Below are 40,818 nucleotides of genomic sequence, written 5' to 3' on the forward strand. Positions count from 1 at the left end.
GCTATAGTAATAATCTTACTGGCGGTTTGCGGGCCGCTGGTCCAAGCGAGTCCACAGGCGCCCTTTCGCATGCGCCGAGTCTTGTTGCCGGTGACGGGAATCGGACACGGCGGCGGGTTCGAATGGCGTGGGGTGCGATGTTGCCTTATTGTGATCTTCGGCGTGGTGCGTGATCTTGGGATGTGGTCGCACCGTGCACGTCATATCAGTCGGTGAATCGCGTTCACCCGACGTGCACTGGACCGACATCTGCCGAGGTCAGCACGTTGGCGAACAATTGTCGGGGCTTGCTCCATGCGGGGCAATGCTTTTGAACTGGAGCAATATGCAGTTGAAGAAAGTTGCCGCGGCACTCGGTGCGTGCGCGGCCGTTGCATCCGGCCTGGTCCTTGGTAGCGGTTCGGTAACAGCCGACCCGGGCTGCCCGAGCCTCTATGTGGTGGCGGTTCCCGGCACCTGGGAGACCGGAAAGGATAAGACGCCGCAGCCCGGCATGTTGGCTGGCGTCACCAACGGTATGCCCGGGTCGGTGGATGTCGACTACGTGACCTACGCCGCGACCGCATTCCCCTGGGAGGGCGATGTTTACGGTGCGTCGAAGAAGGAAGCGACCGACCGGGCCCGCGATCTGGCGACCGGGATGGCGCAGCGCTGCGGCGGTACCAAGATCGCGCTGGTCGGCTACAGCCAGGGTGCCGATGCCGCAGGTGATCTCGCGGCAGAGATCGGCACCGGCCTGAGTCCCATTCCGGCGGACCGGATCGCGGGCGTCGGCCTGATCTCCGATCCGCGCCGTTCGCCCACCGACATTCAGGTCGGTCCGATTGCGCAGGGCGCGGGCGCCGGTGGCCCTCGGGTCGGCGGCTTCGGCTGGCTCAGCGATCGCACCCGCACCATCTGCGCGGTCGACGATCTCTACTGCGCCACCGCCACCGACGATTTCGTGACCCGGTTCGCCGGATTTCTCGCGCAGTCCTCGGAGGCGAACCCGTCGAACATCTGGCGCTACCAGCTCGAGGCGGGCGCCATTATGAACGACCTGATGTCGAGCGGTGGCATCCCGGCGCTGCAAGGGCAGCTGACCGAGTCCGCGAACCAGCAGCGGGCCAAGGATCTGGAGCGGTTCTACAAGTCGCAGGCGCATACGCTCTACGGCAGCTACCCGGTGGGCGGCGGGCAGACCGCGATCTCCTGGATGCACAACTGGATTGCGGGCATGGCCTGATTTAGGCGGTAGTTCCCGGACAAAAACGTGGGCCACCCCTTCCGAATGGAGGGGGTGGCCTGCGCCTTTGTCGGACGACCTGCGGCTGGTCAGCCAGCCGAGCCGGTCGGTGGCAGGGCGGGCGACTGCCAGGGCTGCCACGGGCCATCGTGCTGATCGTCGGGGCCACGGTGATGGTGGTGGTGAGCGCGGCCGTCCCAATCGCCTGGTCCGTCCCAGTCACCTCGATGCGGACCGTCGATATCGGTGCCCTGCAACGGAATCTGGTCCGATACGTCCTGAACCGCTGGCACGGACGAATCGGCCGTGGCCGCGGATGCGGTGACCCCGAGCGCACTGAGTGGAATCGCGGCCAGGGCGCCTGCGATCGCAACGCGAGCGAAGCCACGCCTGAAGGAGGTCGATGTCTTGGGAAGCAAAACGGATTCCTTTCCTCGGACTGTGAGTCGCTGGTTGTTCCGAGCGACCCGGCAGTGGTCGCTACGTCGGCTCACCGGTCCCATACAAGGCCGCATGACTGGGATTCGGATGCGACGTGCCTGGCAGTCGGCTGTGAACACCCGAGTCTGTGAACAACCGTCAGGATTGCTGTGAGAGGTTGCGCGGCAACAGATCCCAGACGTGACCGTTTTCATTGATGGTGGCCGCGGTGCGGCGGCCACTGCGGGAGAACAGGATTCGGGTGATCGAGCAGTAGTCGATCGGGAAGGTCAGCGGCCGTGCCAGGCCGAGCACATCCTGCAGGATCACATTGATCACCCCGCCGTGTGCAAAGACGGCCACCGTATCGGCGGGATCGGTATGCGCGGCGATCGAGGTGACCGCGTCGCGCACCCGGGTGATGAACGCCGGTCCGTCGATCTGCTCGGGCAGATGCCCGGATTTGATCCGTTCGTAGACTGCCTGGAATTCGACCTTGGCGTCCTCGATCGGAATGTAGGCGGGCAGGTCCCGATCGTATTCCGCCAAGTCGTCGAGCACGTCTACCGCGAGCCCGAGCTTGGCCGCCGTCGGCTCCGCCGTCTCGCGCGCCCGCCGCTGCGGACTGCTCACGATCCGACTGATCCGGTGCTGACCCAGCGCCGCGGGCACCCGCTCTGCCTGCTCGACGCCCACTGGCGCCAACCCGGGATCAGCGGGCCCGACCGTATTCGACAACCGCACCGGCTGAGCATGACGAACCAGAATCAACTGCACCCCGCCCACTCTGCCGTATTGAAGCCCCGCACCCGCATCTCGGGGGAATCAGCGCCGAACACACTGTGGCTCACCGAGGCGCCCGCCGGCCGACCCTGCCAGGGCTGAAGTGCCGCATTGTGGCGGCACTGGTGACAAACTCACAGCCGTGACCGTCGAACCGTTTCCACAGTGGCTGCGCCCGCCGCAGGGTGGTTTTGTCGCCGAGGATCTGGACCGTCTGATCGACCTGCCGCCGCATAGCGAGTTGATCGACGGGAGCCTTGTCTTCCGGAGCCCGCAGGCTGAGATTCACATGCTGGTCATCACATTGCTGGAAAACGCCCTGCGTCAGCTAGCGCCCACACATTTGCGGGTTCGGCGGGGAATGACAGTCACTCTGGGACGTGATCAGCGTCCGGAGCCGGACATCGTTGCCGTTCATGCCGATCGCGATGGTGGCCTTGAACTGACGACCTATCAGGCCGATGATGTCGTTCTGGCAGTGGAAGTTGTGTCCGCCGACTCGCGTACTCGCGATCGAGAACGCAACCCCAACTGTATGCACGGGCTGGCATCACGCACTTCTGGCGCGTCGAGAACGTCGACGGGCGACCGGTCGTCTACGTCTATGAACTCGACCCCGCCACAAAGGCATACACGCTCACCGGAATTCATCACGAGCGACTGCGGCTGAGCGTGCCGTTCGACATCGATGTCGATCTCACCGACATCGATCGACCTTAACCACCTTTCTCGATCGGTTCCCAGCGGTCAGGCCGTCGGGGTCCCCTTGCACTCCGGGGGGAGTTCGAAGAAGCTCACGAATTGGGCCAAGGCGTCCGGTGCCCCGCTGATCTTGGTTTCGCCGGTCGTCAAAGTATCGGCGAGTGGGCGGCCGTGGAAGGTGATGGCGATGAAGGCCGGGACGGTGGTGTGGATGGCGGTGGTGCCGGTGCCGGTGGCGCCGCGGCTGATGGTGAAAGCACCGTCGGAGACCGCCGCGTGGAATTCATCAGTGCCGGAATCGGATCCGGTGAAGTACAGGTTGTAGTCGGCGTGTACACCCGCGGCCTGCTCGGGTTGGAAGAAGGTGCGCAGGGTGACCACCAGTGAATCGGTCGACATATCGGAGCAGTTGTAGATGTTGGGGGTGCGGGCGCCCCAGCGATTGAGCGCGACGATCACCTCATCGAGTTCGCGACCCCAATCGGTGAGGTCGTAGACGGCGGCGCTGACCGGTGGTGGCAGCTTGCGCTTGTGCACGACGCCGATCTGGACGAGTTCTTCGAGCCGCTGCGAGAGCACATTTGGGCTGATGCCGGGCAGTCCGGCGCGCAGATCGGTGAAGCGCTTGGGGCCCAGGAGTAGTTCGCGCACCACCAGTAGCGTCCATCGCTCGCCGACCAGGTCGAGTGCGCGGGCGGCACCGCAGGCGTCGTGGTAGCTGCGCTTCGCGCGATGCTCCGGGGCAACAGTCATGAACTACATCATATCAGCTGGTACTTCAACTGAATTGATTAGTTGTCTTTTAGGACTAGCCGCTGATAGCGTGCCACGGTAACGATCTTCGGCTGGAAGGCGTATGTGGTGACGGAAGCAAAAGAACGACATAGACAGGCGGGGGACGCCGACTCCGGTCCGGACAGCAAGCGCTGGCTCGCCCTCTACGTGCTGTGTGGCGGCATGTTGATGATCGTGCTCGACGCGACGATCGTGAATGTCGCGCTCGCGGATATCCAGACCGATCTCGGCTTCACCGCCTCGGGTCTGGCCTGGGTGGTGAACGGATATCTGATCTCCTTCGGCGGCCTGCTCATGCTGGCCGGTCGTCTCGGTGACCTCATCGGCCGCCGCACCATGTTCCTGTCCGGCCTGGTGGTGTTCACCCTGGCCTCGGCGCTGTGCGGTGCGGCCGTGAACGAGGTGACCCTCATCGCGGCCCGATTCCTGCAGGGCATCGGCGGCGCCATGACCTCGGCGGTCATCCTCGGCATGATCTTCGCGATGTTCCCGGATCCGCGGGAGCAGGCCAAGGCGATCGGCCGCTACGCATTCGTCGCCTCGGCCGGTGGTGCCATCGGTCTGCTGCTCGGCGGTTTTCTGACCGCGCTGGACTGGCGGCTGATCTTCCTGGTCAATGTGCCGATCGGCATTGCGGTCGGCCTCGGTGCGCTGAAGATCCTGGACAAGGACAAGGGCGCCGGACTGAAGAACGGCGCGGATGTGCCCGGCGCGGTGCTGATCACGGCGGCGCTGATGCTCGGCGTCTACACGATCGTCAAGCCAGCGGCCGAATTCGGCTGGACCGATCCGGTCACGCTGGGACTCGGTGCGGCCGCGCTGGTACTGCTGGCCGGATTCATCGCCAGGGAGGCGACGGCGACCACCCCGCTGATGCCGCTGAAGATCTTCCGCTCGCGGAATCTGTCCGGCGCCAACGCGATCCAGGTGCTGACCGTTGCGGGCATGTTCGGCATGTTCTTCATGGGCTCGCTGTACTTGAAGCAGGTCCTCGGCTACTCGCCGATCCAGCTCGGCACGGCCTTCTTCCCGGTCGCGGCGATCATGGGTCTGCTCTCGGTGCGCTACTCCGAACATCTGGTCATGCGCTTCGGTGCCCGCAAGGTGCTGATTCCGGGTCTGACGCTGATCCTCATCGCGCTGCTCTGGCTGACCCAGGCGCCGGTGGACGGCAACTACTGGCTCAACATCTTCGGACCGATGGTGCTGTTCGGCACCGGGGCCGGTCTGGCGTTCCCGTCGCTGATGAACCTGGCGATGTCGGGTGTCGAGCCGCAGGAGGCCGGTCTGGCCTCGGGTCTGGCCAATACCACCATGCAGGTCGGTGGTGCGCTCGGCCTGGCGGTGCTCGCCACGCTGTCGGCGAGCAGGACCGAGCATCTGCTGACGGACGGTGTGGTGCCGAATGAGGCGCTCACCAGCGGATTCCACTTGGCGTTCTGGATCGGCGCGGCACTGGTGGTGGCCGCGTTGGTGGCGGCGGTGGTCGTGCTGAAGTCGGTACCGGCGCAGTCGCACGGGCCGCAGGATGACCTCGACGACGAACTGCTGCTCGAGGCCGAAGTCGCGTCCGAACGCACCGCCATCTAGCGTCGGCCGCAGATACCGAAACGGCCCAGCTCGCGAATGCGAGCCGGGCCGTTTCGTATGGTTTCGCCTACTGCTGCTTCTTGCGCTGGGTCAGCAGGTAGATGCCGCCGACGATCAGGCCGATGACGACCAGGCAGCAGATGCCGCCGATGATCAGCGCGCTACTGCTCTTCTTCTTTTTCTTGGCGGCGAACTCGACCGCCGAAGCCATGGTGTCCGAGTTGGTCCAGGTGTCCGCGCTCGCCCACACCTGCGGGTCCAGTAGAGCGGTATTGGTCAGCAGGTCAACGTACATATCCATCCCCATGGTTGAAGGTATCGGCCTCCTCCCGGGGCCGAATCACCAAGGTTAGCTGGCGATTACGGCAAAGGAAACTTTTCCATGCTGCAATCTTTCATAATGAGATCCTCGGCGCTGGCGATCCGCACCGATGAAATCCTCAGCGCGGCTTAACCAATGGGAACGGCAGCGTCTCGCGAATGCTGCGGCCGGTGATCAGCATGACGATGCGGTCCACGCCCATGCCCAGTCCGCCGGTCGGTGGCATCGCATGTTCGAGCGCCTGCAGGAAGTCCTCGTCGAGCTCCATCGCCTCCGGATCGCCATTGGCCGCCAGCATCGATTGTTCGGTGAGCCTACGCCGCTGTTCGATCGGATCGGTGAGTTCGCTGTAGGCCGTACCCAATTCGACGCCCCAGGCAACCAGATCCCAGCGCTCGGTCACCCCCGCGATGCTGCGGTGCGCCCGGGTCAGCGGGGAAACCGAGGTGGGGAAGTCGATGTAGAAAGTCGGCTCCTGCGTTTGGGATTCGACCAGATGCTCGTACATTTCCAGCACGACCTGTCCGGCGTCCCAGCCGTGCTGATAGGACACATGTGCCTTATCGCAGAGTTCGCGCAACTCCTCGAGCGTGGTCTGCGCCGTGATATCGGTGCCGAGCACCTCGGATACCGCGCCGTGTACGGTCTTCACCGGCCACTCGCCGGAGATGTCCACCTGTTCGAAGGATCCGTCCGAATTGGGGCGCAGTGCCACCATCGCACCATTGGCCGCCAGCGCGGCGTTCTGAATGAGCTGGCGGGCCAGGTGCATCATGCGCTCGTAATCGGCATGCGCCTCATAGGCTTCGAGGCTGGTGAACTCCGGATTGTGGCTGAAGTCCACACCCTCGTTGCGGAAGTTGCGGCCGATCTCGAAGACCTTCTCCATGCCGCCGACACACAGTCGCTTGAGGTACAGCTCGGGTGCGATGCGCAGATACAGATCCAGATCGTAGGCGTTGATATGGGTCTGGAACGGGGTCGCGTTGGCGCCGCCGTGCACCTTCTGCAGGATCGGGGTCTCCACCTCGAGATATCCCCAGGTATTCAACGAATCTCGCAGCGAGCGCACCACGGCGGTGCGTTTGGTCAGCACTTCGCGAACCTCGGGATTGATCGCCATATCGACGTAGCGCTGGCGCACCCTGGCCTCGGGATCGGACAGGCCCTTCCACTTGTCCGGCAATGGGTGCAGGCATTTGCCGATCATCCGCCAGTCCGCGGCGAGCAGCGAGAGTTCGCCGCGGCGACTGTGGCCGATCTGGCCGCTGACCTCGATGAGGTCACCGAGATCGAAGAATTCGCCGAATTCGGCGCTGCGCTCGGCACCGACCCGATCGCGATCGATGACCAGCTGGATATCGTCGGTCCAGTCCCGCAGTACCGCGAAGATCACGCCGCCGTAGTCGCGGATGCGCAGGAGCCGACCGCAGACCCGGACCGTGGTGCCGCGCGGTGAACGGCGTGCCGCCGCAACGGCATGCGTCGGGGGATAGGCGACCGGATAGGCGTCGACACCCGCGGCCGCGAGCCGGTCCAGCTTGTCCATGCGCACCCGCACCTGCTCCGGGCGGCGTGGCAGCTGTTCCACACCAACGGTATCCGGCAGATCCGGCGGACTGCCATCGGCGTGTAGTCCGGCAATGCTCACGGGCACCGCGCTGTGCAGACCGGTATGGGTGATGGTTTCGGGTTCCTTGCCGAAACGCGGCAGGAAACCCTCGGCGAGCGCACTGGCCATGGCGACCCGGGGTAGTTGCCTGCGCTCCTCGAACAGGAAGAACCGGGGCACCCAGTGCGGCTGATACTTCACATTCGACCGATACAGCGCCTCCAGCTGCCACCAGCGCGAAAAGAACAGCAGCACACCGCGCCACAGGCGCAGCACCGGACCCGCGCCGATGCGCCCGCCCTCCTCGAAGACCGAGCGGAACACGGCGAAGTTCAGCGAAACCTTGGTGATGCCATGCTGCTCGGAGGTCAGCGCGAGCTGGGAGATCATCAGCTCCATCACGCCATTGGGGCCGTGCGGATCGCGGCGCATCAGCTCGAGCGAGGCACCCGTGCGACCCCACGGGACCAGCGACAACATGCCGAGGACGCGCCCCTGAGGGTTGACCGCCTCCGCCAATAGGCAGTCGCCGTCGAGTGGATCGCCCAGCCGCCCCAACGCCATGGAGAAGCCGCGCTCGGTTTCGGTATCGCGCCACGCGTCCGCGCGCGCGATCACCTGCCGGAATTCCTCGGCCGGGATATCGCGATGGCGGCGGATCCGAACGGTGATCCCGTGCTTGCGCAATCGGTTCCCGGCCTGACGGACCTGCTTCATCTCCGGACCGGCCAGCGAGAAGGTTCTGGTGTCGAGAATGGCCTCATCACCGAGGCGCAGCGCCGAGAGTCCGGCGCGCCGGTACGCCGTCGCACCGAGTTCGCTCGCGCCCATTACCGCGGGCGCCCAGCCGAACTGGTCGGCCAGCTGCAGCCAGGCGTCGATCGCCTGCGGCCAAGCCTCGCGGATGCCGATCGGATCACCGCTGGCAAGGCAGACTCCGAGTTCGACACGGTAGGTGAGCGCCGCCTTACCGCTGGGTGCGAACACCACCGCCTTATCGCGCCGAGTCGCGAAGTAGCCCAGCGAATCCTCGACATCGGAGCGCTCCAGCAGCCCGCGGATCGCCGATTCGTCGGTGCCGGTCATCGCATTGCCCGCCCGTTGCGAGCGCAGCAGGATGACCACCGCGGCCAACAGGGCGATGGCGCCGAAGAGGCCGAGCAGGAAGTTGACGAACGGACGCGGGTGCCCGTCGAAGTGTTCGTTGTCCACCAGCACCGCGGCGGTCACCCGATAGACCGACCACAGCGGCCGCTGCACGCCCTGCGGCAGCGAGCCGGGGAACAGCTCGACCAGACCCCAGCCGAGCAGACAGCCGACCGCGAGGCCACCGGCCAGCACGCCGAGCGCCTTCCAGCCCGCACCGCGACGCACCTTGGTATAGAACTCGCGCCAGGACGCGAGCAGCACGCCGATCGCGGCGATCTGCACCACCGCGGCCACCAGCGAGTTCGTATTGCGCTCGTCGGCGAACTCCAACACGTTCGCCAGGGCGTAGAGAGCGATATAGCCGAGCAGCAACCACCAGGCGATCCGCTTGCGGCTGGCCGTCGCCCCCGCGAGCAGGCCGACCACCAGCGCCCACACGAGGCTGGTGTCCGGTGCGTCGAAGTAGTACAGGTCGATATAGCGACGCGGCACATGCGTCAGGTAGCGCAGTCCGGGCGAGAGGCTCCACAGGAAGCAGAGCACGGCGAACACACCGAGCATCAGACCCGCGATATGCGGGACCTCGCGCAGCCGTCCATGTCCGCGATGCGGAACCGGTGGTGCCGGTCTGCCCGAGGGGGGTTCGGTGTCGATGCGCTGCCCGGCGTGCGTGGTTGTCACAGGACCAGTGTGTACGGTGCCGCAGTAGTGGTGCTCGAAGACCTGGGCATGTCGGTTATCGGCGTTTCATTCATGCGTGTCCTTCGTCGGGGCGGGGGTTGGCGTTTCGCCGGACACCCGCACGGAGTAAGGATGTATTCCATGTCCGAAGCAGTCGATGTGCCGATCGATGACGACGTCATTCGACTCGGCCAGTTCCTCAAGCTGGCCAATCTGATCGATTCCGGATCGGAGGCCAAGACCGTGATAGCCGCGGGGCTGGTCCGGGTGAACGAGGAGGTGGAACTACGTCGCGGACGGCAGCTGCATGTCGGCGACATTGTGGCCATCGCCGGTCACAAGGCCAGGGTCGCGGCGATCTAGGTCAGCCCTCGGCGCGGACCACGATGCCGTCGTGGTCGCTATAGAGCATATCTCCGGGTATGAAAGTGACGCTGCCGAATTCGATCGGGATATCGCGGTCGCCGGAGCCGACCTGGGTGCTCTTGCGCGGGTTGGTGCCCAGTGCCTTGATGCCGATATCGAGCGTGCGCAGAATCGCCGAATCGCGCACCGCGCCGTTGACGATGACACCGGACCAGCCGTTGGCGACCCCGCGTCCGGCGATGATGTCGCCGACCAGCGCGGTGTGCACGCTCGCGCCGCCGTCCACCACGAGCACGCCGCCATTGCCTGGTTCACTCAACGTTTGCTTGACCAGCAGGTTGTCCTGGAAGCAGCTGATGGTGGTGATGCGCCCGGAGAACGCCGCGCGCCCGCCGAACTGGATGAACTGCGTGTCGCAGCTGCGGATTTCCGGACCGATCTCGTCGGCGAGATCCGCGGTGGAAACGATGTTCTGCGATTCGGTCACGGGTGTCAGCTTAGAGTTCGGGCCGCAGTCGACTCCGAACGGACCATTCGGTCTGCCCGGGCGGCTGCTGGCTGACCCTTTCGAGCGTCCCGCAAGCAGTCGCTAGCGGTGCCCGTAGTGCATCTGGTACTTGATCCGCTCGGTTTCGCGCATCTTGTTGTGGTTGATCCACTCTTGGTCGATGCCGTGCTGGCTCAGCCGGAACCGACGCCAGACGTAACTGAGCGACACCGTGAACACGATGAGCGGCACGATCATCATGACGATCATGCCGATCTTCAACCCCATCGGGCCGGGGAACAGCATCCACAGCGCGAAGAACGGGATGAACGGTACGAGGAAGCGAACGAGATAGCGTTCCATGGCCCCGTGCCCGACGAGGTCGTGGATAACCCACTCGTGCAGCTCCTCGGGGAGCTCGCGGCCGAGATCGTAGGCGATCCGCTGGCCTAGTGTGGGGCGTTTCATATGCCCGGATGTGGGGCGGTTCATATGCCAAGGCTATGCCTGTGATAAGCGCCACCGCTACAGATTGATGGCAGGTCAGCGAAAGTGACCACGGTTCGGCGAATATCCGGCAAAGGTGAAATCAGGCGCGACCATGACGGCGTTCGTAGGCCAGACGCTCGGATTCCGCGCGCTTGCGGGAAGCGAAATCGGCCAGCGCCGGATCGAGGCCATGCTTGACCAGACGCGACCTGCGATAGACGTACATCAATGCCGCGGTGAAATAGATCAGCGGCAGGTACAGCAGCGCCATCATCGCGAAGCCCATCCACAGCGGCCCCGGTACCAGCAGGAACAGGCTCAGTACCGGGATCATCGGAATGAGGAACCGCATGAGATAGCGTCGCGCCGCGCCTGGTCCGGTCAGATCCTCGAGCACCCATGCCGACATCGACTCCGGCAGCGTGCGCCCGCAGATATAGCCGATGCGCTGTGGCAGCGTCGGTGTCGTGCGTTCCGCCATGGTGCTAAGCATCCTCCGCCCGGGTTCACCCGGACAAGTTCGCCCACCCGCCGTCTCGACCCCCGGCAAATGCTTGCGGCGGTCGGTCAGCCCTGGCTGCTGGTGTGGAATTCGGCGATCTGGGTGGTCAGGTTGTGCGTGGAGTGCTTGACCGCGATCTTCACGAACGGCTCGATGGTCTTGCCGAGCACCTTTCCGGCGATACCGCCGGGCACCCGATAGTCGACGATCGCGTCGACGGTGCACAGATCGGGGCCCTTGTCGTGGAACAGGAAGGTCGACTCGATCTCGAAGCCCTTGATCGACTTCACCGCGATCGCGAAATTCTCCTCCCAGCGCACCACCTCGAGCCGCGAATGCAGCGAGGCGGGACCGAGTTTGATGATGCCGTCGAAGGTCGCGCCGACGCCCTCCACCTGCTCGGTGCGCGGGGTGAAGTCGTGGACCTCGGTGATGAAACGCGACAGATTCCGGTAGTCGTTGACATACGCGAATGCGGTTTCGGCCGACGCCACACAGTCCTCGACGATCTTCACTTCGGTCATGGCCCAACTGTAACGGGTTGCTATCTGTGCGGCAGCACGTGCTTGCATTTGCAAGCGTTAGGCGGTGACCGCCAGCGTCGCCGCCAGACCGAATGCCACCGACATCACCGCAACCTCGATGACCGCCCGCCGCAGCGAGGATTCGGCCAGCATCCGATGGTTGGTCGCGAGCGGCACCCAGGTGCGCCGCCACCACCAGCCCAGCACCAGCAAACCGACCAGCACAAGGGTTTTCGCGAGCAGAATGCGGCCATAGCCGGTCGTCACGAACGGGGTGATCCCGCCGACGCGCACGAGTCCGTTCACAATGCCGGTCACCGCGACGATGCCGACCAGCGGCAATGCCACCGCCGAATACCGGGGCAGCGTCACCGCCCACTCACCGCGGGTGCGCACCACCAGCGCGAGCGCGACCAGCAGCCCGAACCAGGCCGCCGCGGCCAGCGCATGCACCGCGGCGAGCACCGAACCGAAGGGTTGCTGCGACATATGCCCGGTGATCGGCCGCAGCGCCAGCGCCACCGCGGCGAACACCAGCACCAGATCGGCCGATGCGGTCTCGGGTCGTCGGAACGCCAGCGCCGCGTAGCAGGCGACCGCACCGCTGCCGATCAGCACCGCGATGCCGACCTGACCGCCGCTGATCTCGACCAGGAAGTTGCCGAACTGGGCGGCAGTGAGCTTGCCGACCGGCACGCCGACGACCGCGGCCGCCTCGAAGACCAGCACCGCGAATTCGGTGACACACCAGATCCCGGCCAGTATCGCGAGCATTCGCCACGGCGGCCGCAGCCGATCGTGCAGCCTGGGTAGCGCGGCCAGCCCGAGCACGGTCGCACCGGCACAATCCGCGAGCACCCGGACGATGCCCGCGCTTTGGGCGGGAGCCGGGGTGGCCAGGATCAGGGCGAGTGCCACCCCGAGTATCCCGGCCGGGACGACCAGCAGCAACGCTTGCGCGTGCCCGCCGGTCGTGCCCTGTGCCTTGTTCACCCGTCTGCTCTTCTCACCGCTGCGGTTTCCGGCCCCTACCGCCGAACAGGGCGAACGCGAGACCACCGCCGAACAGGATGACAGCGCCGACAATGAAGACCCACAACGGAATTCCGTCGGAGTCGCCCTTATCGCCGGAACCGTTCTGGCTATTGGCCTTCGGGCCCGGCGTGCCATTGCCCGCCTTGGTGAGGGTGAAGGTCAGCTCGCCCTTGACCGGATGTCCGTCGGCCGAGGTGACCCGGTAGCCGATCTTGTAGACGCCGGTCGGGCCGAGTTCGCCGACCGCGACGCTGACGGTGGGGCCATCCACCGTCGGGTCGCCCTTGGACCACAGGTTGCCGTCCGGGCCGACCACGGTCAGTGCCGGAAAGCTCGTCTGCAGCGGTTCGTTGAACGTGATGCTCACCCGCTCCGGACCGGTTTCGACACTCGCCCCATCGGCGGGCACGCTGCTGACCGGGGACGAATGCGCCGCGGCCGTTCCGGCGGCGAGCGCGCCAGCGCCCACGAGGAGCAGACCGGCGACGAATCCGGCGATCAGACGGCGCCTGGCCTTGGTCGCGATGCCGCTCATGCCCGGCGTCCGCGAATCACATTGCCGAGACCGAGCGCGACACCGAGCAGGCCGAGGGCGAGGCCGATGCCGCCCAGCCAGCGCGCGGTGTTGTCGGAGTCGTTCGACTTCTCGGTGGCGGCTTCGCTGTCGACGTGGTGGCCATCGTGGCCCTCGCCGCCCTTGGCTGCGGCGAGGGTGAGCGTCGGCGCCGGGTGCTCGGGTTCGGAGCCGTCGGCGCCCATCGGCTGATCCCATTTCACGACCTTGCCGTCGCTGTAGGTCTGGGTGGCCGGGAAGCTGAGCGTGTCCTGGGACGGCAGCGGGCCGACCGAGAGTACGAAGCGCTGGAACTGACCGGGGCCGACGCCGGGGGCGCCGGGATCGGCGGTCCAGGTGACCGAGGTGGCCTCGGCCTTGTCATTGCGGCTGACCTTGGAAGACCAGCCGGGGATGGGTTCGGTGCGTGCGCTCTTGAGGTTGGGCAGGGTGACGGTCAGCGCGGTGGTGTTCGCGGTCTCCGATTCGGTCGGGACCTTGAAGGTGACCACCGAATACTGGCCCTGGGTGGCGCCCGGTGCGTCGGCGGTGACGTGTGCGGAGGCGGTACCGCCCGCGAGGAGAACCAGGCCGGCGGCGGTTGCGACCGTGCAGGCGCGCGAGATCTGTGTGCGCATGGGTGAAGTGCTTTCTGTCCGAAGGGGTTTGGGTGTGGCGGGTCAGGCCGACACCGGTGGCGCGCGCGGACCGATCGCGCCCTTCGACGGAAAGCTGTAGTGCCCGAGACCGGGATTCGGCCAGCGGATCGGGCCGGTGATCTCGGGCGGTGATCCGGCGGTCGACACCGCGCGAATGACACTGGATGCCAAGGCATAGAGGCGCTCGGCCAACAGGATCAGCGCGACACAGCCGAGTGTCGCGATCAGGTGCGCCACCAGCATCCAGCCGGTGGGCAGATAGGACCGAGCGAGATCGGTCGAGCTCGGATCGTGGGTATGGGAGTGGTCGATCAGTCCGGATAACACCCCATGTCCGGCGAGCTGGCCGACCACGAACGGACCGAGTACCGCGCCAGGGGCCGCAGCTGCACCGCTGTCGCGCCGCAATGACCTCGCACCGTGGGCCGCAGCCCAGCCCGTCAGCGCCGAAACAACCAGCAGCAGTGCCACCTCGGCCGAATCCGGAAATCCGCCGCCCGCGACACCGTGTGCCGCGATGGCGAGCGCCCCGACCGTGCCGCCGACCAGGCAGCCGCGCAGGCTGCCGGTGGACGGACCGGGACGCATCGCTGGCTCAGCTGACGCCGAGGCGCGCCAGCACGTCGGCCTCGATACCGGACAGCTCGTTCGAGATCGACGCGTGCACGGCGCGGCGGCGCGGCGCGGGCATCTGCTCGGCGGTTTGAATCGCGGCGGTCAGATTGCCGAGCCGGTCCTGGGTGGCCGCGACGAACTTCTGGGTCTCGCCCTTGTTCGCCTTGTCGCCGGACTGTGCGCCGATCTTGTCAAGAGCGGCTTCGGTATTGGTGATCCTGGCCTGCAGGCGACCGCCGTGGCCGCTGAAATCACCGAGCTGTTCGACGCCGATGCCGAGCTGATGCGCCCGCCGGGTATCGATCTGGCCGCGGATGAAGGTTGCGGCGCGGTAGGCCAGCGGCGCGAGTACGGGCACGAGCACCCGGGCGACACCGAGGTATTTGCGGACCTGGCTCGCACTGAACGGATCCCGTTCGGCCTTGGCCGCCACCTTGAGTGCGGCCTTCTCCTCCGCCTGCAGGGTGGCGATCTGGGCCTTGGCGACCTTGCTCTGGGTGCGCGCCTCCGCGCGCCGGGCCTTGCGGTCGTTCCTGGCGCCGAGTCTTGCCTCCATGGCGGCCTTGTGCTTGAGGGCTTTCGCCTCTGCCCTGCGGCTCGGCCGCCGCTTGCGCTTCGTGAACAAACCCATCGAAGGCCCTCCGTCATGCTGGTTCACTGTGTCATTTTGCCGGGCCTACGGCACGGCGTGTTCGCGGCCCCCATATGTTTCGGGTCCGAGCCGTCGAGACTCGCGACTCGGTCGCATGCGCTTCGACGACTCGGACCCGAGACGGGCCGCGAACTCCTCGCTCGTAGGACTGGCTCCGAGCGTGATCGAGTCGGCGTCGAATCGTTTGTCGGTCGATGCTTGTCTACCAGAGAAGCCGTCTGCGCACCGTCATGTCATGCGGCTCGCGGAGTTGTCAGGGGTCTGGACCATACTGCGTATGTGTATTCGGGCATCGGTGACCGCGACGGTCGCAATCACGAAGGCGGAGCCGACGAGCGGCAGGCCGAGGTGAGTGCGGTGCCGACACCCGCGGTGCCGACCGCATTTGTCGATGCCAGGGCATTGATCGGCTGCCGTCACCGACTGCATTTGAACGCGGCCCACCCCGAACTGCTGACCGAGGTGAGCGAGGATCCCGGGGTCCGCCAGCGCCGCGAGGCCGCGACGGCGCACCGCACGCGGGTCCGCGAGGCGCTGATCGCCGCCGATCCGGACAACTGGGTGGTGATCGATCCGACACTGCGCGCGGGCGCGCGGGCCGCGGCCACCATGCGCGCGTGTGCCGAAGGCGTACAACACATCTGGGGCGGATTGCTGCCGCAGGAACCGGATACCGGGCGCCGGGGCGGTTCGGAGATCCTGCTGCGCGATCTCGATCGCGGCGGCTATATCCCGGTGATCGTGGTCAACCACAAGGTGACCGACCCGCGTCAGCCCGAACCGGCCGACTTCCACCCGACCACCTCGGATCCGTATCACTGGGATCCGCAACCGGATCCCAGTCGCAAACTGCGCCAGCAGCCCCGCGACCAACAGCGCCTCGTGCATCTGTACCGCATGCTGCAGCGGCACGGTCTGGCCAGCCCGGCACTGGTCGGCGGCGTGATCGGCTACCACTTCGACCGCATCCTGGTGCACGATCTCGGCGCGCTGCTCGACGATTACGACCGGCGCTACGCCGATCGCATCGCGGTGGTGCGCGGGGAATTGCCGACCGTTCCCTCCAAGGTGCCCGAATGCCGCCAATGCCCGTGGTGGACGCGCGGGGCGCCCGCTGATGAGGCGCAGGTCGCTGGGCGCAGCTGCGAGGGCTGGCTGACCGAACACCGGGACGTCAGCCTGGTCGCGCCCGGCTCGCGCGCCGATGTGCTGCGCGGGCACGGGGTCGAAACCATCGACGATCTGGCCGCCTGGGTCGGTGACGATCCGGACGACTGGCAGCACGGCCCGTTCGACGAGGCGGTCGTCACCGCGCGGGCCTGGCTCGCTGGTGCGCCGCTGGTGCGCCGGGCCGAGCGGGTCTGGGTGCGCCGAGCCGATGTCGAGGTGGACGTCGATCTGGAGAGCTTCCAGGAGTACGGCGCCTACCTGTGGGGCACGCTGCTCGACGGCGTGTACCGCCCGTTCGTCACCTGGGATCCGCTGCCGACCGAGGACGAGGGGCGGTCCTTCGGCGAATTCTGGACCTGGCTGATGACCGTGCGCGCCGAGGCCATTGCGGCCGGGAAAACCTTTGCCGCCTACTGCTATTCGCGCACCGCCGAGGACAAATGGCTCTACGAATCGGCGCGCCGGTTCGCTGGTCGGCCGGGGGTGCCGACGGTTGACCAGGTGCGCGCGTTCGTCGACGGACCGCAGTGGGTGGATATGTTCCAGGCCGTCACCGACCAGTTCATCTGCCCGAATGGCAAAGGGCTCAAGAAGATCGCGCCGGTGGCCGGATTCTCCTGGCGCGATCCCGAGGCGGGCGGCGAGGCGTCGATGAGCTGGTATCGGCTGGCCGTCGGCTACGAGGGCGAACCCGACCTGAGTCAGCGCACCCGGCTGCTCGAATACAACGAGGACGATGTCCGCGCCACCATGGTGCTGCGCGAATGGATGAAGCCGCGCCGGCCGGGGCCGCACAGCGCCGATCGCGAGGTTCCTGGCCTGGCCGATTTCAAAAGTCGTACTATCGCGACGTGACTGAGCACGTCGAACAACTCGAGTTTCAGGCAGAAACCCATCAGCTGCTCGAGCTGATGATCCATTCGGTCTACTCCAATAAGGACACGTTCCTGCGGGAGCTCATCTCGAACTCCTCCGACGCGCTGGACAAGCTGCGGCTGGAGTCCTTCCGCGATAAGGATCTGCACGTCGACACCTCCGATCTGCACATCGAGCTGGAGGTCGACAAGGACAACCGGATCCTGACGGTCCGGGATAACGGCATCGGCATGTCCCGTGCCGAGGTGGTCGATCTCATCGGCACACTGGCCAAATCCGGTACCGCCGAGCTGCGCAAAAAGCTGAACGAGGCCAAGTCCGAGGCGGCCGCCGAGGAGCTGATCGGCCAGTTCGGCATCGGCTTCTACTCGACCTTCATGGTCGCCGACAAGGTCACCTTGACCACCCGCAAGGCGGGCGAGACCGAGGGCACCCGCTGGGAGTCCGAGGGCCAGTCGACCTACACCATCGAAACCGTCGACGACGGTCCGCAGGGCACCTCGGTATCGCTGCACCTCGAGCCTGCCGACGAGGAAGATCACCTCTTCGACTACACGCTGGAGTGGAAGCTCCGCGAAATCGTCAAGAAGTACTCCGACTTCATCGCCTGGCCGATCCGCATGCAGGTGGAGCGGACCGTCACCGAGGGTGAGGGCGAGGACAAGACCGAGAAGACGATTCTCGAGGAGCAGACCCTCAACTCCATGAAGGCGCTGTGGACCCGCCCCAAGAGCGAGGTCAGCGACGAGGAGTACAAGGAGTTCTACAAGCACGTCAGCCACGGCTGGGACGATCCGCTGGAGATCATCCCGATGAAGGCCGAGGGCACCTTCGAATATCAGGCGCTGCTGTTCATTCCGTCGCACGCACCGTTCGATCTGTTCACCCGCGAGCACAAGCGCGGTGTGCAGCTCTACGTCAAGCGGGTGTTCATCATGGACAACTGCGAGGAGCTGATGCCGGAGTATCTGCGCTTCATCAAGGGTGTGGTGGATGCGCAGGACCTGTCACTCAATGTGTCCCGGGAAATCCTGCAGCAGGACCGACAGATCCAGATGATCCGCAAGCGTCTGGTGAAGAAGGTGCTGTCCACGGTCAAGGATCTGCAGGGTGCCGAGGATCAGGAGAAGTACCAGACGTTCTGGAAGGAGTTCGGCCGCGTCCTCAAGGAGGGGCTGCTCTCGGACTTCGACAATCGCGAGACGCTGCTGCAGGTTTCGTCGTTCGCCTCGACCAATTCCGACGAGGAGTTGACGACGCTCGCGCAGTACGTCGAGCGCATGAAGGACGGCCAGGACGCCATCTACTACATGACCGGCGAGACCCGTCAGCAGATCGAAAGCTCCCCGCATATGGAGGCTTTCAAGGCCAAGGGTCGCGAGGTGCTGATTCTGACCGATCCGGTCGACGAGATGTGGGTCGGCTCGGTGACCGAATTCGACGGCAAGCCGTTCCAGTCCATCGCCAAGGGCGAGGTCGATCTGGAGACCGAGGAGGAGAAGAAGGCCACCGAGTCGCTGCGCGAACAGCAGGACAAGGACTTCGCCGAGGTGCTCACCTGGCTCGGCAAGACGCTGGACACTGTCAAGGAGGTGCGCCTGACCAACCGGCTCACCACCTCGCCCGCCTGCCTCGTCGGTGATGTCTTCGACTTCACCCCGATGCTGGAGCGCATGTACCGCGCGTCCGGGCAGCTGGTGCCCGAGACCAAGCGGATCCTCGAGCTCAACCCGACTCATCCGCTGGTCACCGGTCTGCGCGACGCCTACGACACGCGCAAGCAGGACGCCGACGCGGGTAAGGTCCCCGAACTCACCGAAACCGCCGAATTGCTCTATGGCACAGCGGTTCTGGCCGAGGGCGGGGAGCTGAAGGATCCGGCTCGATTCGCGCAGATCCTCACCGAGCGGCTCACCCGCACGCTCTGAGTAGTTTCATCGCTGCCGCACTGGCCGCCTCACACCTTGTGTGAGGCGGCCATTTGCTTATGCGGCAACTTCGGCTGGCGTGGCAGTGCCGATGCGATTGCCAAGGGCTAGCTCAGTTTCGGATCAGCACCTCCTGCCGTATCTGTAAGGGCACCCGAAACTCAACCATTGGAGCGCCAAACTTATTGTGCGCATTGCGATTTCGATTACAACGGTTTGCCGCGATGGCGGTCGCGGGGGTAGAGTCGGTGCCAGCGAAGGGGAGTAGCCCGCAATTGCGCTGTCGACATACTGGTCCGTCACCTCACAAGGGTGCGGATCCGGCAGCGTGAACCGGCGTAGATTCGGTGGGCGAGACCTTCGGCCGAGACAACCATTTCGTTGTCGGCCGGAGGCGTACCCGATCTCCTGGCCGACAGGCCGGAGACCCGGGAGTACACACCACATGATCACCACGATCCTGCTGAGCGTCGGAATAGTCTTTCTCGCCGAGTTGGGTGATAAGTCCCAGCTCATGGCGTTGACGTTCGCGCTGCGCTACCGCTGGTGGGTGGTGCTCGGCGCCATCGCGACCGCGACCGCGACGGTGCATCTGATCTCCGTCGGCGTCGGCTATTTCCTCGGTGCCGCATTGCCGACCCGCGCCATCGCACTGGTGGCCGCCATCACCTTCCTGGCCGTCGGCCTGTGGACCCTGCGCGAGCATTTCGGCGGCGATGACGCCCACGACGCCGACCCGAAGCCGCCGCGCACGAATACCGCCCCGTACTTCGTGGTGCTCTCCGCATTCCTGCTCGCCGAACTCGGCGACCGAACCATGTTCGCCACCGCAGCACTGGCCACCGACAACAGCTGGATCGGTGTCTGGATCGGTTCCACCATCGGCATGGTGGTCGCCGACGCCCTTGCCATCGCCGTCGGCATCCTGGTCGGCAAACACCTTCCGGAACATGTCATCGGCATCGGCTCCGGCCTGCTGTTCCTCTACTTCGGTACCGCGAGCCTGCTCGCCGCGGCGATCCCCGGCATCGGCGTGCTCACCGGCGGCGCATTCGCCATCCTTGCCCCGGCCGTCGCAGGCGCTGCCCTGCTGATCCGAGCACGGCTCGCACACCGCACCGAACTCGTTCCGGACCGGCCAGCGGCCGAGCCCGCCGAGGAGATGCACTGACCGATCGTCCCCGTCTGCTGCCGCCCGGCCGCACGGTGCCGCACCCGTATTTGCTCCACCGGTAGCCGTCGAGTCGCAAGTGCCGATGTACTGCGGTCCGGCTGCCGCTGCTGGTCTCGGCGTCGCGGTGTCGGTGTCGGGCGAGGGCCCCGACTCGCGGTCCCCGATCGCAGGCGGCGACCTCGGTGAATCGGCGGCGTGCCATCGGCGGCGGCGCTGTTCGGTGGCCCGGGCGATGCATTGGGCATGCACCGTTGAGGCAGGCACCTCGGATCGCGCTGTCGAGCAACCCGCTAACCGTGATGCGCTGGGCGCACATCCGATCGGCGCACCTTGGATCGCGCCATCAGCGGCGCCAGCTCGCCGCTGCGCTGCGCGCCGAGCGCTCAGGCACGCACCTCGGAGTGCGACATCGTTTCGCCGTACAGATCGCCGCTGCGGCGCAGCAGGTCCAACAGCGGTTCCCGGAGAGCTCGAAGTCCGGCCAGATCATCGACGGCGATGCGTGCGGTGACCATCGCGCTGACCGCGGCGGCCAGGGTCTGGCAGGCGAAGTGCTGCTGTTCGGTGCGGGCGTCGAGGACATCGGCGATCATCGTGACGAAGGATTCCTGCAGTTCGGCGCGCCGGGCGACCGCCTTCGAACCCACCGCGTATACCTCGACGAGATAGAGCCGGGCGTATGCGGGTTCGGCGATCAGCCCGTCGAAATACGCCTCCAGGATCCGGCCCAACCGGTCCGGATCGGCCGGGTCCGCGGTCTCGGCATCGGATTCCGGCCCACTGATGGCATCGGCGATATTGGCGATCAGCAGCTCGACGGCCCGCTCGTAGGCGGCCTCGAAGCAGTCCTCCTTGGAACGGAATTGCTCGTAGAAGGTCTCCCGCGACACCCCGGCCCGCTTCAGGATGGCCGCGACCGAGGTCCCGACGTATCCGTTCTCAACCATGGCCTCGGCCATCGCGCTCAGGATCCGCTCGCGCTGCGAGGCGATCACCTCCTCCCTCGGCAGGCCGTGTCTGCCCCGGGGGAGTTGACGGGCGCTGCTGGCGGATTGGGGCATGCGGTGGCTCCGATGGTCGGTCGTACGGTGTCCGGCTATGCCGGTCGGTCCATTTTGCGGGGGCGGGCCGGTTGGTCGGTGGTGTACGGCGCATCTTCGGTACGCGCGATCTCCAATGCCCGCGCCACACCGCGGCGCAGCGAGATATCGATGACGCGCTGCGCGATCGGCCGGAACGGCAGCGCCACCGCCACCCACCACGGCGAAACGACCTGACGCTTGCGTCGCGCGATGGCGCGCTCGACCGCATCGATCGCGGGACCGAGCGGCGCCACCCCCGAGACCGTCGACCGGCCGAGGATGGACCGCGCGGCGGCGGTGCCGAAACCGCGCGAGGTCATATCGGTATCGAGTTCGGCGAAATAGGCGATCCCGACCTTGGCCCCGGTATGCCTGATCTCATGGCGCAACGTATTGCCGAGCGCCTCCACACCGGCCTTCGACGCGCTGTACGCCCCGACCAGCGGCAGATTCACTGCGGCCGCCAGCGACGAGACGACCAGTGCGTATCCGTTCGGATGGCAGATGTGCGGTCCCGCCGCGCGCAGCGTGTAGTAGACACCGAGCACATTGACCGCGAGCGTTTCCTCCATGACCTGCGGATCCCCGCCGAGCAGTGCCAATTGCTTCGCCACCCCGGCGTTGGCCACCACCACATCCAGTCCGCCGAGCTCGCTGACCAGCGTGTTCACCACCCGCTCGACCTGCAGGTGATCGGCGATATCGCAATACCGCCAGGGTGCGTCTCCGCATTCGTGCGCCACCTCGGCGAGCAGGTCGGCCTCCAGGCCGAGTAGGGCGACCTTGGCCCCTTTCGCGTGCAACTGGCGTGCCAATGCGGCACCGATACCGCGCGCCGCTCCAGTGATCAGAATCCGGCGCCCGGCCACGGACGCGGCGGAAAACAGCTTCATACCAGCGACGATACCAGCTGTGAACAGATATGTTCGCAAATAATTTTCTGTCTATTCGACCACGTTGTGCGCGGTGGGCTCCGGGTGTCAGGGAGTCGTGATCGGGCTCTCACATAGGACCCGTTAGGGTGCAAATTGACGAAGGGCCAACTGGCTGTCACGAACGAGAGGACCATCGTGGAGATTTCGGGTTCCGCCGCCATCATCACCGGAGGCGCATCCGGCCTCGGCGCCGCCACTGCCAAGCGTTTCGCCGATCTCGGCGCAACCGTCTTCGGACTCGACGTACCCCAATCCATCGAGCGGGCCGGGGACAATGTGCCCGACGGCGTCACCCTGATCCCGGCCGACGTCACCAGCAACGACGAGGTCTCCGCCGCGGTCGCGAAGGTCGTGGAATCCGGTGTGCCGCTGCGCATCGTGGTGAACTGCGCCGGTGTCGGCTGGGCCGGACGCATCCTGTCCAAGAACGGCCCGCACGATCTGGAGCTGTTCCGCACCGTCATCACCGTCAACCTGCTCGGCACCTTCAATGTCATGCGCCTGGCCGCCGATGCGATCGCCAAGACCGACACCGTCGATGAATACGGCCAGCGCGGCGTCATCATCAACACCGCCTCGGTCGCCGCGTTCGAGGGCCAGATCGGCCAGATCGCGTACTCGGCCTCCAAGGGCGGCGTCCACGGCATGACCGTCCCGGCCGCGCGCGACCTGGCGCAGTTCGGCATCCGCGTGAACACCATCGCCCCCGGCATCATCGACACCCCGATGCTCGCCGGTGTCACCGAGGAGTACCGCAAGGGCCTCGAGGCCGGTGTGCCCTTCCCGTCCCGCCTCGGCCGCCCCGACGAGTACGCCCAGCTGTCGCAGTACATCGTCGAGCACGACTACCTGAACGGCGAAACCATCCGCATGGATGGCGCCCTGCGCATGGCCCCCCGTTAACCGTCTGCGCCGCAAGGCAACCACGCCCCGCCATCCGTCTGGATGGCGGGGCGTTTGTCATGACCGAGTGAGCACCAGATCCGACAGCCCGGGAAACCGCGCGTCCAGATCACCCCGGCGCTGCGAGATCTCCGGCCGGCCGAGGCGACCGATGTCCAGGTGCGCGAGATCGCGAACTGCGGTCACCACCTTGCCGAAGAGCAGCCCGAGGCAGTTGTCGCCGCGCTCACCGATTCCTCGGCTGAGCAGGGGGTTACCGGTTCGGTTTGTGGCCGATGCCGAGGAATGCCGTAGTGGACAGGGGCATATTCGGGCGGTAGTTCTCGGCGAGGTAGGTACGCATGATCTCGGCTCGTTCGGCCCACACCTGCTCGCCGACGGTGCGCCGCATCAGCACCAGCGGCGCGCTGCTGCGCATCATGGTTTCCCACATCTCGTCGGAACTGGCGAAAACGAGTGCGCTGGTATGCCGTTGGATGCTCACCCCGGCGAAGCCCGCGGTCTGCATCTCGGTGGCGAAGACCTCCGGATTCTCCAGGTTGAGGAAGTTGGGCCGGGGCTCCTGGATGGACGGGTCGGCGGCGGCGAACGCCCCGAACATCAGTCGCATGAGTGGCGATTCGGCCACCGGCGCCCAGCTCGACACCACGGCGATGGCGCCAGGGCGCAGCACTCGGAACAATTCGGCGAAACCCTTGGCCCGATCCGGAAAGAACATCAGCCCGAACATCGAGAAGCCCGCGTCGAATTGATCATCGTCGAAGGGCAGCGCCTGTCCATCGCCGACGCTCACCTCAATATTGGTCAGCCCCGCCGCCCGCGCGTCCTCGGCGAGTCGCTGGAGCATCGGCTCCGAGAAGTCGATGGCAGTCACCCGAGCCACCCGTTCGGCGGCAGGCAGGCTCAGTGTGCCCGGCCCCGCGGCGACGTCCACCACATGCGAATCCGCCGACAGACCCGCGAGTTCGAGTGCGTGCGCGGAGAAGGGCGCCATGATCGACGGGCCGAATTCAGCGTATCCGTCGGCAACGAGATCCCAGGGTTCAGCGGCGGCAAGCGGGTTTCCAGACATCTGCTGACAATCCTTTCGACGGTCCAAGGCTAAACCGTGCCGCACCCTGCGGACCCACCAACACGGGCGAATCTCGCTGCGCGCGAAGCAGATCAGATCTTGCGTTCGAAGGTGATCAGGTGGTGGCCCGGTCCGTTGTAGTCGCGCACCGGGCCGGTGACCGTGAATCCGAGGTGTCGATGAAAGCCGATCGACGCGTCGTTGCCGGGCGAGGTGATCGCCTTCACGATGTGCCGGTCGTTCGCCCGGGCGATCGCGAAGAACCGCTCGTACAGTTCGCGTGCCAGGCCGCTCTTGCGCGACTGCGGATCAACGCCGACGAAATGGATGTAGGCCTCATCGGATTCGGACGGCGAGAGGAAGCCGATCAGAAATCCGGCCAGCCAATCGGTCGGTTCCCGCATCCGTGTCACCGGAACCTCGGCGACCAGGCTGGTTCGATGGAAATGATCGAGGAACAACCTCGGCAGGTGGGATAGCACCGAGCGCCCCCACCAGTCATCGATGACGGTTGCGATGGCGTCATAGTCATCGGCACGGGCGGCCCGGATCACCGGCCCGTTCACTTTCTGCACACTATTCATTGTGCGCAATTGCTCGCATTGCGAGGTGTTGGCCTTATCACGCTCCGCCCGTCGCGATTCCAGCGCATTTCGATGCGCGCATGCGCCACCGCCGCTTCGGCGATCGCCTCGGTGACGAAATGCCCGATGGCACGGTGCCGCCTATGCGGCGAGCAGCATGGCCAGCACCGCGGTGTCGGGATCGCTGATCGGGTCCAAGCCGACCCGGCTGACCAGGGAGGTGACGGTGCCGTCGGATTCCGCCTCGGCCCAGGCGGCGCGATGCTCGAGTCCCAGGTGCGGGACGCCGGGCAGCAGCACACAGCCCGATGCCGCGCCCACGCATTCCGGCAGTGACGGCCTGGTCTCCGAGGGCGGATGCAACATCAGCAGGGCCGCTGGCACATGGTCGGCGAAACGACCGGGTGCCAGCGCCTGCTCACCGAGCACCGGTCCCTCGGCGAGGACCAGGCCGACGGTGCCGGGCGCCGGATCATCCGGCAGCTCCTCGCGCACGCCGAAGACGGTCGAGGTGGTCAGCAATCCGGGAAACGATGCCACCCGCACGGCGAGCACCAGCACCTGCGCCCATTCCTTGGTGGTATCGGGCCAGCGGCCGGATATGACGAACCCCCGCAGCGATCCGCGGGCATGGAACGGCGTGATGCCGATGGGTCCATTCGTATGCATGATGCCTCCCGTCATGGAACCGGGGGCGGCGTTGCCCGTCCTCGAACTGTGGATTCCCGAGAATGCGCCAATACTCACCTGGCACACAAGTACCAAAGAGTGCTAGTGCTTCTGGCAGCCGCGTGTTCGCGGCCCCTGGTGGCTCACGTCCGAACGACCGCTGCTCGCGACTGCGTCGTATCGCACCGGCCGCTCGGACGCGAGCCGAGCCGCGAGCGGCGCGTGCTCGATTCGCTTCGCTCGAAACCCGATGGGCTGGATCACGAGGCATCGAACGTCTCAGCGTTGAGCCGAGGCCGAGCCACAAAACACAATCGGGCCCGCGAACCGGTCGCCTCGGATGGCGGGTTCGCGGGCCCGAAGGTGAGCTGACTCAGCCGAAGATGAGGCCCTTGGCCTGGCCGATGGCGCGGGCGAAGCGCTCCTGCACGTCTTCCCAGTTGACGACGTTCCAGAACGCGGTGACGTAGTCCGCCTTGACGTTCTTGTACTGCAGGTAGAAGGCGTGCTCCCACATGTCGACCTGCAGCAGCGGGATGATGCCGAGCGGCACGTTGGCCTGCTGGTCGTAGAGCTGGAAGGTCAGCAGCTTCTGGCCGAGGGTGTCGTAGCCGAGCACCGCCCAGCCGGAGCCCTGCAGGCCGTTGGCCGCGGCGGTGAACTGCGCGCGGAACTTGTCGAACGAACCGAACTGGTCGTCGATCGCGGCGGCCAGCTCGCCGGTCGGCTTGTCGCCGCCGTTGGGGGAGAGGTTCTTCCACCAGATCGAGTGGTTGACGTGTCCGCCCAGGTGGAAGGCCAGGTTCTTCTCGTTCAGGAAGATGGCGGCGTGGTCGCCCGCCTCGCGCGCGGCCTCGAGCTTCTCCAGGGCCGCGTTGACGCCCGCGACGTAGGCAGCGTGGTGCTTGGAATGATGAATCTCGTTGATCTGCCCGGAGATGTGGGGCTCCAGGGCGCTGTAGTCGTAATCCAGATCTGGCAACGTGTACTCAGCCACGATGTCCCTTCCTAATGTCGGGCCGGGTGCGCCCTCGTCGTCGAGCACATCCAACCATCATTCGTACACCCGATGGGTTCCAACCTCACCCTGTGCCCCCTCATTCCGGTTGCCTTCGCAACGACCGGTTTTCGTGAGCACATGGGTAATTCGTCGGAATGGGCTAACTCTGCCATCTACCCCACCGGTGGTCCGGTAGAGACCTGATGGGGTACCAAACTCATCGGCCAAGAGATTCGGGGAGGCGGACTAGCATCGAACCATGTCGTGGTACGACGAACTGGTCGGACGCTTCCGTCTACCCGAGCCGGTCATGGTTACGCCGGCGCAGGCCTTGCCCGGCCGCCCCGACCCAATCTCGGTGCCGGATATCCATTATGTGAACGGTCACCCGATCCATCCGCCATTTCCGGAAGACCTGCAGGTCGCGGTGCTGGCGATGGGCTGCTTCTGGGGTGCGGAGCAAGAATTCTGGCGACTCGACGGCGTGTACACGACCGCGGTCGGCTATGTCGGCGGGTACACGCCGAATCCGACCTATGAAGAGGTGTGCAGCGGGCGAACCGGCCACACCGAATCGGTGCTTATCGTCTTCGATCCGGTGGTCATCGACTGCGGCGCCGTGCTGCAGCAATTCTGGGAGAACCATGACCCGACCCAGGGCATGCGGCAGGGCAATGACCGCGGTACCCAATACCGCTCGGCGATCTTCACCGTCGATCCGGCGCAGGCACAGCTCGCGCACCGCACCGCGCAGGTCTACGGCGAGCGACTCGCGGCAGTCGGCTACGGCGAAATCACCACCGAGATCACGGATCTGCCCGGACTGGGTGCGACCGATCCGCGGCACGCGCTGCCCGGGTTCTATTACGCCGAGAGCTACCACCAGCAGTACCTCGCCAAGAATCCGGGTGGCTATTGCCCGGTGCATGCCACCGGTGTCACCTGTCCGGTCGGTTCGGGGGCCTGAAATAGGACCGCACACCCGGTGACCGGGTGTGCGGTAGGCGATTTCGACGATGTTTACAGCTGCGGCACGATTCCGGGCCGCATGGTCCGCGGATCGCCGGCGTCATGCGCCTGCCACCAGCGCGCCCCTCCCGCGATGAACTGCGCCACCGGGATCTCGGTGCCGTTCGCGTCGTGAATCGTCATGCCGTCGAACCAGACTCGTACGTCGAGTTCGCGCGGATCGATGCCCTCCTCCTGGGAGAACTCCAGCACATGCGCGGAGGCGTGCGAGTCGATCTTGGTGTCGAAGCTGAGCAGTTCACTCCAGTGCACCCAGCTGCTGTCGTCCAGATCGATGAATTCCCAGCCGTGCAGCCGTCCGCCGCCGAAGCTGCGGATGGCCTTGTCCAGGCCGTCCAGTTGCAGCGGCAGCACGGTGGGGGCCAGATCGTCCCAATGCTGAGTGCGCAGCGAGGCCGCGACCCGACTGACCCCGGTGAACGTCAGCTTCACGCGATAGTCCTGCGGTGCGAGTCCTTCAACCGGAAGCATAAGAACCTCCAGATCCAGACTCAGCTGTGCGTTTTCGGTATCGACCTGCAGCCCTAGGCATGCGGCCTCGGAGAGTGCGGTGTCGAGTTCGGTCGTATCCATTCCTTCGAGAAGCCCCCTGCTCGCATCCATGCACCCAGGCTACCGATACCACCTGCGGGAACCCGGTATTTCAGTTTTTCGTCGGCGTTCTCGTTTTCACGGAACCGATCGGCGATCAGCGGCGTCCAAGTAGATATCGGGACTGCACAGCCTCAGTTCCCGAAGCCGCGGCGAATGACCGCTCCGGGATGGCAAGGAGGGGAGTCTCGGATCGGTCGTTCGTACCGCCAGCGCGCGTCTTCGGATCGCTTGGAAGAGCGTCGAGGGATTACCAGCAACCTGGAGTTAGGGCGTCATCGATCCGCTGATAGTCGCATCAGCCCTCGTAGATCCGATTCTCCCAACATTTTCTTGATAGCCAACGCCTGTGAGTCGTGTGCTATTCGATAGCTGAGACCTGTGGATCAAGTTGTGGATTATGTGGATAACTTCGGCCGAGGATATGCACAAGCGGCCCCGGAGCGGGGCGTCGAACCGGATCCGGAAGCACAGAACATACCTGAGGTAACGTGCCGATGTCGAGGCCGTGAAGTGCCCCGTCCATCCCCCGCGCAGCGGGCCCGGAACTCCCCCGCGGTGCGCCACCCATGGCAGGATCGAAGCGTGACGAGCCCCGAAGTGTCGTCGGTGCCGGTGGAAGCCGTGCCGGGCGAATTCGATCAGACCGAGCAGGTCGCCGCGGACATGCCGCGGGCGATCCTGCTCGATGTGCGCGAAGACGACGAATGGGACCTCGGGCACGCGCCGGGAGCGATCCATATCCCGATGGTCGATGTGCCCGCGCGAGTCGACGAGCTGGATTACGACGCCCAGCTCTATGTGATCTGCCGACAGGGTGGCCGGTCCTTCGAGGTGGTCAAGTACTTGACATACATCGGATATGAGGCGATCAACGTCAGCGGTGGCATGGTGGCTTGGCAGCGGGCGGGCCGTCCGCTGGTCGCCGACGGCGATCACCAGGCAAAGATTTACTGAGGCGAGAGAGTAAGGGGCGCCATGAGTACGGTGGTACAACCTTGTGCGCGCTGTGGCGCGCGCTGGGCCGTGCAGACGACCCCGATGCACTGGTGCCCGCGCTGCCGTGGCGTGCTGTTGTCACCGGCGCCCATCGATGCACCCGCCGAGCGGCGTAACTACCGCTGGGTGGCACGCCGCCCCGATCAGCGCATCCGCAGGCCGAGCTCGGGCCGGCCGCGGCCGTCCCTGGAAACTCCGCGGTATCAGCAGATTCCGCGCTGGGGTCTGGTGGATCCGCCGGTCCAATCCGCCGCCGAGGTCCAGCGGCCATTGGACCGGTTGACGAACCGGGCCGGTGCGCTGCTCATCGCAACCGCGGGGGTATTCGCGGTCGCCGCCTGCGCCGAACTCGGGCGCTACCTGATTCTGCTGCGCAACCGCACCCGGTTGATCCCGTCGCTGCTGCTGCACTTCTCCGATGTGATGGTGTGGCTGTCCGCATTGGTCGGCCTGGTGCTCGGATTGGTCTGCGCGCTCGCGATGCTCGGCTGGTTGATCGAGGCGCGTCGAACCGCCTTCGCCGAGGCCGGACGGCGTGACCCGCGATCGGTCCGGATGCTCGCGCTCGGCTGTCTGATTCCGGTGGTGAATCTGTTGTGGCCCGGCGTTTTCCTCACCGAACTGGTCACCGTGCGCGCCGATCCCCGGGCGCTGCGGGCCGTGCGCATCTGGTGGCTCGGATGGCTGCTCGGCGCGGTGTGTACGGTGGCGGCGCTGCTGTGGCGGACCGCGGATTCCCTGCAAGCCAAGGCGGATGGTGTGCTGTTCACCGCGTTCACCGATCTCGCCGCCGCGGGGGTCGTGGTGCTCACCCTCTGGGTGCAGCGGTCGATCACCGGTCGTGATCTGTTCGGCCGCACCAGGATCGCGCGCCGGTGGGTGATGGCGGTCGACCCGGTGGTGCCGGTGATCGAACCCGTGCAGCCGGGTGGCGCCGTGAAAGAGCAAGCCGCCGAGCCGGTGGATATGCCCGAGACAACTACACCGCACCGTGAGCATGAGGAGGTTTTGGCCAAGTGAGCCAGGGCAGTCGCGCACCGTTCGTCGTCGCGCACCGGGGAGCCTCGGCGGCGCGCCCGGAACATACGCTCGCCGCCTACGAGCTGGCGCTACAGGAGGGCGCCGATGGCGTGGAGTGTGATGTCCGGTTGACCAGGGACGGGCACCTGGTCTGCGTGCACGACCGCACCGTCGACCGGACCTCATCGGGCACCGGACTGGTCAGCGAGTTGACCCTCGATGAGCTCAAGGGCCTCGATTTCGGCGCGGCGGGCGAACCGGCTTCGGTGCTCACTCTCAGCGAATTGATCGAGCTGGTCCTGGATTGGCGCAGCAGGCCGACCAAGCTGTTCATCGAGACCAAGCATCCGGTGCGCTACGGCGCGCTGGTGGAGAACAAGCTGCTCGCCGAACTCCAGCGCTTCGGCATCGCCACCCCCGCCTCCGCCGATCACTCCCGCGCGGTGGTCATGTCCTTCGCGGCGACCGCGGTCTGGCGGATCCGCCGTTCCGCGCCGCTGCTGCCCACGGTGCTGCTCGGCGAATCATCGCGCTACCTGGGCGGCGGCGCCGCGACCACGGTCGGTGCCACCGCCGTCGGCCCCTCGGTGAAAACCCTGCGCGAGCATCCGGACCTGGTCGACAAGGCCGCCGCGGCGGGGCGCGCCACCTACTGCTGGACCGTCGACGACCCCGACGATGTGCGCCTGTGCGCCGATCTCGGCGTCAGCTGGGTCGCCACCAACCACCCGGCCCGCACCAAGGCGCTGCTGGCCGCCGCCTGAGTCGAATTGCTTCGGCCGCATAGCTTTTCGTCGCAGCGCAGCCACTCGCGGAGCGATTCTTACCAGCGACCGTTCGCGGCCGGGCGAAAGCAAGGTCATCGATCCGGTCGCGCGAAGTGATGGCTATTGAAGGCAGCCGAGTAGTCGAAGCATCGGGTGCCGCGAAGACGCAGCGCGTAGCGCAGCAAATGACTCAGAGCGGCGCGCGGCACATATCGATCCGCACCATGTAGTTTGACCTGCCGTGGGTAAAAGCAAGCGCAATAGTCCGAAGCCCGGAGGGAACCGGGCCCAGCGTCTCGCCGAGCGGCGGGCCGCCCTGGAACAGCAGGCGGCGCAGGCCGTCACGCGTCCGTTCCAGGGGCTGGCCGCGGAATGCGATCTCGTGGCGCTGCGCGAGTTCGTGCCGTCGGCGACGGCGACGCTGAAGCTATCGGCCGATATCGCGGCGGAGCGTTCCGTCGTACTCGCCACGGTGCTGCCGGGCGCGGTCGCCGGATTGGTGCGGGCGGGCGAGCCGCCGACCGGGTATGTCGCGGCGCAGGTGCAGTTCCAGGGTGCGGATCCGGCCGCCGACCTCGCGGCCGCCATCCTCTGGACGCAGTCCGCCGAACCGGGCGAATCGCTGACCGCGGCCGAAAGTGTTGCGGGCGGACCGCGATTGGCCGATGTGATCGACCCGGACGCGGCATTGGAGCTGACCGTGCACCAGGACTTCGACTGGTGGGTGCCCGAGGGCGTACAGCCCGATCCGCAGGTCGCCGCGACCATCGAACAGGCCAAGGAGGCGATCATGCCCTCGGCGCGACTGGATCTCGGTCCGGATGCCATCGGTGCCGCCTGGTGGGTCGACGCGGGTGAGAAGGCGCATGTGCGCTGGGTTCGTCCGGAGCATGAGGACGATCTGATGCTGGCGCTGGCCCGGCTGCACGCCGCGGGTGGATTGCAGCTGGGCGAGGGTTCGCGTTTCGCGGGTTCGTTCCGCACGCACGGCCTGCTGGTGCCGGTTTTCGATCTGGACCCGGAGTTGCATGCCAGCGAGTGGACCAAACCTGCGATCGAGTTCGGTGACCGACTGGTGGCGGCGCTGGCCGACACCGCTCCACTCTCGGCGGACGAGCGTCGGTCCCGCGACGGACTGCGGTCTCGTCAGGTCACCCTTCGGTGATTCGAAAAAAATCACAGAGAATTTTGTGAAACACCCCCCTTTCTAATCGCACTCGGTTAGGTTCACTGCATCACCGAAAGCTGGTGGTGGTGAGGGACACTCTCACCGAATGATGAGGAAAGTAGGGAACATCATGGACGCCATTCTCACGCTGCTCAAGACGCTGCTCAGCACCATGAGTGCCAAGTAAGTCGTATTGCTGATAGCGGGGTTGCGTGCCCCGCGTTCTAATAACAGCGACAGGGTCGGCTCGTCGCGACGAGCCGACCCTGTTTCGCTCTCGGAAATCGCGGACTAGATGCTGCCGCCCGCCGCGGACGGGGCCCCGGAAGTATCGCTCGGACCGCTCATTTCGCGGGCGATGAAATCCTCCAGGTCGAACAGGTTCGATCCGGCGCGATCGGCGATGGTGAGCAGGGTTGTCATATTGGCGACCTCCTCCACCTGCTCCTTCAGGAACCACTGCATGAACTGTTCACCCAGGTAATCGCCCTCTTCGCGGGCCGTGCTCGCCAATTGGATGATCTGATCGGTGACGTTCTTTTCCTGTGCGAGGGCCAGCGCGATCGGTTCGCGAGCGTTCTCGAAATGGGATTTCGCGGGGTCGATACCGGAAAGTTCGACGCTGATATCCCGATCGAGGAAGTACTGCACGATCATCATTGCGTGATTGCGCTCTTCGACCGCCTGCGCATAGAAACGTTTGGCCAGCTGTGGCAGATCCGCATTGTCGAACCACACCGCGATCGCGATGTATTGATGTTCGGCATTGAATTCATGGCGGATCTGGTCGTGGAGCAGGCCGTGGAATTTGCTGCGGGGGGACTCCGGATGGCTGGACATAGTTGCGACATTAGCGCTGGTCAGGCCGCGTGTCATCCAAGTGCAGCCTTATTGAGGCAAGTATTGCCTAATTAATTTCGGCGCGCGCCCGCCATTTTGGGTGCGGTCATGTCGGCGCGCTGTGTGGTGCGCAGCTCGCGCGAGATGAAGTCCTCGACATCGAACAGATCACCTGCCGCACGGTCGATCACCGTCAGCAACGTGGTCATCCCGGCGACATCCTCCACCTGTTCCCTGAGGAACCACTGGATGAACTGCTCGCCGAGATAGTCGCCTGCGGCACGGGCGGTCCGAGCCAGTTCGGAGATCTGCGCGTTGCGGGCGCGTTCGGATTCCAACAGGAAGACGACGGCCCCACGCGGCGATTCGAAGGTGGGTTGCACGTCATCCAGGCCGCCCACCTGTACCTCCAGATCGCGATCCAGGAGGTACTGCACCATGCGTAGGGCGTGCGAGCGGTGCTCGTCGGACTTGCTGTAGCTGTGTTTTGCCAACTGCGGCAGGCGATTCGAATCGAAGTAGACGGCCGCGGCCAGATACTGCTGCGCGGCGGTCAAGCCACGACGGATCTGGTCGCGCAGCAGGGCGGGGAAGGGCTCGTCTGCGTCGGTGTCCGGCATGGACCCGACGCTACCTCGTCAGCAGATCTTCCGGAATCGGTTGGTCCCTGGCGATGTCGTCGAAGAATTGGCCCGCCTTCTGCTTATCCCACAGCAGCACATTGCCACTGTCGGTATCGGTGAACCCGCCGATCGGAACGGTGGTCGCCACCGTATCGCCGCGCATTGCCCAGCCGAGCTGGCCGAGGTTCCAGATGTGATCGCCCTTATCGACCTTCAGCGATTTCGCGGTATCGCTGGCCAGCGGCCACAGTGTGAAGGGATTGGCCAGTGTGCCAGCGCTGGTCGCCTTCTTCAGCAGGGCGGCCATGAACAGGCGCTGGTGGTTCATCCGGTCGATATCGGCGAGGGCGGTCGCGCGGCTGCGCACGAAACCCAGCGCCTGCGGCCCATCCAGCGTCTGGCATCCCGCCTGCAGATCGACGCCGGCGAGCGGATCGTCGATGGGCTTCGGCACGCAGATATCGATGCCGCCGAGCGTATCGACGATGCCAGCGAATCCGCCGAAGCCGATCTGCGCGTAGTGATCGATGTGCACTCCGGTGGCGGTCTCGACGGTCTGCACCAGCAGCGGCGCGCCGCCGAAGGCAAAGGCGGCATTGAGCTTGTCCTTGCCGTGGCCCGGAATGCTCACGTAGGAATCGCGCGGCAGGCTGACCAGGGTGGTCGCGCCCGATTTCGGGATGTGCACCAGCATGATCGTGTCGGTGCGCTCGGGCCCGACCTCACCGCCGGTGGCGAGCGCCTGTTCCTGTTCGGGGGTCAGCCCCGCCCGGCCGTCGGAGCCGACGAGCAGCCAGTTGGTGCCGGGGGTATCGCCGACGCGGTCGGCGTAATTCGCGAGTGCGTCGATCCGATTGAGCGAACCATCGAGTTTGACGATCGCGCCGACCACCGCGAGTACCAGCACCACCAACAGCACGAGGAACCAGCGGAACAGGTGCAGTTTGCGGCGGCGGCGCGGCGGTCGCGGTTCGCGCTCCCGGCGCGACGGTGGCAACGAGGGCGGGGGCGGCGGTGGGGCCTCGCGGCGCGGGCGCAGCTGCTGCGGATCCTTGTACGGCTGCGGCTGCTGCGGCGGTGCGTAGCCGGGCACACCGCGGGGCTGGGGATCGCGGTACGGCTGTGGCTGCTGGGTCGGCGCATGCGTCGGCCCGGGCCTGCGGGTCGGCGGTGGCATCCGTGCCGCGGCGGGCTCCGGTGGCACCTGGGAGTACGCGAGTGGCTGGGGGTGGTTCGAGCCGTCGCGTCGGATCACGTTGGTGCGTTCGACGCGCCCGGGGTCGTGTCCCGGCGGGTGCGGCTCGCGACGACCCGGGGGCTGGCTGTGCGGATCGCGGCCCGGAGCCGGGTGGTGCGGTTCGCGTCGCTGCGGTGGCTTGGACGGCGCACCCGGGTTTCCGAAGGGTTGCGGCGCCCGCCGCGTCCGCTCGTAGCGCTGGGGGTCGTCGCCGTTCATCATTCAGACTTTACTTATCGTGGGCCGTCGGGGGGCTTGACGAGCGGCCGCTGGTTCGTTCGCTCGGATGAGCGCTCTTCGATAATTCGCCGCCCGGACCCGCGTATGTTACGGCAACCAGGAAACGTGACCGCGCAGCAATGTATAGCCGATATAGGCGACCGCATCAATGGTGGCGTGGGCCAAAACCAGCGGCCACAGCCGGTTCGTGCGCTGCCAGAACCGACCGAAGATCAAGCCCATCACCAGGTTCCCGAGCCCACCGCCCAAGCCCTGATACAGGTGATAACTGCCCCGCAGCAGCGCCGAGGCCAGCAGCGATCGGTTCTCCGACCAACCCAGCCTGTGCAGCTGGGTAATGAGATAGGCCACCACCACGATCTCCTCCGCCGCCGCATTCGCACACGCCGCCACAATGAGCGCGGGCAACCGCCACCAGTGGTCACCGAGCGAGCTCGGCACGATCGTCACGCTGAACCCCAGCGCATGTGCGGTCAGATACAACCCGAGCCCCGGCAACCCGATGACGGCCGCCAGCCCCAGCCCCGGCACCACATCGGAACGCCAGTGAATCCGGGCCAACCCGATCATTCGCGGCCCGATTCCGCTGCGCCACAACAGATACAGCCCCAGGGCGGCCCATCCGCCCAAACGCAATGCGCTGAGCAACTGGAACAGCAGATCGATGGTCGACTGCGCCGCTCGCGTGGGATTCAGCGCAACGGTCCGCCCGCCGACGCCACCCGGCGACAACGCACTGTCGAGCAGCGACAGCGCCGCATTGAGCCCACTCAGCCCAAAGGTCACGACCAGAACGACCAGGATCTCGAGCCGTATCCCCAGCCGCTCCCGATCGCTCACGGGCTCGTCCCGATCGGGACCGGTCTCTGCACGCATGCGTCCGAATCTATTGCCCATACCTCCTGCGCGGGTGATCCACGTGTCGCGTAGCGGTCGGCGCGCTGCTGGGCGTGCCCACCGGTCGGCCGAGGTGCCCACCTGTGCTGGTTCGGCCGGAGTGCTGGTTTTGCTTGTCGAAGGCGATTGCTGGTTGTGCCGGACGACGGCGACGAAGGGGCGAGTCACACGAGTGAGTGCGGGGGAGGCACCCCCGATCGCGCTGCTGTTGTTCGCATCTTGGCAGCGATTTCGACCGCGCGGGTGCGGCGGCGTGGGCTGGTCGGATGTGGCGCATGTCATGAGGAAGGCGTGGGAGCGGACGGCTCGCGTTGGGGTGAATGCGCGGGAGGGCATCCGATCGCGCTGCTGTTGTTTGCATCTTGGCAGTGATTTCGACCGCGCGGGTGCGGCAGACGGGTCAGAGGTGGCGCAGGCCGTCGAGCAAGGCGAGTGCGCGAGGGTGGGGGTGGTGCGGCTCGGGGAGGTGGTGCACGGCTGGCAGCTGATGCCTTTGCATATGGAGGCCCATCGACGTGCTGTGGCTGGGGTGCGCTGGTACAGGTCAGGGTGTGCGCAGGCCGTTAGGAAGGGCAGCGCGCGAGGGTGTGGACGGCGGCGTGATTGCGCTGCTGATCGCTTGCTCGTGGGTGCCCGTCGACATGACTTGGCCGGTGCGCGCCGTTCGGATCAGATGCGGCGCAGGCCGTTGAGGAAGGGGCAGCCTGCGAGGGTGCGGACGGCGCGGCTCGGGGATTCGATGTCATCGGCGGGGGTGTTGAAAGAGAGGCGGAAGTCATGGTCGCCGTCGTGGCCTTCGACGCGCAGGGTCAGGCCGTAGCGGTCGATGGCCAGTGGGCGCACGGTGCCGCGCTGCAGGCGGGGCGGCAGGTGGCGGGCGAGTTGGGCGACGATATCGGCGTGGTCGGCGTCCATATGCTGCAGCCAGGCCGATTCCAGGGCGCAGAACGGATCCGGTTGGGCCAGCCGGAGTTCGTCGACGCAGACGGATTCGGCGCCGGTGGAGTCGGCCACCACCGCGGAATTGATCACCACACGCAGCAGGGTCGAGGTGTACCCGACATCGAGCAGGTCGGGATGCGGATGATCCTTGGCCACCTCGGTGGCCAGCGCCCGCTGCGCCTGCGTCGGCACCGCCCGCACCCAGCCGCGCAGCCACACCAGCGCCCGAACCGGTTCCCGCAGCGGCAGCGGTGCGTGATCAGTGAGCTCGAGCACCGCGGGGGCGCCGCTCTCTCCTGAATTCCCGGCCAGCACCGCGGCCATGGATGCGGTCGGCACCGCGATCACAGCATCACCGCACTGCCGCACATGATGCACCGAGATCGGCGTCGGATCGATGCCCGGCATCGCCAGCACCGCCTGCTCCGCATGGGCACACGCACTCCGAACCCGCTCGGCGGTAGACGGTGCGACGGTCGGGTTCGACATGCAGACCTCCAAGCATCTCAATTAGGTTAGCCTAAGTTAAGTCACCTCCGAATTTTCCGCAACCGGTCCCGTCACCTGGATCCTGAGGATTCCCCGCACCTTTCGGCCGCGCCGGTGCTGGCTACGTTCGCCAACGCCTGGGCCTGGTCGCCGCGCGAGACTGGTACCGGGCTGCCCGTGGGATCTCGATCCGTTTCAGCAATGCCGACTGTCGGCCAACTGCCTGCCTCCCGCCGACTGCGGCGCCAGTGCCGGTTGAACAATCGCCACCGGTGCCGACTCCTCCGCGTGGATGCGTACCGTCGACGGATCGCATGTTCTGCTGACTGCGGTGCGACTGCCGGATGCAATGAGGTGCTGGTCCACACTTGCCACGGCCCCGGAGCATCCGGAGACCACCATCGTGCCAAGGGTTCGGCGACCGGCGTGGTGCGGATTCTCGGGGTGATCGGTGGATGTGGTGGTCGGGTGGACCTGGTGGTTGGGTGGATCCGGGGTGGTCGGGCAGATCCGGAGTTGTTGGGCGACCCGGAGTTGTCGGGTGACCCGGGGTGGTTGGGTGGATCCGGGGTGGTCGGGTGGACCTGGGTGGTTGGGTGGATCCGGGGTGGTCGGGCAGATCCGGAGTTGTTGGGCAACCGGAGTTGTCGGGCGACCCGGGGTGGTTGGGTGGATCCGGGGTGGTCGGGCAGATCCGGAGTTGTTGGGCAACCGGAGTTGTCGGGCGACCCGGAGTTGTCGGGTGGATCCGGGGTGGTCGGGCAGATCCGGAGTTGTTGGGCGACCCGGGGTTGTTGGGTGACCCGGGGTTGTTGGGCGATCCGGGGTTGTTGGGCGATCCGGGGTTGTTGGGCGATCCGGGGTTGTTGGGCGATCCGGGGTGGTCGGGTGGGGTGGTCGGGTGGGGTGGTCGGGCGGACCCACGTCACCAGCGCGGTGATCGGCCGCGGCTACGGTGGGGGTATGGCGGATGGAGTGCAGGCGGCGCACGGAGTGGCGGGGGAGCCGGTGCTGCTTTCGTTGTCGGCGCCGACGCCCGCGCGGCGCAGTCTGGGCGAAGGGTTGGTGCGGGGGATCGGGGCCGGGGAGACCGGCGTTCGAATTCTCGATGCGGATGTGCCCGATGCCGCAGTGGCTGATTTTCTGGCCGAGATCGCACACTCTGATGGTGGCTTCATCGCGCGAACCGACGAGGGGCAGCGCGCCCTGGCTATCGTCGCGGGAACGGTTGCCGCGCTGTGCGGTGAGGATATCCGGGCGGCGCTGGCTCAGCCGGATATCGCCTTTCTGACCTCGTTGAAGCCGCCCGCGGTCGAGGCAGCGCGCAATGTATTGCTGGCGATCGAAACCGCTGCGCCCGACGATCTGGCTCGAACTCTGAGCATCCTCAGCACACGCAAGTAATCTCGTAACCGTGCCGCGTATCGCGTACTTCGGGCCGTCCGGAACCTTCACCGAGATGGCCCTCGCCAAACTCGAGTCCTCGCAAGCCTTCGACGGACCGGTCGAGCGGATTGCCGCGCCCAGTCAAGGTGCGGCGCTCGACCTGATCCGGTCCGGCGATGTCGAGGGTGCTGTCGTGCCGATCGAGAGTTCGGTCGAGGGTTCCATCTCGGCGACGTTGGATTCGCTCGCCATCGGCCCGCGGCTGCAGATCATCGCCGAAACCGAACTCGAGGTGAGTTTCACGATCGTGGCCAGGCCCGGGACGACGCTCGCTGATGTCCGCACCCTGGCCGCCTATCCGGTGGCCGCGGCGCAGGTGCGGCAGTGGGTGGCGGGCACGCTGCCGAACGTCGAGCTGTACACCTCGGCATCGAATGCGGCTGCGGCCGAGGATGTCGCGGCCGGTCGTGCCGACGCCGCGGTCTCCACCGCACTTGCCGGTGAGCGTCGCGGTCTGACGGCATTGGTGTCCGGCGTCGCCGACCACGAGCAGGCGATCACCCGTTTCGTGTTGGTCACCAGCCCCAGGGTGGCACCGCCTGCGACCGGCACGGACCGCACGTCGATTGTGCTCGAACTACCCAACGAGCCGGGCTCACTGATGCGCGCGTTCGCCGAATTCGCCACCCGAGGCATCGACCTGACCAGAATCGAATCCCGGCCCACCCGAACGGGTTTGGGCGTCTACCGCTTCTATCTTGACTGTGTCGGGCACATCGATGACACCGCCGTCGCCGAGGCGCTCAAGGCACTGCACCGCACGGCGCGGATCCGTTTCCTGGGCTCCTGGCCAGCGACCTCGGCGACCGGAACCCCACCGCCCTCCGACGAGCCCGCCGCGGAGTGGCTCACCCAGCTGCGCAAGGGGGTGACCGACCTATGACAGGCAAGCTGATTCTCGTCCGCCATGGCGAGACCGAAGGCAATGTCGCGAAAATCCTGGACACCCGGGTGCCCGGCCTGCCGCTGACCGAACGTGGTGCGGCCCAAGCGAAGACGTTCGGTTCGAGCCTCTCGAGACCGCCCAAGGCGCTGTTCTGCTCGGCGGCACTGCGCGCCAGACAGACCGCCGGGTATATCGAGGCGGCAACCGGTGTACCCGTCGAGGTCCTCGACAATGTCCACGAAGTGCAGGTCGGCGAACTGGAAGGCCAGCACACCGAGCAAGCGCACAGACAATTCCAACGGATCTACCGCGCCTGGCACGAGGGCGATCTGGCCGAACGAGTCCCCGGCGGCGAGTCCGGATACGACGTCCTCGCCCGCTTCCTCCCCATCATCGAAGACCTCCGCACCAAATACCTCACCGACGGCAGTGACGGCGACATCATGCTGGTCAACCACGGTGCCGCCATGCGCCTGGTCTCCCGCACCCTCAGCGGCGTAGCTCCCCCCTTCACCACCAACAACCACCTCGACAACACCGAAACCATCCAACTGCTCCCCCGCGCCATCGGCGGCTGGGAATGCACCCGCTGGGGCCGCTTCACCCCACCCTTCGGCTACGAAGTCGCCCCCACCGCCGACGACCCCATGGGCTGAATCCTCTCGACACGCTGACCGAGTTGCGGCCCCCCTTGATCCACCGGCCCGAAACAGCACCCCCCAGATCAGGTTCCACACCAAACAGCGCGGATCCCATCGAAACCGCAGGCAACCAACCCAAATTCACCACCACCCACCTTCTCGACACCCCGGAGCCCCCGCCGTCCCCTGGACGGATGATCACCATGCGCTCATGCAGGTAAACGTCGAGAGCAGCCTGCATCAGCGCATTCTCGACGAATGCGTGATCGCACTGGGGTGTGTGTTGGGTTGTTCGGGAGTGGCGTCGAGAGCAGTTCGCAGCTGCGGGGCGACGGGCGTGCTCGACGGCATCTCGCTCGCCCACCTTGCCAGTGTGCTGCCCGACGGCGACCCATACACCGTCCCCGTTTGGATCGGCACGCACGGCGAGTACGTCGCGATCATCACCG

At 66.0% G+C, this 40,818-nt stretch carries 43 protein-coding genes and 1 pseudogene; 17 read left to right on the forward strand and 27 right to left on the reverse strand.

The annotated features are described in order from the left end of the window. The first annotated feature begins 325 nt into the window (after window positions 1–325). The gene (locus ABZW16_RS25850; protein ID WP_354958620.1) at window positions 326–1,225 is read left to right on the forward strand and encodes a cutinase family protein; all 900 of its coding nucleotides are present in this window, start codon (window positions 326–328) and stop codon (window positions 1,223–1,225) included. Window positions 1,226–1,314: 89 nt separating this feature from the next. On the opposite strand, the gene ABZW16_RS25855 is transcribed toward ABZW16_RS25850, so the two are convergent. Both ABZW16_RS25855 and ABZW16_RS25860 read right to left on the reverse strand, forming a co-directional pair. Continuing rightward, the gene (locus ABZW16_RS25855) at window positions 1,315–1,644 is read right to left on the reverse strand and encodes a hypothetical protein (protein WP_354958622.1); all 330 of its coding nucleotides are present in this window, start codon (window positions 1,642–1,644) and stop codon (window positions 1,315–1,317) included. Window positions 1,645–1,804: 160 nt separating this feature from the next. Next, window positions 1,805–2,422: a histidine phosphatase family protein gene (locus tag ABZW16_RS25860; protein WP_354958624.1), complete on the reverse strand. Its 618-nt coding sequence runs from the start codon at window positions 2,420–2,422 to the stop codon at window positions 1,805–1,807. A 148-nt stretch (window positions 2,423–2,570) separates the two neighbouring features. On the opposite strand from ABZW16_RS25860, the gene ABZW16_RS25865 reads away from it, so the two are divergent. Then, complete coding sequence (locus ABZW16_RS25865; protein WP_354958626.1) at window positions 2,571–3,098, forward strand: Uma2 family endonuclease; 528 nt, start codon at window positions 2,571–2,573, stop codon at window positions 3,096–3,098. Window positions 3,099–3,175: 77 nt separating this feature from the next. Here the strand turns inward: ABZW16_RS25865 and ABZW16_RS25870 are convergent, their stop codons facing one another. Beyond that, window positions 3,176–3,883, reverse strand: coding sequence for a helix-turn-helix domain-containing protein (locus ABZW16_RS25870; RefSeq protein ID WP_354958627.1), 708 nt, complete (start codon window positions 3,881–3,883; stop codon window positions 3,176–3,178). Between the two features lie 108 nt (window positions 3,884–3,991). Here ABZW16_RS25870 and ABZW16_RS25875 point away from each other — a divergent pair, with 108 nt between their 5' ends. After that, window positions 3,992–5,515, forward strand: coding sequence for an MFS transporter (locus ABZW16_RS25875; protein WP_354958628.1), 1,524 nt, complete (start codon window positions 3,992–3,994; stop codon window positions 5,513–5,515). 67 nt (window positions 5,516–5,582) lie between these two features. Here the strand turns inward: ABZW16_RS25875 and ABZW16_RS25880 are convergent, their stop codons facing one another. Both ABZW16_RS25880 and lysX read right to left on the reverse strand, forming a co-directional pair. Then, a complete protein-coding gene (locus ABZW16_RS25880) occupies window positions 5,583–5,816 on the reverse strand; it encodes a hypothetical protein (protein WP_354958629.1) in 234 nt (77 codons plus the stop codon). A 139-nt stretch (window positions 5,817–5,955) separates the two neighbouring features. Further along, entirely contained in the window at window positions 5,956–9,279 is a 3,324-nt protein-coding gene (gene lysX, locus ABZW16_RS25885) for a bifunctional lysylphosphatidylglycerol synthetase/lysine--tRNA ligase LysX (protein WP_354958630.1), read from the reverse strand. A 141-nt stretch (window positions 9,280–9,420) separates the two neighbouring features. Between lysX and ABZW16_RS25890 the strand changes: the two genes are divergently transcribed. After that, window positions 9,421–9,642: an RNA-binding S4 domain-containing protein gene (locus ABZW16_RS25890; protein ID WP_354958631.1), complete on the forward strand. Its 222-nt coding sequence runs from the start codon at window positions 9,421–9,423 to the stop codon at window positions 9,640–9,642. 1 nt (window position 9,643) lies between these two features. Here the strand turns inward: ABZW16_RS25890 and rraA are convergent, their stop codons facing one another. From rraA to ABZW16_RS25935, 9 genes are all read right to left on the reverse strand, one after another. Then, the gene (gene rraA, locus ABZW16_RS25895) at window positions 9,644–10,132 is read right to left on the reverse strand and encodes a ribonuclease E activity regulator RraA (protein WP_354958632.1); all 489 of its coding nucleotides are present in this window, start codon (window positions 10,130–10,132) and stop codon (window positions 9,644–9,646) included. Between the two features lie 102 nt (window positions 10,133–10,234). Further along, window positions 10,235–10,624: a DUF5313 family protein gene (locus ABZW16_RS25900; protein WP_354958633.1), complete on the reverse strand. Its 390-nt coding sequence runs from the start codon at window positions 10,622–10,624 to the stop codon at window positions 10,235–10,237. Window positions 10,625–10,721: 97 nt separating this feature from the next. Next, window positions 10,722–11,102 carry a DUF5313 family protein gene (locus ABZW16_RS25905; protein ID WP_354958634.1) on the reverse strand — a complete coding sequence of 127 codons (381 nt, stop codon included), beginning with the start codon at window positions 11,100–11,102 and terminating at the stop codon, window positions 10,722–10,724. Between the two features lie 86 nt (window positions 11,103–11,188). Beyond that, window positions 11,189–11,647 carry an SRPBCC family protein gene (locus ABZW16_RS25910; protein WP_354958635.1) on the reverse strand — a complete coding sequence of 153 codons (459 nt, stop codon included), beginning with the start codon at window positions 11,645–11,647 and terminating at the stop codon, window positions 11,189–11,191. 57 nt (window positions 11,648–11,704) lie between these two features. Further along, entirely contained in the window at window positions 11,705–12,640 is a 936-nt protein-coding gene (locus tag ABZW16_RS25915; RefSeq protein ID WP_354958636.1) for a CopD family protein, read from the reverse strand. A gap of 13 nt (window positions 12,641–12,653) precedes the next feature. Next, a complete protein-coding gene (locus tag ABZW16_RS25920) occupies window positions 12,654–13,217 on the reverse strand; it encodes a copper resistance CopC family protein (RefSeq protein ID WP_354958637.1) in 564 nt (187 codons plus the stop codon). After that, window positions 13,214–13,873, reverse strand: a complete 660-nt coding sequence (locus ABZW16_RS25925) for a YcnI family protein (RefSeq protein ID WP_354958638.1) — start codon at window positions 13,871–13,873, stop codon at window positions 13,214–13,216. The genes ABZW16_RS25920 and ABZW16_RS25925 overlap by 4 nt, the downstream gene beginning before the upstream one ends. Window positions 13,874–13,915: 42 nt before the next feature. Further along, window positions 13,916–14,482: a hypothetical protein gene (locus ABZW16_RS25930; protein WP_354958639.1), complete on the reverse strand. Its 567-nt coding sequence runs from the start codon at window positions 14,480–14,482 to the stop codon at window positions 13,916–13,918. A gap of 7 nt (window positions 14,483–14,489) precedes the next feature. Next, a complete protein-coding gene (locus tag ABZW16_RS25935) occupies window positions 14,490–15,140 on the reverse strand; it encodes a DUF6474 family protein (RefSeq protein ID WP_354958641.1) in 651 nt (216 codons plus the stop codon). 369 nt (window positions 15,141–15,509) lie between these two features. Between ABZW16_RS25935 and ABZW16_RS25940 the strand changes: the two genes are divergently transcribed. The 3 genes from ABZW16_RS25940 to ABZW16_RS25950 all read left to right on the forward strand — a co-directional run bounded on the left by ABZW16_RS25940 (window position 15,510) and on the right by ABZW16_RS25950 (window position 20,306). Further along, window positions 15,510–17,186, forward strand: coding sequence for a TM0106 family RecB-like putative nuclease (locus tag ABZW16_RS25940; protein ID WP_354958665.1), 1,677 nt, complete (start codon window positions 15,510–15,512; stop codon window positions 17,184–17,186). Further along, a complete protein-coding gene (gene htpG / locus ABZW16_RS25945) occupies window positions 17,183–19,135 on the forward strand; it encodes a molecular chaperone HtpG (protein WP_354958642.1) in 1,953 nt (650 codons plus the stop codon). Before ABZW16_RS25940 ends, htpG begins: the two co-directional genes overlap by 4 nt. A gap of 445 nt (window positions 19,136–19,580) precedes the next feature. After that, the gene (locus tag ABZW16_RS25950) at window positions 19,581–20,306 is read left to right on the forward strand and encodes a TMEM165/GDT1 family protein (RefSeq protein WP_354958643.1); all 726 of its coding nucleotides are present in this window, start codon (window positions 19,581–19,583) and stop codon (window positions 20,304–20,306) included. A gap of 386 nt (window positions 20,307–20,692) precedes the next feature. Here ABZW16_RS25950 and ABZW16_RS25955 read toward each other — a convergent pair whose 3' ends face one another. Both ABZW16_RS25955 and ABZW16_RS25960 read right to left on the reverse strand, forming a co-directional pair. Next, window positions 20,693–21,370 (reverse strand): TetR/AcrR family transcriptional regulator, encoded by a 678-nt coding sequence (locus ABZW16_RS25955; RefSeq protein WP_354958644.1) that lies wholly within the window; start codon window positions 21,368–21,370, stop codon window positions 20,693–20,695. Window positions 21,371–21,405: 35 nt separating this feature from the next. Next, entirely contained in the window at window positions 21,406–22,284 is an 879-nt protein-coding gene (locus tag ABZW16_RS25960; protein WP_354958645.1) for an SDR family NAD(P)-dependent oxidoreductase, read from the reverse strand. A 177-nt stretch (window positions 22,285–22,461) separates the two neighbouring features. On the opposite strand from ABZW16_RS25960, the gene ABZW16_RS25965 reads away from it, so the two are divergent. Further along, a complete protein-coding gene (locus ABZW16_RS25965) occupies window positions 22,462–23,229 on the forward strand; it encodes an SDR family NAD(P)-dependent oxidoreductase (protein ID WP_354958646.1) in 768 nt (255 codons plus the stop codon). Between the two features lie 57 nt (window positions 23,230–23,286). Here the strand turns inward: ABZW16_RS25965 and ABZW16_RS25970 are convergent, their stop codons facing one another. The 5 genes from ABZW16_RS25970 to ABZW16_RS25990 all read right to left on the reverse strand — a co-directional run bounded on the left by ABZW16_RS25970 (window position 23,287) and on the right by ABZW16_RS25990 (window position 26,551). Continuing rightward, complete coding sequence (locus ABZW16_RS25970) at window positions 23,287–23,415, reverse strand: hypothetical protein (protein ID WP_354958647.1); 129 nt, start codon at window positions 23,413–23,415, stop codon at window positions 23,287–23,289. 67 nt (window positions 23,416–23,482) lie between these two features. Continuing rightward, window positions 23,483–24,301, reverse strand: a complete 819-nt coding sequence (locus ABZW16_RS25975) for a class I SAM-dependent methyltransferase (protein WP_354958648.1) — start codon at window positions 24,299–24,301, stop codon at window positions 23,483–23,485. Between the two features lie 92 nt (window positions 24,302–24,393). Further along, on the reverse strand, window positions 24,394–24,876 hold the full coding sequence (locus tag ABZW16_RS25980; RefSeq protein WP_354958649.1) for a GNAT family N-acetyltransferase: 483 nt from the start codon (window positions 24,874–24,876) through the stop codon (window positions 24,394–24,396). Between the two features lie 150 nt (window positions 24,877–25,026). After that, window positions 25,027–25,554 (reverse strand): peptidase, encoded by a 528-nt coding sequence (locus ABZW16_RS25985; RefSeq protein ID WP_354958651.1) that lies wholly within the window; start codon window positions 25,552–25,554, stop codon window positions 25,027–25,029. Window positions 25,555–25,927: 373 nt separating this feature from the next. Then, window positions 25,928–26,551 (reverse strand): superoxide dismutase, encoded by a 624-nt coding sequence (locus tag ABZW16_RS25990; protein WP_354958666.1) that lies wholly within the window; start codon window positions 26,549–26,551, stop codon window positions 25,928–25,930. A gap of 313 nt (window positions 26,552–26,864) precedes the next feature. On the opposite strand from ABZW16_RS25990, the gene msrA reads away from it, so the two are divergent. Beyond that, the gene (msrA, locus tag ABZW16_RS25995) at window positions 26,865–27,521 is read left to right on the forward strand and encodes a peptide-methionine (S)-S-oxide reductase MsrA (RefSeq protein WP_354958667.1); all 657 of its coding nucleotides are present in this window, start codon (window positions 26,865–26,867) and stop codon (window positions 27,519–27,521) included. A 53-nt stretch (window positions 27,522–27,574) separates the two neighbouring features. Here msrA and ABZW16_RS26000 read toward each other — a convergent pair whose 3' ends face one another. Beyond that, the gene (locus ABZW16_RS26000; RefSeq protein WP_354958652.1) at window positions 27,575–28,186 is read right to left on the reverse strand and encodes a hypothetical protein; all 612 of its coding nucleotides are present in this window, start codon (window positions 28,184–28,186) and stop codon (window positions 27,575–27,577) included. A 573-nt stretch (window positions 28,187–28,759) separates the two neighbouring features. Here ABZW16_RS26000 and ABZW16_RS26005 point away from each other — a divergent pair. From ABZW16_RS26005 to ABZW16_RS26020, 4 genes are all read left to right on the forward strand, one after another. Beyond that, the gene (locus ABZW16_RS26005) at window positions 28,760–29,131 is read left to right on the forward strand and encodes a rhodanese-like domain-containing protein (RefSeq protein WP_354958653.1); all 372 of its coding nucleotides are present in this window, start codon (window positions 28,760–28,762) and stop codon (window positions 29,129–29,131) included. A 21-nt stretch (window positions 29,132–29,152) separates the two neighbouring features. Beyond that, entirely contained in the window at window positions 29,153–30,193 is a 1,041-nt protein-coding gene (locus ABZW16_RS26010; protein WP_354958654.1) for a DUF4328 domain-containing protein, read from the forward strand. Next, on the forward strand, window positions 30,190–30,957 hold the full coding sequence (locus ABZW16_RS26015) for a glycerophosphodiester phosphodiesterase (protein WP_354958655.1): 768 nt from the start codon (window positions 30,190–30,192) through the stop codon (window positions 30,955–30,957). The genes ABZW16_RS26010 and ABZW16_RS26015 overlap by 4 nt, the downstream gene beginning before the upstream one ends. 244 nt (window positions 30,958–31,201) lie before the next feature. Then, complete coding sequence (locus ABZW16_RS26020; RefSeq protein ID WP_354958656.1) at window positions 31,202–32,125, forward strand: DUF5926 family protein; 924 nt, start codon at window positions 31,202–31,204, stop codon at window positions 32,123–32,125. A gap of 294 nt (window positions 32,126–32,419) precedes the next feature. Here ABZW16_RS26020 and ABZW16_RS26025 read toward each other — a convergent pair whose 3' ends face one another. The 5 genes from ABZW16_RS26025 to ABZW16_RS26045 form a co-directional block, all read right to left on the reverse strand. Next, the gene (locus ABZW16_RS26025; RefSeq protein ID WP_354958657.1) at window positions 32,420–32,968 is read right to left on the reverse strand and encodes a ferritin; all 549 of its coding nucleotides are present in this window, start codon (window positions 32,966–32,968) and stop codon (window positions 32,420–32,422) included. A gap of 71 nt (window positions 32,969–33,039) precedes the next feature. Continuing rightward, complete coding sequence (locus ABZW16_RS26030) at window positions 33,040–33,588, reverse strand: ferritin (protein WP_354958658.1); 549 nt, start codon at window positions 33,586–33,588, stop codon at window positions 33,040–33,042. A gap of 10 nt (window positions 33,589–33,598) precedes the next feature. Then, entirely contained in the window at window positions 33,599–35,050 is a 1,452-nt protein-coding gene (locus ABZW16_RS26035) for an LCP family protein (RefSeq protein ID WP_354958659.1), read from the reverse strand. A gap of 105 nt (window positions 35,051–35,155) precedes the next feature. Beyond that, window positions 35,156–35,944 carry a CPBP family intramembrane glutamic endopeptidase gene (locus ABZW16_RS26040; RefSeq protein ID WP_354958660.1) on the reverse strand — a complete coding sequence of 263 codons (789 nt, stop codon included), beginning with the start codon at window positions 35,942–35,944 and terminating at the stop codon, window positions 35,156–35,158. A 690-nt stretch (window positions 35,945–36,634) separates the two neighbouring features. After that, the gene (locus ABZW16_RS26045; RefSeq protein WP_354958661.1) at window positions 36,635–37,396 is read right to left on the reverse strand and encodes a DUF2470 domain-containing protein; all 762 of its coding nucleotides are present in this window, start codon (window positions 37,394–37,396) and stop codon (window positions 36,635–36,637) included. 963 nt (window positions 37,397–38,359) lie between these two features. Here ABZW16_RS26045 and ABZW16_RS26050 point away from each other — a divergent pair. The 4 genes and pseudogenes from ABZW16_RS26050 to ABZW16_RS26065 all read left to right on the forward strand — a co-directional run. Next, window positions 38,360–38,800 (forward strand): hypothetical protein, encoded by a 441-nt coding sequence (locus tag ABZW16_RS26050; protein ID WP_354958662.1) that lies wholly within the window; start codon window positions 38,360–38,362, stop codon window positions 38,798–38,800. Between the two features lie 10 nt (window positions 38,801–38,810). Further along, on the forward strand, window positions 38,811–39,725 hold the full coding sequence (gene pheA / locus ABZW16_RS26055) for a prephenate dehydratase (RefSeq protein WP_354958663.1): 915 nt from the start codon (window positions 38,811–38,813) through the stop codon (window positions 39,723–39,725). Continuing rightward, entirely contained in the window at window positions 39,722–40,384 is a 663-nt protein-coding gene (locus tag ABZW16_RS26060) for a histidine phosphatase family protein (RefSeq protein ID WP_354958664.1), read from the forward strand. The genes pheA and ABZW16_RS26060 overlap by 4 nt, the downstream gene beginning before the upstream one ends. Before the next feature lie 196 nt (window positions 40,385–40,580). Then, window positions 40,581–40,818 (forward strand): annotated as a pseudogene (locus tag ABZW16_RS26065) (hypothetical protein); the annotation flags it as partial.

Source organism: Nocardia sp. NPDC004604, assembly GCF_040609795.1.
Lineage (GTDB): Bacteria > Actinomycetota > Actinomycetes > Mycobacteriales > Mycobacteriaceae > Nocardia.

Bases quoted from the DNA above. Each gene is read 5' to 3' on its own strand.
- ABZW16_RS25850 (WP_354958620.1), top strand. From the start codon at position 326: ATGCAGTTGAAGAAAGTTGCCGCGGCACTCGGTGCGTGCGCGGCCGTT.
- ABZW16_RS25870 (WP_354958627.1), bottom strand. From the start codon at position 3,883: ATGACTGTTGCCCCGGAGCATCGCGCGAAGCGCAGCTACCACGACGCC.
- ABZW16_RS25880 (WP_354958629.1), bottom strand. From the start codon at position 5,816: ATGGATATGTACGTTGACCTGCTGACCAATACCGCTCTACTGGACCCG.
- ABZW16_RS25890 (WP_354958631.1), top strand. From the start codon at position 9,421: ATGTCCGAAGCAGTCGATGTGCCGATCGATGACGACGTCATTCGACTC.
- ABZW16_RS25900 (WP_354958633.1), bottom strand. From the start codon at position 10,624: ATGAACCGCCCCACATCCGGGCATATGAAACGCCCCACACTAGGCCAG.
- ABZW16_RS25905 (WP_354958634.1), bottom strand. From the start codon at position 11,102: ATGGCGGAACGCACGACACCGACGCTGCCACAGCGCATCGGCTATATC.
- ABZW16_RS25910 (WP_354958635.1), bottom strand. From the start codon at position 11,647: ATGACCGAAGTGAAGATCGTCGAGGACTGTGTGGCGTCGGCCGAAACC.
- ABZW16_RS25920 (WP_354958637.1), bottom strand. From the start codon at position 13,217: ATGAGCGGCATCGCGACCAAGGCCAGGCGCCGTCTGATCGCCGGATTC.
- ABZW16_RS25925 (WP_354958638.1), bottom strand. From the start codon at position 13,873: ATGCGCACACAGATCTCGCGCGCCTGCACGGTCGCAACCGCCGCCGGC.
- ABZW16_RS25930 (WP_354958639.1), bottom strand. From the start codon at position 14,482: ATGCGTCCCGGTCCGTCCACCGGCAGCCTGCGCGGCTGCCTGGTCGGC.
- ABZW16_RS25935 (WP_354958641.1), bottom strand. From the start codon at position 15,140: ATGGGTTTGTTCACGAAGCGCAAGCGGCGGCCGAGCCGCAGGGCAGAG.
- ABZW16_RS25950 (WP_354958643.1), top strand. From the start codon at position 19,581: ATGATCACCACGATCCTGCTGAGCGTCGGAATAGTCTTTCTCGCCGAG.
- ABZW16_RS25955 (WP_354958644.1), bottom strand. From the start codon at position 21,370: ATGCCCCAATCCGCCAGCAGCGCCCGTCAACTCCCCCGGGGCAGACAC.
- ABZW16_RS25960 (WP_354958645.1), bottom strand. From the start codon at position 22,284: ATGAAGCTGTTTTCCGCCGCGTCCGTGGCCGGGCGCCGGATTCTGATC.
- ABZW16_RS25975 (WP_354958648.1), bottom strand. From the start codon at position 24,301: ATGTCTGGAAACCCGCTTGCCGCCGCTGAACCCTGGGATCTCGTTGCC.
- ABZW16_RS25985 (WP_354958651.1), bottom strand. From the start codon at position 25,554: ATGCATACGAATGGACCCATCGGCATCACGCCGTTCCATGCCCGCGGA.
- msrA (WP_354958667.1), top strand. From the start codon at position 26,865: ATGGTTACGCCGGCGCAGGCCTTGCCCGGCCGCCCCGACCCAATCTCG.
- ABZW16_RS26000 (WP_354958652.1), bottom strand. From the start codon at position 28,186: ATGGATGCGAGCAGGGGGCTTCTCGAAGGAATGGATACGACCGAACTC.
- ABZW16_RS26010 (WP_354958654.1), top strand. From the start codon at position 29,153: ATGAGTACGGTGGTACAACCTTGTGCGCGCTGTGGCGCGCGCTGGGCC.
- ABZW16_RS26025 (WP_354958657.1), bottom strand. From the start codon at position 32,968: ATGTCCAGCCATCCGGAGTCCCCCCGCAGCAAATTCCACGGCCTGCTC.
- ABZW16_RS26030 (WP_354958658.1), bottom strand. From the start codon at position 33,588: ATGCCGGACACCGACGCAGACGAGCCCTTCCCCGCCCTGCTGCGCGAC.
- ABZW16_RS26035 (WP_354958659.1), bottom strand. From the start codon at position 35,050: ATGATGAACGGCGACGACCCCCAGCGCTACGAGCGGACGCGGCGGGCG.
- ABZW16_RS26040 (WP_354958660.1), bottom strand. From the start codon at position 35,944: ATGCGTGCAGAGACCGGTCCCGATCGGGACGAGCCCGTGAGCGATCGG.
- ABZW16_RS26045 (WP_354958661.1), bottom strand. From the start codon at position 37,396: ATGTCGAACCCGACCGTCGCACCGTCTACCGCCGAGCGGGTTCGGAGT.
- ABZW16_RS26050 (WP_354958662.1), top strand. From the start codon at position 38,360: ATGGCGGATGGAGTGCAGGCGGCGCACGGAGTGGCGGGGGAGCCGGTG.
- ABZW16_RS26060 (WP_354958664.1), top strand. From the start codon at position 39,722: ATGACAGGCAAGCTGATTCTCGTCCGCCATGGCGAGACCGAAGGCAAT.